The organism is Arthrobacter methylotrophus, from assembly GCF_039539965.1.
GTDB classification, from domain to species: domain Bacteria; phylum Actinomycetota; class Actinomycetes; order Actinomycetales; family Micrococcaceae; genus Arthrobacter; species Arthrobacter methylotrophus.
On the sequence record NZ_BAABED010000001.1, the window covers coordinates 4,851,999 to 4,908,707 of the forward strand.

53 protein-coding genes, 2 pseudogenes and 3 riboswitches (2 of these 58 running past the window's edge) are annotated in these 56,709 nt (G+C 64.0%); of the genes and pseudogenes, 23 read left to right on the forward strand and 32 right to left on the reverse strand.

Translation table 11 applies throughout. The features are described from left to right. The 4 genes from ABD884_RS24950 to ABD884_RS24965 all read left to right on the forward strand — a co-directional run. Window positions 1-378, forward strand: the 3' portion of a protein-coding gene (locus ABD884_RS24950) for an ECF transporter S component (RefSeq protein ID WP_345054124.1). 252 nt of this gene lie to the left of the window's left edge; only the last 378 of its 630 coding nucleotides appear in the window; its start codon lies beyond the left edge, outside the window; it ends in the stop codon at window positions 376-378. Further along, a complete protein-coding gene (locus ABD884_RS24955; RefSeq protein WP_345054129.1) occupies window positions 378-1,964 on the forward strand; it encodes an ABC transporter ATP-binding protein in 1,587 nt (528 codons plus the stop codon). The genes ABD884_RS24950 and ABD884_RS24955 overlap by 1 nt, the downstream gene beginning before the upstream one ends. After that, window positions 1,961-2,767: an energy-coupling factor transporter transmembrane component T family protein gene (locus ABD884_RS24960; protein ID WP_345054132.1), complete on the forward strand. Its 807-nt coding sequence runs from the start codon at window positions 1,961-1,963 to the stop codon at window positions 2,765-2,767. Before ABD884_RS24955 ends, ABD884_RS24960 begins: the two co-directional genes overlap by 4 nt. Before the next feature lie 198 nt (window positions 2,768-2,965). Further along, the gene (locus ABD884_RS24965; protein WP_345054137.1) at window positions 2,966-4,489 is read left to right on the forward strand and encodes a UDP-N-acetylglucosamine 1-carboxyvinyltransferase; all 1,524 of its coding nucleotides are present in this window, start codon (window positions 2,966-2,968) and stop codon (window positions 4,487-4,489) included. 102 nt (window positions 4,490-4,591) lie between these two features. Here the strand turns inward: ABD884_RS24965 and ABD884_RS24970 are convergent, their stop codons facing one another. Next, on the reverse strand, window positions 4,592-5,407 hold the full coding sequence (locus ABD884_RS24970) for an endonuclease domain-containing protein (RefSeq protein WP_345054141.1): 816 nt from the start codon (window positions 5,405-5,407) through the stop codon (window positions 4,592-4,594). Between the two features lie 249 nt (window positions 5,408-5,656). On the opposite strand from ABD884_RS24970, the gene ABD884_RS24975 reads away from it, so the two are divergent. Further along, entirely contained in the window at window positions 5,657-6,898 is a 1,242-nt protein-coding gene (locus tag ABD884_RS24975; protein WP_345054144.1) for a glutamate--cysteine ligase 2, read from the forward strand. Here ABD884_RS24975 and ABD884_RS24980 read toward each other — a convergent pair. The 7 genes from ABD884_RS24980 to ABD884_RS25010 form a co-directional block, all read right to left on the reverse strand. Next, window positions 6,895-8,103, reverse strand: coding sequence for an O-succinylhomoserine sulfhydrylase (locus ABD884_RS24980; protein WP_028267608.1), 1,209 nt, complete (start codon window positions 8,101-8,103; stop codon window positions 6,895-6,897). The two genes, ABD884_RS24975 and ABD884_RS24980, sit on opposite strands and share 4 nt — an antisense overlap. Next, window positions 8,104-8,523 carry a rhodanese-like domain-containing protein gene (locus ABD884_RS24985; protein ID WP_345033241.1) on the reverse strand — a complete coding sequence of 140 codons (420 nt, stop codon included), beginning with the start codon at window positions 8,521-8,523 and terminating at the stop codon, window positions 8,104-8,106. Further along, window positions 8,520-8,777 (reverse strand): DUF1737 domain-containing protein, encoded by a 258-nt coding sequence (locus tag ABD884_RS24990; protein ID WP_028267606.1) that lies wholly within the window; start codon window positions 8,775-8,777, stop codon window positions 8,520-8,522. Before ABD884_RS24990 ends, ABD884_RS24985 begins: the two co-directional genes overlap by 4 nt. Window positions 8,778-8,787: 10 nt before the next feature. Beyond that, window positions 8,788-8,900, reverse strand: a riboswitch (SAM riboswitch). A gap of 91 nt (window positions 8,901-8,991) precedes the next feature. After that, the gene (locus ABD884_RS24995; RefSeq protein WP_345054149.1) at window positions 8,992-9,351 is read right to left on the reverse strand and encodes a hypothetical protein; all 360 of its coding nucleotides are present in this window, start codon (window positions 9,349-9,351) and stop codon (window positions 8,992-8,994) included. Window positions 9,352-9,521: 170 nt separating this feature from the next. Beyond that, entirely contained in the window at window positions 9,522-10,049 is a 528-nt protein-coding gene (locus ABD884_RS25000) for a cupin domain-containing protein (RefSeq protein WP_345033245.1), read from the reverse strand. Then, window positions 10,042-10,446, reverse strand: a complete 405-nt coding sequence (locus ABD884_RS25005; protein WP_345054155.1) for a PAS domain-containing protein — start codon at window positions 10,444-10,446, stop codon at window positions 10,042-10,044. The genes ABD884_RS25000 and ABD884_RS25005 overlap by 8 nt, the downstream gene beginning before the upstream one ends. Then, entirely contained in the window at window positions 10,443-12,206 is a 1,764-nt protein-coding gene (locus tag ABD884_RS25010) for a GMC oxidoreductase (RefSeq protein ID WP_345054159.1), read from the reverse strand. The genes ABD884_RS25005 and ABD884_RS25010 overlap by 4 nt, the downstream gene beginning before the upstream one ends. Before the next feature lie 166 nt (window positions 12,207-12,372). Between ABD884_RS25010 and ABD884_RS25015 the strand changes: the two genes are divergently transcribed. Beyond that, entirely contained in the window at window positions 12,373-12,747 is a 375-nt protein-coding gene (locus ABD884_RS25015; protein WP_345033253.1) for a mycothiol transferase, read from the forward strand. On the opposite strand, the gene ABD884_RS25020 is transcribed toward ABD884_RS25015, so the two are convergent. Beyond that, window positions 12,719-13,660 (reverse strand): aminodeoxychorismate lyase, encoded by a 942-nt coding sequence (locus ABD884_RS25020; RefSeq protein WP_345054162.1) that lies wholly within the window; start codon window positions 13,658-13,660, stop codon window positions 12,719-12,721. The genes ABD884_RS25015 and ABD884_RS25020 overlap by 29 nt on opposite strands. 144 nt (window positions 13,661-13,804) lie before the next feature. Between ABD884_RS25020 and cls the strand changes: the two genes are divergently transcribed. Further along, the gene (gene cls / locus ABD884_RS25025; RefSeq protein ID WP_376955202.1) at window positions 13,805-15,253 is read left to right on the forward strand and encodes a cardiolipin synthase; all 1,449 of its coding nucleotides are present in this window, start codon (window positions 13,805-13,807) and stop codon (window positions 15,251-15,253) included. A 3-nt stretch (window positions 15,254-15,256) separates the two neighbouring features. Here the strand turns inward: cls and ABD884_RS25030 are convergent, their stop codons facing one another. After that, entirely contained in the window at window positions 15,257-15,706 is a 450-nt protein-coding gene (locus ABD884_RS25030; protein WP_345033256.1) for a MarR family winged helix-turn-helix transcriptional regulator, read from the reverse strand. 124 nt (window positions 15,707-15,830) lie between these two features. On the opposite strand from ABD884_RS25030, the gene ABD884_RS25035 reads away from it, so the two are divergent. The 3 genes from ABD884_RS25035 (at window position 15,831) to ABD884_RS25045 (ending at window position 20,900) form a co-directional block, all read left to right on the forward strand. Beyond that, on the forward strand, window positions 15,831-16,928 hold the full coding sequence (locus ABD884_RS25035; protein ID WP_345033257.1) for an FAD-dependent oxidoreductase: 1,098 nt from the start codon (window positions 15,831-15,833) through the stop codon (window positions 16,926-16,928). A 233-nt stretch (window positions 16,929-17,161) separates the two neighbouring features. After that, window positions 17,162-19,177 carry a trypsin-like serine protease gene (locus ABD884_RS25040; RefSeq protein WP_345054169.1) on the forward strand — a complete coding sequence of 672 codons (2,016 nt, stop codon included), beginning with the start codon at window positions 17,162-17,164 and terminating at the stop codon, window positions 19,175-19,177. Between the two features lie 142 nt (window positions 19,178-19,319). Further along, entirely contained in the window at window positions 19,320-20,900 is a 1,581-nt protein-coding gene (locus tag ABD884_RS25045) for an NCS1 family nucleobase:cation symporter-1 (RefSeq protein ID WP_345033261.1), read from the forward strand. Between the two features lie 4 nt (window positions 20,901-20,904). On the opposite strand, the gene ABD884_RS25050 is transcribed toward ABD884_RS25045, so the two are convergent. The 5 genes from ABD884_RS25050 to uriH form a co-directional block, all read right to left on the reverse strand. Further along, window positions 20,905-22,977, reverse strand: a complete 2,073-nt coding sequence (locus ABD884_RS25050; RefSeq protein WP_345054173.1) for a chorismate-binding protein — start codon at window positions 22,975-22,977, stop codon at window positions 20,905-20,907. Then, window positions 22,974-23,534, reverse strand: coding sequence for a low molecular weight protein-tyrosine-phosphatase (locus ABD884_RS25055; RefSeq protein ID WP_345054176.1), 561 nt, complete (start codon window positions 23,532-23,534; stop codon window positions 22,974-22,976). The genes ABD884_RS25050 and ABD884_RS25055 overlap by 4 nt, the downstream gene beginning before the upstream one ends. Before the next feature lie 182 nt (window positions 23,535-23,716). Next, a complete protein-coding gene (locus tag ABD884_RS25060) occupies window positions 23,717-24,661 on the reverse strand; it encodes a ribokinase (RefSeq protein WP_345054181.1) in 945 nt (314 codons plus the stop codon). Further along, window positions 24,658-26,085, reverse strand: coding sequence for a uridine transporter UriT (gene uriT, locus ABD884_RS25065; RefSeq protein WP_345033262.1), 1,428 nt, complete (start codon window positions 26,083-26,085; stop codon window positions 24,658-24,660). The genes ABD884_RS25060 and uriT overlap by 4 nt, the downstream gene beginning before the upstream one ends. Beyond that, on the reverse strand, window positions 26,086-27,150 hold the full coding sequence (gene uriH, locus ABD884_RS25070) for a uridine-preferring nucleoside hydrolase UriH (protein ID WP_345033263.1): 1,065 nt from the start codon (window positions 27,148-27,150) through the stop codon (window positions 26,086-26,088). A gap of 163 nt (window positions 27,151-27,313) precedes the next feature. On the opposite strand from uriH, the gene ABD884_RS25075 reads away from it, so the two are divergent. Together ABD884_RS25075 and ABD884_RS25080 are read left to right on the forward strand one after the other, a co-directional pair. Beyond that, window positions 27,314-28,372, forward strand: coding sequence for a LacI family DNA-binding transcriptional regulator (locus ABD884_RS25075; protein ID WP_376955164.1), 1,059 nt, complete (start codon window positions 27,314-27,316; stop codon window positions 28,370-28,372). Window positions 28,373-28,426: 54 nt separating this feature from the next. Then, a complete protein-coding gene (locus ABD884_RS25080) occupies window positions 28,427-30,070 on the forward strand; it encodes an HNH endonuclease (RefSeq protein WP_345033264.1) in 1,644 nt (547 codons plus the stop codon). Between the two features lie 79 nt (window positions 30,071-30,149). On the opposite strand, the gene ABD884_RS25085 is transcribed toward ABD884_RS25080, so the two are convergent. From ABD884_RS25085 to ABD884_RS25130, 10 genes are all read right to left on the reverse strand, one after another. Beyond that, window positions 30,150-30,773, reverse strand: a complete 624-nt coding sequence (locus ABD884_RS25085; RefSeq protein WP_345054190.1) for a LysE family transporter — start codon at window positions 30,771-30,773, stop codon at window positions 30,150-30,152. Between the two features lie 52 nt (window positions 30,774-30,825). Next, entirely contained in the window at window positions 30,826-31,224 is a 399-nt protein-coding gene (locus tag ABD884_RS25090; RefSeq protein WP_345033266.1) for a type II toxin-antitoxin system VapC family toxin, read from the reverse strand. Beyond that, window positions 31,185-31,526 (reverse strand): type II toxin-antitoxin system Phd/YefM family antitoxin, encoded by a 342-nt coding sequence (locus ABD884_RS25095; RefSeq protein ID WP_345054314.1) that lies wholly within the window; start codon window positions 31,524-31,526, stop codon window positions 31,185-31,187. Before ABD884_RS25095 ends, ABD884_RS25090 begins: the two co-directional genes overlap by 40 nt. Continuing rightward, window positions 31,519-31,659, reverse strand: a complete 141-nt coding sequence (locus tag ABD884_RS25100) for a hypothetical protein (protein WP_345033267.1) — start codon at window positions 31,657-31,659, stop codon at window positions 31,519-31,521. Before ABD884_RS25100 ends, ABD884_RS25095 begins: the two co-directional genes overlap by 8 nt. 197 nt (window positions 31,660-31,856) lie before the next feature. After that, a complete protein-coding gene (locus tag ABD884_RS25105; RefSeq protein ID WP_425548305.1) occupies window positions 31,857-33,098 on the reverse strand; it encodes an RNA polymerase sigma factor in 1,242 nt (413 codons plus the stop codon). Between the two features lie 3 nt (window positions 33,099-33,101). Beyond that, a complete protein-coding gene (locus ABD884_RS25110) occupies window positions 33,102-33,506 on the reverse strand; it encodes a YciI family protein (protein WP_345033268.1) in 405 nt (134 codons plus the stop codon). Between the two features lie 65 nt (window positions 33,507-33,571). Further along, the gene (locus ABD884_RS25115; RefSeq protein WP_345033269.1) at window positions 33,572-34,387 is read right to left on the reverse strand and encodes a methyltransferase domain-containing protein; all 816 of its coding nucleotides are present in this window, start codon (window positions 34,385-34,387) and stop codon (window positions 33,572-33,574) included. Window positions 34,388-34,526: 139 nt separating this feature from the next. Continuing rightward, window positions 34,527-35,759: a pyridoxal phosphate-dependent aminotransferase gene (locus ABD884_RS25120; RefSeq protein ID WP_345033270.1), complete on the reverse strand. Its 1,233-nt coding sequence runs from the start codon at window positions 35,757-35,759 to the stop codon at window positions 34,527-34,529. A gap of 68 nt (window positions 35,760-35,827) precedes the next feature. After that, window positions 35,828-36,490: a hypothetical protein gene (locus ABD884_RS25125; protein ID WP_345033271.1), complete on the reverse strand. Its 663-nt coding sequence runs from the start codon at window positions 36,488-36,490 to the stop codon at window positions 35,828-35,830. Window positions 36,491-36,535: 45 nt separating this feature from the next. Continuing rightward, on the reverse strand, window positions 36,536-37,072 hold the full coding sequence (locus ABD884_RS25130; RefSeq protein WP_345033273.1) for a MarR family winged helix-turn-helix transcriptional regulator: 537 nt from the start codon (window positions 37,070-37,072) through the stop codon (window positions 36,536-36,538). 102 nt (window positions 37,073-37,174) lie between these two features. On the opposite strand from ABD884_RS25130, the gene ABD884_RS25135 reads away from it, so the two are divergent. Continuing rightward, a complete protein-coding gene (locus ABD884_RS25135) occupies window positions 37,175-39,355 on the forward strand; it encodes an MMPL family transporter (RefSeq protein ID WP_376955197.1) in 2,181 nt (726 codons plus the stop codon). Here the strand turns inward: ABD884_RS25135 and ABD884_RS25140 are convergent. Next, window positions 39,331-40,266, reverse strand: coding sequence for an NAD-dependent epimerase/dehydratase family protein (locus tag ABD884_RS25140; RefSeq protein ID WP_345033275.1), 936 nt, complete (start codon window positions 40,264-40,266; stop codon window positions 39,331-39,333). The two genes, ABD884_RS25135 and ABD884_RS25140, sit on opposite strands and share 25 nt — an antisense overlap. A gap of 138 nt (window positions 40,267-40,404) precedes the next feature. Between ABD884_RS25140 and ABD884_RS25145 the strand changes: the two genes are divergently transcribed. The 7 genes from ABD884_RS25145 to ABD884_RS25175 all read left to right on the forward strand — a co-directional run bounded on the left by ABD884_RS25145 (window position 40,405) and on the right by ABD884_RS25175 (window position 46,704). Continuing rightward, window positions 40,405-41,130, forward strand: coding sequence for a TetR/AcrR family transcriptional regulator (locus ABD884_RS25145; protein WP_345054202.1), 726 nt, complete (start codon window positions 40,405-40,407; stop codon window positions 41,128-41,130). A 51-nt stretch (window positions 41,131-41,181) separates the two neighbouring features. Continuing rightward, window positions 41,182-41,967, forward strand: a complete 786-nt coding sequence (locus tag ABD884_RS25150) for an oxygenase MpaB family protein (RefSeq protein WP_345033277.1) — start codon at window positions 41,182-41,184, stop codon at window positions 41,965-41,967. Continuing rightward, window positions 41,960-42,481, forward strand: a complete 522-nt coding sequence (locus ABD884_RS25155; RefSeq protein ID WP_345033278.1) for a DUF817 family protein — start codon at window positions 41,960-41,962, stop codon at window positions 42,479-42,481. The genes ABD884_RS25150 and ABD884_RS25155 overlap by 8 nt, the downstream gene beginning before the upstream one ends. 160 nt (window positions 42,482-42,641) lie before the next feature. Next, a complete protein-coding gene (gene dnaK / locus ABD884_RS25160) occupies window positions 42,642-44,513 on the forward strand; it encodes a molecular chaperone DnaK (RefSeq protein ID WP_028267564.1) in 1,872 nt (623 codons plus the stop codon). 2 nt (window positions 44,514-44,515) lie between these two features. Further along, a complete protein-coding gene (locus ABD884_RS25165; RefSeq protein ID WP_345033279.1) occupies window positions 44,516-45,199 on the forward strand; it encodes a nucleotide exchange factor GrpE in 684 nt (227 codons plus the stop codon). 87 nt (window positions 45,200-45,286) lie between these two features. After that, on the forward strand, window positions 45,287-46,252 hold the full coding sequence (locus ABD884_RS25170; RefSeq protein ID WP_345054207.1) for a DnaJ C-terminal domain-containing protein: 966 nt from the start codon (window positions 45,287-45,289) through the stop codon (window positions 46,250-46,252). A 29-nt stretch (window positions 46,253-46,281) separates the two neighbouring features. Beyond that, window positions 46,282-46,704 carry a heat shock protein transcriptional repressor HspR gene (locus tag ABD884_RS25175; protein WP_345033281.1) on the forward strand — a complete coding sequence of 141 codons (423 nt, stop codon included), beginning with the start codon at window positions 46,282-46,284 and terminating at the stop codon, window positions 46,702-46,704. A 4-nt stretch (window positions 46,705-46,708) separates the two neighbouring features. On the opposite strand, the gene ABD884_RS25180 is transcribed toward ABD884_RS25175, so the two are convergent. Continuing rightward, window positions 46,709-47,350, reverse strand: a complete 642-nt coding sequence (locus ABD884_RS25180) for a CG0192-related protein (RefSeq protein ID WP_345033283.1) — start codon at window positions 47,348-47,350, stop codon at window positions 46,709-46,711. 47 nt (window positions 47,351-47,397) lie between these two features. Beyond that, entirely contained in the window at window positions 47,398-50,835 is a 3,438-nt protein-coding gene (locus ABD884_RS25185; RefSeq protein WP_345033284.1) for a DEAD/DEAH box helicase, read from the reverse strand. 167 nt (window positions 50,836-51,002) lie between these two features. On the opposite strand from ABD884_RS25185, the gene ABD884_RS25190 reads away from it, so the two are divergent. Beyond that, window positions 51,003-51,845 carry a DMP19 family protein gene (locus tag ABD884_RS25190; protein WP_345033285.1) on the forward strand — a complete coding sequence of 281 codons (843 nt, stop codon included), beginning with the start codon at window positions 51,003-51,005 and terminating at the stop codon, window positions 51,843-51,845. 144 nt (window positions 51,846-51,989) lie between these two features. Here ABD884_RS25190 and ABD884_RS25195 read toward each other — a convergent pair whose 3' ends face one another. Further along, a complete protein-coding gene (locus tag ABD884_RS25195) occupies window positions 51,990-52,562 on the reverse strand; it encodes a COG4315 family predicted lipoprotein (RefSeq protein ID WP_345033286.1) in 573 nt (190 codons plus the stop codon). 155 nt (window positions 52,563-52,717) lie between these two features. On the opposite strand from ABD884_RS25195, the gene ABD884_RS25200 reads away from it, so the two are divergent. Both ABD884_RS25200 and ABD884_RS25205 read left to right on the forward strand, forming a co-directional pair. Further along, complete coding sequence (locus tag ABD884_RS25200; RefSeq protein ID WP_345033288.1) at window positions 52,718-53,218, forward strand: sigma-70 family RNA polymerase sigma factor; 501 nt, start codon at window positions 52,718-52,720, stop codon at window positions 53,216-53,218. Beyond that, window positions 53,215-53,958 (forward strand): anti-sigma factor family protein, encoded by a 744-nt coding sequence (locus ABD884_RS25205; RefSeq protein WP_345033289.1) that lies wholly within the window; start codon window positions 53,215-53,217, stop codon window positions 53,956-53,958. Before ABD884_RS25200 ends, ABD884_RS25205 begins: the two co-directional genes overlap by 4 nt. A gap of 39 nt (window positions 53,959-53,997) precedes the next feature. Here ABD884_RS25205 and ABD884_RS25210 read toward each other — a convergent pair whose 3' ends face one another. From ABD884_RS25210 to trmB, 3 genes and pseudogenes are all read right to left on the reverse strand, one after another. Next, window positions 53,998-54,810: a methylenetetrahydrofolate reductase gene (locus ABD884_RS25210; protein WP_345033291.1), complete on the reverse strand. Its 813-nt coding sequence runs from the start codon at window positions 54,808-54,810 to the stop codon at window positions 53,998-54,000. A 17-nt stretch (window positions 54,811-54,827) separates the two neighbouring features. Then, window positions 54,828-55,860 (reverse strand): annotated as a pseudogene (gene lipA, locus ABD884_RS25215) (lipoyl synthase). 49 nt (window positions 55,861-55,909) lie between these two features. Next, window positions 55,910-56,015, reverse strand: a riboswitch (glycine riboswitch). A gap of 1 nt (window position 56,016) precedes the next feature. Further along, a riboswitch (glycine riboswitch) is annotated at window positions 56,017-56,113 on the reverse strand. A gap of 121 nt (window positions 56,114-56,234) precedes the next feature. Then, window positions 56,235-56,709 (reverse strand): annotated as a pseudogene (gene trmB, locus ABD884_RS25220) (tRNA (guanosine(46)-N7)-methyltransferase TrmB) (it continues 456 nt past the right edge of the window).

Below are 56,709 nucleotides of genomic sequence, written 5' to 3' on the forward strand. Positions count from 1 at the left end.
GAAATAGTGGCCGCCACCAGCGAGCTCATCATGGGTAACCAGTACGGCACCACGGTCTTGATTTCGGGCCTGCTCCAGGGGCTCGGCGCGGAACTCATCTTCCTGGCGTTCATGTACAAGAAGTTCAACCTGCCGGTGTCCCTGCTGGCCGGTGCCGGTGCGGGCCTGTTCTGCGGGCTGAACGACTCCTTCCTGCCGTGGGGCTGGAACATCGCCTACGAAATCGGCGACAAGCTCGTGTACATCGTGTTCTGCACGCTTTCCGGCGCGGTCATTGCCGGAGCCTTGTCCTGGATCGCCACCCGCGGCCTGGCCAAGACCGGCGTCCTGAGCGCGTTCGCGTCCCGTAAGGCCGCCTCGGAGCCTGTCTTTTCCTGATGCCCAGTCCTGATTCCGGTACCCCCGCTGCGGTGCATCCCGCCGCAATTTCCGCGCGAGGCTGGGGCTGGCGGCACGCCGGCCGCACCACACCGGCCATCCACGGCCTGGATCTGGACATCCGTCCAGGCGAGCGCGTGCTCCTGCTTGGCCCCTCGGGCGCAGGCAAGTCGACGCTCTTGCATGCCCTCGCGGGCGTGCTGGGCGAGGAAGGGGACGACGCCGACGAAACCGGCTCGTTGCTGGTGGACGGCCAGTCACCCCGGGCCCAGCGGGGCCGTGCCGGACTCATGCAACAGGACCCTGAAACCCAAGTGGTGCTTTCCCGGCTGGGCGACGACGTCGCGTTTGGGGCCGAGAACCTTTGCGTGCCGCGGGAGGAGATCTGGAAGCGCGTCCATGAAGCGCTCGACGACGTCGGGCTGCGGAATAGTGCAGGCGGCAGTGCCAGTGGCGGCCTAGCGCTGGACCACCCGACGTCGGCCCTTTCCGGCGGGCAGAAACAGCGCCTTGCGCTGGCTGGCATCCTGGCGATGCGGCCGGGCTTGATCCTCCTGGACGAGCCGACCGCCAACCTGGACCCCGCCGGCGTGCTGGAGGTCCGCGACGCCGTGGGCCGCTGCCTGGACAAGACCGGCGCCACCCTGGTGGTGGTGGAGCATCGGGTCGCGGTGTGGAAAGACCTCGTGGACCGGATCGTGGTGCTGCAGCCGGGCAGCTCCTCCGAAGGTAGTTCAACGCCCGCGGTGCTCCTGGACGGCGACCCGGATACCGTGCTGGTGCGAGCAAGGGACATGCTCACTGCTGCGGGCGTCTGGGTGCCCGGTTACGTGCCGGCCACCCGGCCTCGTTCCAACGCGAGGGGCGGTGGGCTGCTGCTCGCCACCCAGGAGCTCGCTGTCTCCCGTGAAAGGGCGCACCGCCGAGGGCTGAAGACCATCCCACCACGTCCCGTGCAGACCGGGCTCGACGCCGAAGTGTTCGCGGGGCAGTCGCTGACCATCACGGGCCCCAACGGCGCGGGAAAGTCGACCTTCGCTTTGACCCTTGCTGGTCTGTTGGCGCCCGTGTCCGGTGCGGTGACTGCCGCCGTCGAGCTCAGCGCCGGCGCCGGCAACGACCCTTTCAGGTGGAAGGCCCAGCAATTGATCTCCCGCATCGGGACCGTGTTCCAGGAACCCGAGCACCAGTTCGTCACCGGCAGGGTACTGGACGAGCTCATGTTCGGACCCAAGCACCTTGGTCACGGGGAGGATCGCGTGGACGAGCTGCTCGAACGGCTGCGGCTGAGCCACCTCGTGGACGCCAATCCATACACGCTCTCCGGCGGCGAGAAGAGGCGGCTGTCCGTAGCCACCGTGCTCGCTGCGCACCCGCGCGTCCTGGTGCTCGACGAACCAACCTTCGGACAGGACGCCAACACCTGGGCCGAGCTCGCCTCTTTCCTGTCTGAACTGCTCGACGCCGGCACCTCGGTAGTTTCCGTGACCCACGACCAGGAATTCAGCTCCGTGCTCGGCGGGACCGAAATGAGGCTCGCACCTGCGCTCCAAGGCGGGGCCCGGCAGGAAGCGGGTGCGGCATGAGGGAAACCCTGAGCCTGCGCGGGAACAACGCGCTCCTGACGCGCGCGAATCCTCTGGCCAAGTTCGTGTCGGTCTTCCTGATCACCCTGGTGCTGGCGTTGTCCATCGACTTGGTATCAGCCTCCACTGCGCTCCTTGGCGAGCTGGCGCTGTTTCCACTTGCCGGTCTCACCGTTCGTTTGCTGTGGCAGCGCGGCTGGCCCCTGATCATCGCGGCAGCGCTTGGCGGGTGGAGTACTGCGATCCTGTCGGCTGACAGCGGCAGGATACTGCTCGACGTCGGGATCTGGTCCATCAGCGAAGGCTCGCTTCAGCTGGGACTCGGCTTCATGCTCCGCGGCCTGGCGATCGCTTTGCCGGCAATCCTCCTCATGAGCTGCACCGATCCCACGGACCTTGCCGACGCCTTGGCGCAGAAGGCGAAACTGCCTCACCGCTTCGTCCTGGGCACCTTGGCCGCGCTGCGGCTCGTGGGGCTCATGGCGGAGGAGTGGCAGACGATCGGCATGGCGCGGCGCGCGCGGGGTGTCGGCTCGCAGGGAAGCCCACTGCAACGGACCAGGGCGATGCTCGGCCAAAGCTTCGGACTGTTGGTCCAGGCGATACGCCGGGCGTCGCGCTTGGCCGTGACCATGGAGGCACGTGGCTTCGGCGGCGGACGGCGGACCTGGGCACGCGAATCCACCTACAGTCGCCTGGACGGCTGGGTCTTGGCTGGTGGGGTGGTCATCGCAGCCGCAGCAGTGCTCGCGGCCCAATTGGCGGGGACGTGGCACTTCGTCTGGCTAAAGCAACCCAACTAGCTCGCATTTGTTGTCGTTATGAGGCCCCATAACGACAACAACTGCGAGTTAGTTGGGGTCCCGTGCCTCTGGAACCTGGGCCGGGGAATCCTCTTGACCCAGAGTTACATATCGCACGAAACGACTAGCGTCGGGCGATACCGGCGTGTTTCATCACAAAACATCTCATAAATAGACCATTTGTGATATTTATTGCTTATGACTCAACCGACTGCCGAACATGTAGGTCTCCTTCTTCGCGACGCCCGCGGCGAAAAGGGCTGGACGCAGGGACAGCTCGCTTCGGAGCTGGGAACCAGCCAAAGTGCCATTGCCCGCATGGAACAAGGCAAGCAAAACCTCAGCCTCCGCATGATCGAACGCCTCGAGTCCATCTTCGGCCGCACCATTGTCAAAGTCGGCAAACCGCAGATGACCCACCTGCGAGTGGAGGGCGGACGCACGCTGTCAGGATCGGTGGATGTCAACAGCAGCAAGAACGCCGGCGTCGCACTGCTTTGCGCGAGCCTCATCAACCGCGGCACCACCACCTTGCGCCGGCTGGCCCGGATCGAAGAAGTCAACCGGATCGTCGAGGTCTTGACCTCCATCGGCGTCGAGTGCACGTGGCTCAATGGCAACGACCTCCGGATCCGCCGCCCCGAGACCCTGGACCTCGCCTCCATGGACGTGGAGGCAGCGCGCCGCACCCGCAGCGTCATCATGCTCCTAGGCCCGCTCCTGGATGAGGCAGCTACCTACCAACTGCCGTACGCCGGCGGTTGTGACCTCGGGACGCGAACGGTGGAACCGCACATGCAAGCCTTGCGCCAGTTCGGGCTCTCCGTGGAGGCCAAATCAGGCTTCTACTCCGTGCAGGCCCCGCCGGCCGACGGCGACGATCGCACCTTCGTGCTCACGGAGCGCGGTGACACGGTGACGGAGAACGCCATCATGGCCGCCGCACACCGAAGCGGCACCACCGTGATCCGCAACGCCAGCCCCAACTACATGGTGCAGGACCTCTGCTTCTACCTGCAAGGACTCGGCGTGGTGATTGACGGCATCGGGACAACCACTCTGAAGATCACGGGCCGCCCGGCGATCGACGTCGACATTGAATACTTCCCGTCCGAAGACCCCATCGAGGCCATGAGCCTGATCACCGCAGGCATCGTGACCAACTCCGAAGTCACCATTTGCCGGGTCCCCATCGAGTTCATGGAGATCGAACTAGCCACCCTTGAGCAAATGGGCCAGCAACTGGAGATCTCGGGCGAGTACTTCGCACGCAACGGGCGGACGAGACTGGTGAACGTCACCACCAAGCCATCCCGATTGCGCGCGCCGGAGGACAAGATCCATCCGATGCCTTTCCCCGGGCTGAACATCGACAACCTACCGTTCTTCGCGGTCATCGCCGGCAATGCCGAGGGCCAGACCATGATCCACGACTGGGTCTACGAGAACCGGGCCATCTACTTGACTGAGCTCAACAAGCTCGGCGCCCAGGTTCAACTCCTCGATCCGCACCGCATCTACGTCAATGGCCCCACCAAGTGGCGTGGCGCGGAAGTCGGATGCCCCCCGGCGCTCCGTCCCGCAGCCTGCCTGTTGTTGGCCATGCTGGCGGCGCGGGGCACGTCCGAGTTGCGCAACATCTACGTCATTGAACGCGGATACGAGGACCTTGCAGAGCGTCTCAACACCGTCGGGGCCAAGATCGAGTACTTCCAGGACTGACGTTCGCAGGATTTTGTACGATCATCCGGCGTGGCTGGGGCATGAGGCCGCGGAATCGCTGGGCTCGACTATTTGTCCGGCGGAATGATTGTGCAGAATCCTTCACCCGCGAGGGCAGCCACGTTCCAGCACGGCCCGGATTTCCCGGAGGACCACGTCCGGACGGTTCCATATCTGTTCGGGCGAGTAGCTCAACACCGCATAACCCTGCGTTTGTGCGACGTTTGAACGGCCCATGTCCCGGCGCCAGGCTTCGCGTGAACTGTGGAATTGGAAGCCATTGATCTCAACAACGAGCCAGCCTTCGACCAGGAAATCCACCCGCCCGACGCCGGCGATCTGGACTTGACGGCGGAATTGGGGGCCAGCTGATTCGAACAGGAGTCGCGCACTGATCTCGGGTACCGACTCCGATAAACCGTCAGCCTTTGCCAGGCGCTTTCGGGCCGTTCCGTAGTACTTAGCCGTCATTTCGGACTCAAGAACGAACCTGGGTACACCGTGATGTTGCATGGCGGACTGTGCCATGGCTATGGCGTCTGCTTCGCTAAGGCATGTCAGCCCGTGAATGACAGTGTCCTCAAGACTTGCGATGGGCAGGTTTTGATCCGGCTCGAAGCGAAGGCGGCCGTGCCTGGCGGAGCGTAGGTCGCGGTGATGCTTGCTGACAAGATGGAGGCGCCTCAGCCGGTCCTTAATCCACAGCTGGTAACGGAAAGCGCTGGATGCGCACGTCAGGAGTGAATTGTCCATGATGGCTTGCAGAAACTCGGGGTCCGCCTCCGGTAGAGCCCAGACACCTTTGCGGGGTTGGACAGCCCCGGCAAAGGCCAGGCTCCGCACAGCGCGCTCGGAGTAGCCTTCCCGGCGCAGCATGCCAACCCGGGCTACTCCACCGAGCGAGATTAAGAATTCCAAGGGGTCCATGGATCGAGCTAGCCACGATTACGGCCCTCGGTGGCCCGGGAAATGACTCCATGTGGACAAACCCGGCTGTCGAGGTCCGGTGTTGGATTTTGTGCGATTATTCGCTGTTTCTCGGGTAGTAGACCCTGGAATCACGGGCCTCGGAGGTTCATCCATCCGAATGATCCAGCAGAATCTGTGGGGAGTCCGGGAACAACCGGCCCCTGTTTCCGGAAGGCTGCCAGGGCGCACAATTGATCCGTGCGCACATTTGGTGTGGAAGAGGAATTGCTGATTGTCGATCCCGTGACCGGCGAGCCGCTCGCGCTTGCCGACGCGCTCCTTTCGGGCATCGCCGAAAACGACCGGGCCCAGGATGAGCCCGGAACCGGCTTCAGCCCTGAGGAGATCGAGGGCCCCGAGACCGGCCTCAGCCATGAACTCAAGCTCGAGCAGATCGAGACCCAAACCCGGCCGTGCCGCAGCTACGGCGAGCTCTTGCATCAGATCCGCCGGGCGCGGGGCCTCGCAAGCCACGCTGCGCGGCGCCACGGCGCGAGGATTGCCGCGTTGGCCACCTCGCCCGTGGACGCCGCTTTGCACACCACTCCGGATCCCCGGTATGCCATCATGCTCGAGCGTTTTGGCATCACGGCACACGAACAGCTCACCTGCGGATTCCACGTCCACACCTCCGTCGAGAGCCCCGAAGAAGGTGTGGTGGTCCTGGACCGGATCCGGGACAAGCTCGCTGTCTTCACCGCGATCAGCGCCAATTCTCCCTACTGGCGGGGACTGGCCACGGGTTTTGAGAGCTACCGGACGCAGGCGTGGAACCGATGGCCGTCGTCGGGGCCGTCGGCCATCTTCGGTTCCTTGGCCTCTTACCGGCGTGTTGTCAGGAGGCTCATCGAAACGGGGGTCTTGCTGGACGAGGGGATGGTCTACTTCGATGCCAGGCTGTCCAGGCACGTTCCGACGGTGGAGGTCCGGGTAGCCGATGTCTGCCTCCGAGCCGAGGACGCCGCGCTCATTGCGGTGCTGGTTAGGGCCTTGGTTGAGACTTCTGTACGTGAATACCATGCCGGAATAGAGCCTGCGGCCGTGCCTACGGTTCTTTTACGGATGGCGTCTTGGCAGGCAAGCAATTTTGGACTGTGCACCGAACTGCTGGACTTCGGAACATTCCGCCCGGAGCCCGCCGCGGACGTCGTCTGGTCGTTGGTGGAGTACCTGGAACCTGTGCTCGCCGAACAGGGTGAATTCGACTTGGTCCAAACCGGCGTGGCAGCCATCCTGAGCCGCGGCAACGGCGCCATCGAGCAGCGGGGTGTTGCCGAACGCTGGAGCCAGAACGGGAGCGCGCCCGACGCCGTCGGACTGGCCGCCGTCGTCGAGCACGCCGTTCAGATCACGATGCGCTCGGAGAAGGACGAGGGCGACACAAAGCCGCAGCCCGTCCTCACCTGGGTGCGCCAGGACTGGCGCGAAGCGCCGAGCTAGACCTGCTTGAGGGCCCGTTCCAGATCCCGGACGAGGTCGTCCACATCCTCCAGCCCCACTGAAAGCCGCACGACGCCGTCGCTCAGGCCGATGGCCGCGCGGCCTTCCGGACCCATGGCGCGGTGGGTGGTGGTGGCGGGGTGGGTGATGAGGGACTTGGAGTCGCCTAGGTTGTTCGAGATATCGATGATGGCGAGTCCGTCCAGCAACGCGAAAGCGGCCTCTTTGGCCGATCGCCCGGCGGAAGGGAGCAGCTCGAAGGTCAGGACCGTGCCGCCGGCTTTCATTTGCTTCGCGGCGAGCTCGTACTGGGGGTGGGACTTAAGCAGCGGATACTTGACCCAGCTGATGGCCGGTTGTTCCTCGAGCCATTCTGCGATCCGCAACGCCGACGCCGAGGAGTGGTTTACTCGCAGCGCCATGGTTTCCAGGCCCTTGGTCAGCACCCAGGCGTTGAACGCGGAAAGCGATGGTCCTGTGTGTCGCATGAGTTGCTTGACGGGACCTTCGATGAACTCCTTGGTGCCCAGGATCGCTCCGCCCAGGACCCGGCCTTGGCCATCGATGTGTTTGGTGCCCGAGTAGACAATCACGTCGGCGCCGAGTTCGCCACAACGCTGCAGCAGCGGAGTGGCAAAGACATTGTCGACGACGACGGTAGCGCCCGCGGCGTGGGCCAGCTCGCTCACGGCGGCGATGTCCACGATTTCCTGCATCGGGTTCGACGGCGACTCGAAAAACACTGCGGTGGTGGGTTCGGACAACGCGGCGCGCCACTGATCCAGGTCCGGTCCGTCAACGAAGACCGTCTCGACGCCCCAGCGGGGCAGGATCTCGTTGAGGATGACGAAGCAGGAACCGAACAGCGAACGCGCGGCAACCACACGGTCACCGGCGGCCAGCAACGCACCAAGCGCGGTGAAGACAGCGGACATGCCCGACGCCGTCGCGAAGCATGCTTCGGTGCCTTCGAGCAGGCGGAGCCGCTCCTGGAACGTTGCAACCGAGGGGTTGCCGTAACGAGAGTAGACGAAGCGCTCGTCTTCGCCCGTAAACGCGCGCTCGGCGGCTGCCGCGGATTCGTAGACGAAGCCGGAATTCAGGAAGACAGCTTCGGAGGTCTCCTGGAAATTGGTGCGGTCAAGGCCGCCGCGGACTGCCTGGGTCTCAGGGTTCCAGCCAGCGGCGTCAGGATTGAATGTCACTTAGATCTTCCCCAGATTCGTAGGAAGTCCACGGTTTTTCCAACCATTCACGGTTCGCTCGCCGTAGCGGTCCGGTTCGCCCTCAAAGCCTTCAAGGACGTTGTAGGCGGTGTAGCCGGCCTGTGTTGCGGCACTGGCGGCGGCGATTGATCGCTGTCCGGAACGGCAGAGGAAGACCAGTTCGGTGGCATCCGCCTCCGGGGCCTGTTGCTTGAGCTGCTCGATAAATCCCGAGTTGGGGATCCCGCCGGCAAGGTTCCACTGAATGAACAGGGGATCGTTTCCTTTGTTGTTCGCAGACGCGGTGTCCGGGATGCCGATGTGGGCCCACTCGCCTTCGGTGCGGACGTCCACCAGGATGGCGCCTTGCTCCAGTTTGGCCCAGGCGTCGTGCGGGCTCAGGTCGCCGGCGTAGCTCATGCGTGGCCCTCGCCGTCGAACTCTTCATCAAGCTGGTCCACCGCATTGGCAACCGCGGCATCCGCGCTGGCGATTGCCGCGGGGAGGACGATGGCCTGCGCCACGATCACGTCCGTGCCGTTGAATGTCGCGGCCGGGCTGCCGTGCAACACGTATCCCTCGGCAAGGGCGGTAGAGATCCGCTCACAGAATTCCTTGGTATCAGGACCCGTGATGAGACGGTAGGAGAGTTTTTCTTCAGTGGGTTCAGGCATTGGTGCTCCTCAGTCACGCTTGCAGTTCGAAAGTGTCGATACGCCGAGTAGTCACCTGAGGCACCCCGCCGGAGAGAGGGTTGCCGACCAGCAAGTCAGGGCTTCGCGCTGGTGCTCATTACTCAAGAAGAAAATAACATCCATGACGGCGGCCTGCATTACCGGCAGTCGTCATGTTCCGTAACCGGGCGGCAACGCCGGTGGGTGGTGGGGACTAGGCCTCGGTTTGGTTGGGCAGTTGTTCCAGGCTTGCTTGGAGCCGCTGCGGCAGGGCATCAGTCCGTGGCGCTACTCCCGTGGGGGAGCGATGAAACGTGGAGCCTTGATGCTTCCGGATTTCGAGTAACTCGTGGACGGATATCCCGGTGGCTGTCGCCAGCGCGTGCAGCGAGAGGCTGTTGTGATGAGCCAAGGCAAAAACCACGCCGGACAGGGCCTCGAAACCTTCAGTTTCGTAGATTTCCTGCACCAGCTTGGACATGCCGTTCGCATCATCGATTGATCCCGCTGACGCGGCAGTCGCCATGGCGGTCAGCGACCATGCAGCAGAGTCGGGGCTGATGTAGATGCTCATGTCGATACCCTACGGACTCGGGCCCTCTGGGGGAATGGGCGGCGTCTTCCTCATTAACCCAACTGACTCGCAGTTGTTGTCGTTTTGAGCCCTCAGAACGACAACAACTGCGAGTTAGTTGGGGGAAGAAGCCTGATGCGCCGGCCCCAGAACCGGCGCATCAGACGTTTCTATCCGGACGCCAAGCGCAGGATCAGCGCTGCATGCCCGGGGAACCTCGAAACGAGGGACTCGATGTCCTTTTCCGTTGGCTTCGCCGAGTCCGATCTCTCGTAACCGGGCGAGAGGCTGCAGCTGACCAAGGCGAACCCCGGACCGGCCAACTCCGCCCCGAACCACGTGGAATGCGGGGCAACTCCTTGCAAGGTCTCGCCGGCCTCCGGGTTGGGACCGAACAGGGTTTCGGAATAGCCGAGTTCGGAATAGCCATTGTCCGGCGAGAAGACATGCAGCCTGAGGGGCGTCCCCAAGTGGAAGAACCACAACTCGTCCTGCTTCAGGGTGTGCAGCTGGAGAATCTCCCCGGTCTGCAGCAGGTACCAGTTGGAACTGTAGAGCGGGTGATCGACGTCGAAGCGCGGAGGCAACGCCGAACCGGTTATGTCCTCGTTGCTTACCAGGGCGGACGCGAACCAGCCGCCCACACTAGCGGGGGACATGTCCAGCCGTTTGATCCAGTCCTCAGCGGATTCAGTCATTGACCGGGTCCTTCAGGGAGAAACAGACCGTGATGCCAATGATTTCCTTGCTGCCCAGGGCGCGCAACAACCCTTTTTGGGTCACGATGTCCACATTCACCATGCCGTCTTCTTTGCTGGGGACGGCGATCGTTTCGTGGAAGTTGAGCAGGGGCTTTCCGCTCGCCATCACTTCCTTGTCGTGGGCAACGTGTTCCGCGCGCGAGTCCTGGTGCCCGATCAGTTCCGCCTTGCTCATGCTCACTAGGTCCGCGAAGTTCTGGTTGACCCACAGGAAGACCGAGTTCGCGTCCTTGACTACCCAGTACACGCCGTCCTGCCGGTCCAGCACATCGGCGACGCTCATGGGCGGAACGGTGGGAAGGAGCGCCGGGTCCAGCGCCGGGGCGAAGGTCACGGCGCTGCCGCCGTTCCGCCGTCGGCCGCTAGTCTTTCGGCGAGGTCCTGCGCCAGGGCCACCATGGTCATGGTGGGGTTCCAGGACCCGCCGGTGGGCCAGAGGCTGCCGCCGGTGACGAAGACGTTCTGCACGCCGTTGAGGCGGTAGTCGGTCCCGACGACGGCGTCCTCCTCTTCGCCGATTGGCAAGCTGGAGCTTTCGTGCACCAATCCCGGTACGCGGCGCTCGGGGATTGCGGGACGCTCGGCGCCCCAGCTCCCGGCATCGGGATCCCCGTGCCAGTATTCGACGCGCTCCGCACCGGAAGGGGACAGGACCCGCTCCAGCATTTGGAAGGTTCCCTCGTCCATGGTGTCCCACGTGTCGTCGTCAGTGGCGTTGGCCAGCACCTGCAAGGTGACGTTGCAAGTGGGGTCCGCGCTGCCGGACAAGCGCAAGTGGTTCTCCGGATTGCTCTCGTCCAGTTCGCCGAGGACGGCGCAGACGAACACCAAATAGTCCTCCGATGACCGCAGCTGTGCCAGCGAAGCCGTGGCGACGACGTCGGGGGCGTAGCGTTCGGACTTCTGGGCGTTCTTGTCCGGGAAACGGTCCGAGAGGACCGAGAGTTGCACGTGATACTGCATGCCGGCCGGGCTCTTGCCCGCCAAATAGATGGCCGCCAGTTCCAGCTCGCCGAGCTGTTCGCTGAAATCAAAATCCTTGCGCGGAACCCGGGCCACCACCGAGGTGATGAAGTGGGCGGCGAAGTGCCCCCCGGCCCCTTGAACCTGCGGGAAGGAATTGAGAACCAGGGTCGCCGGGGGAAGCGTGCCCATGGCCAGGACCAGGTTGGCATCGCCGACATTTACCACTCCGCGGTTGGTGTTCAACGCGGTGGCCCGTCCGTCCTGCTGGAGCACACTCAACACCGTGCAGTCCGTGACCACGCGAAGAGCCGCGCCCTTGCCTTGGGCCTCGAGCGCCGCCTGCCGGTCCGACAATTCCAGAAGGACCGCTGGCGTGGAGAACTTCGCGAAGTCCACACCTGAGCGTGCGCCCGTTGCCACAGCGAGCGGGGCCGGCATGCTGCGGGTGGCGGAATCGATCTTATGCAGGCCTGCCCCGAGCCGTTCCTGGAGGGCTTTCTGCATGATTCCGTAGACGGGCCGGGTGTCGTTAATGAGATCGACGACATCGGCCGACCGTCCGACGTCGATCTGGTCCGCCGAAACCACGTTGAGCAGATCTTCCGCCGACGTGAAGTGCGACTTGGCGGCGTCCATCACCGCCCGCGGCCAGCCCCGCATTTCATCTTCCTCGGGGCGGGGGCACCACGCGCTCCACATGATGCTGCGTCCGCCGTAGAAAGGGACCATGCCGTGCTGCCAGGAAATCTTGCCTGGCGGCTGGTTGGCCGTGGCAGCCGCCAAGGTCCAGGGGAAGGTCTCCGAGAGCCCTCCCAGCGTCTCCTTGTACGGCAACGGCAGGTTCTGGAAATGCTGCGGCAAGAAAAAGGGACCCCGTTCAATGATCAGGATCCGTGCGTGCGGATTGACCGTCAGTGTCCGCTCAGCAAAGGCGTAGGCGCAGAACCCGCTGCCGATGACTATGTGGTCGAATTGTTCTTCTTCGCGGACTTTTTTCCATTCTCCCTCGGAGACGAAGAAGACATGATCCATCACCTTCTGGGGTGAGGGATCCTGGGGACCGGGCGTGGGAAAACCGTGATTGAAATTCTGGGACGAAGAAACTGCACTCACAATGATGCCTTCCATCGACTTGCTGATTCCACGGCACCGTGAAATCAGGTGCCCGCTGGGCCGAAAGGCAGATCACCTTTCCCCAACAAGGTTCACGGAAACTAGTTAACTACCGCGGCGACGGCGGCACAATAGACTTTGGCGGATTGCCGCCGGCCGAGAGACTTGGCATACTCCACGCGTGTCTTCTCTTCCTGTGACGTTTGCCGAGGACGTCATCAATCGGCCTATCAGGATCCAGTTCGAGGCATTCATTGACGAGCACCGCCGTGCGCTCAATGACTCTTTGAACGGGTTGACTGAGGAACAGGTCCGCCGGTCATTGGTGCCGTCCCGGACCACCCTGCTGGGCTTGGTGAAGCACGCGACCTCATCCTTGGGACTCGACGACTTGCTCAACGGCAACCGACGCGGACCGCTCCCGCTACGCTGGGTGTACCTTCACATGCTGCGCGAGCTTGCACAGCACTGCGGGCACGCTGACATCCTGCGGGAGCAGCTACTCAGCCAGGACCGCCGGCAAAGCCCTACTCAATCCCCGCGAACAACTCGTTAAGCTCGGCGGTGAGCTGCTTACGCATTGCCGGGGTGCCGATCTCCCTGCCGTCAACGTGGTTGACCGGAGCGATGAGCCGGATGCTCGAGATCAGCCACACGGCGTCGGCGTCGAACAGGTCCTCCGGGACCAGTGGGCCGTAGCCAAGCTCCCAGCCCGCCGCCTTCGCTTTCGTGAAAAGAGCGTCTTGGGACGTTCCCGGGAGGATGCCGCTGTCCAGTTGCGGAGTGATGAGGCGCTTGACCGAGCGCACGGAGCCGGTGCCGTCGTCGACCGTTTCAACATGCGCCAGCAACACGGTCGACGTCGGGCCCTCCAGGACGCGTCCGTCGGTGGAGGTGAAGATGGCGTCGTCGGCGCCCTGCTTGTGTGCGTACCGCAGCGCGGCCATGTTCACCGCGTAGGAGAGCGTTTTGGCTCCGAGCAGCAGCCAGGGGGCGCGGTCGCCCGCCTCCGTGTCGAAGCCCCGGTCAAGGAGTACGACGTCGATGCCCGTCTCGCGCTGCCGGCGGCTGCCCGCGGGGGACGGCGAAGCCTGGATCCAGCACGTGGGAGCCGAAGCGCCTTCCACTCCGCGCGTCACCAAGAGCTTGACGACGACCTCGTCCTCGGCGGGGCTTGGCGCCGGGAAGGCGTCGCGGAATTCCTTGATGGCCGTGTCGATCGCGCGGCGCCAGACGTCCTGCTCGGGAATGTTGAGGTCCAGGGCGCGAGCCGAACTCTCAAGCCGGTTCAGGTGCGCTTGAACTTTCCGTGCCCGGCCCCCGACGGCGAGGAGCGACTCGAAGACGCCGTCACCCCGGGTGGCGCCCAGGTCGGTTGCCATGAGTTGCGGCTGGCTGGAATCGGCGATGCGGCCGTTTTCGAACGCTGGATCCAGGAAGACGAGGATTGTCGAGGCAGGAAGAGTCATGCTTCCAGCTTAGTGTGGCCCCCAGAGGGATGGTCAGGACGAGCGGTCGGGAGCGGTGCGCCAGATAGGCTGGGCTGACTGTTACTTCTTTGACTAGTTCTTTGACTGGGGGGTTGTCGAGTGCCGTTTCCTTTTCCGTTCGGGGTGGAGTGGACCTGGCTCCTCACCGCGTGGGCCATTTTCGAGATCATCTTGCGCATTGTGCTGCTGGGCGTCATCCCGGGAAACCGCCGTCCCACCACGGCCATGGCCTGGCTCCTGGCCGTCTTCCTCGTCCCGTCAGTGGGCTTCGTCTTGTTCCTGCTGTTCGGCAATTTCCGGTTGTCCCGCCGTCGTCGTGAACAGCAGGAGCAAGTCAACGAACGGGTGCGTGCCGGCACGTCGGCGCTCGCCGACGTCGTCAGCACCTACTCCGGTCCCGAATGGGTGACGTCGGCCGCTGAACTGAACCGGCGCCTCGGCTCCCTGCCGATGGTGGACGGCAACTCTGCGGAGTTGATCGCCGGCTATGAGGAATCGCTCAAGGCCATGGCGGAAGCGGTTCGGGGGGCCAAGAGCTTCGTCAATGCGGAGTTTTACATCATGAGCAGTGATTCGGTCACCGACGAGCTCCTCACTGAGTTGGAAAACGCTGCCGACCGGGGTGTCGACGTCCGGCTCCTGTTCGATCACATCGGCACGTTGCGGATCCCCGGTTACCGACGGCTGGTCCGCAGGCTGAAGCGCGGCGGGATCCAGTGGCGCCGCATGTTGCCTTTGCTGCCGATCCACGGCCAGTGGCGCCGCCCGGATCTGCGGAACCACCGGAAGATCCTGGTGATCGACGGCGAAATCGCGTTCACCGGCTCCCAGAACCTGATCGAGCCCTCCTACAACAACCCCAAGCACCGACGCGCCGGCCGCAAGTGGGTGGAACTCATGGTCCGTATGGAGGGGCCGATCGTTGCCACCCTCAACGTCGTCTTCGCCACCGACTGGCTGAGCGAGACCGATGAGTCTCTCGAATACCAGTTGCAGGTCTCCGACAGGGCCACCGCGGGGCCGATCACGGCCCAGGTGGTCCCGAGCGGTCCGGGGTTTGTCACGGAGAACAACCTGCGTCTGTTCAATACACTGATCTACTCGGCTCAGCACCGCATCTCGATCTGCAGTCCGTACTTCGTGCCCGACGATTCGCTGTTGTACGCCATTACGACGGCGGCACAGCGTGGCGTCGACGTGGAGCTTTTCGTCTCCGAGAAGGGCGATCAGTTCCTGGTCCACCACGCACAGCGCTCCTATTACGAAGCGCTCCTGGAGGCCGGGGTGCGGATCTATCTCTACCGCGCACCGTACGTGCTGCACGCGAAGCACTTCACGATCGATGAGGAAGTGGCGGTGCTCGGCTCCAGCAACATGGACATGCGCTCCTTCTCGCTCAACATGGAGGTGTCCGTGATGTTGCTGGGTGCTGAGGCGGTGGACAGCATGCGTTCGGTGGAGTCGGCGTACAGGGCCATGTGCCAAGAGCTGACGTTGAACGATTGGCTGGGCCGGCCGATGCTCGCCAAATACGTGGACAACGTGGCGCGGTTGACGGCCACCCTGCAATAAGGCTCAGTCCTCGGCGCAGGCTTCGTCCGCGGGTTCGGCGTGGATCCGCGAGAGGAGCCCATGAAGCTGCCGGATCTCCTCGGCGGAGAATCCAGCGAAGGCTTCCCGTTCGACGTCGGCCACGGCAATCTCGATCGAAGCGACGGCGCGCTTGCCTTCCGCAGTGATTTCAACGAAATGCCGACGGCGGTCTGCAGGGTCCCGGCGACGGTCGGCCAGCCCTCGGCGTTCGAGATCGTTCAAGACGGCCACGAGGGCGCTGGCGTCGATCGAGAGGATATCGATGAGGCCTTGCTGGCTGATGGGACCGGACTCGTCAAGTCGGCACAGGAGGACCGCATGCCTTGGGCTGAGTCCGGAGGAGTCCAGCGCCTGGCGGAGGCGGGTGTTCATGATGCGCCCGTGGCGCGCCAGGAGGAAACCCAGTTGCTTGCCTGCTGCTGACGGACTCATCGAGAAATCCTATCACTGAGGAAATTATCGGTCCTTAGGAATCGTTGTCATTCATAAACGATCTGCGCGGCGCGGAGCCGGGCAGCGTGAGCTTCTTCGGCCCATTCGATCCAAAGGAGTTGCCATGAATGACCACGCTTCGAACGCCTCTGTAGTAATTGTCGGTGGAGGCTACGGTGGTATCGCCGTAGCCAAAGCACTCGACGCACAGGCGGCCGTCACCTTGGTGGAGCCAAAGGACGCCTTCGTGCACAATATCGCGGCGCTGCGCTCCGTCGTCCAACCCGATTTCCTGCCGCGAATGTTTTTGCCGTATGACCGCCTTCTAGTGCACGGCACCGTGCTCCGGGACCGTGCCGTGAGGGTGGATGGACACACCGTCGAGCTGGCTTCCGGAACCCGGCTGACGCCCGATTACATCGTCTTGGCAAGCGGCTCAAGCTATCCGTTCCCGGCCAAGAGCGATCGTATGGTCACGACCGATGCCATCGCGCGCTACCAAGCCGCACATGATGACCTCAAGCGTGCCAGCAGGGTCATGCTCCTGGGCGCCGGGGCGGTGGGCCTTGAATTTGCCGGCGAGATTGCCGCCGCATGGCCGGACAAGGACGTGGTGCTGGTGGATCTGGCCCCGGACATCCTTCCCGGACCATACGATCCACGGCTGCGCGCCGAGGTCAATCGGCAGCTGGACGGCATCGGCATCCGGCGAATCATGGGCAGCCCCTTGGTGCAGTTGCCTTCGGTTCCCGCCGGGGAATTCGCGACATTCACGGTCAACACCGCAGGTGGCACTGCCATAGAGGCGGACATCTGGTTCCGCTGCTACGGGATAGCCCCGCAGACCGACTATGTTGCAGGGGAGCTGCTCGCCGCCCGGACCGCCGACGGCTATCTGCAAGTCACGCCCGAACTCCGGGTGGCGGGCTTCGAGAATGTCTATGCCCTGGGCGACATCTCGGCGATCGACGTGAATAAGGCCGGCGTCGCTGGACGCGAGGCTGCGGTGGTTGCCAAGAACATCCAGGCCCAATTGGACGGCTCCGCCGGCTTGGACGCCTATACGCCGTCGCGGCCGGTCATCATCCTTCCCTTGGGGCCCTCGGGTGGTTCGGGACAACTGCCCGACGGCGAAATCGCCAGCCCGGAGATGATCTCCCAGATCAAAGGGCAACACATGATGATCGATCGCTTTGTCGAGATGTTGAACCTGGGTTCCTGAGCGTACGTGAGCGGGCCGTCCGTCCGCCTCCGCGCCCCGGATACTGCACGCCATCGCAAACGCAACAATAAAGTCCTTCTTCTGCAGCGACCCCTCAAGGCTTTTACGCCAAGTTAACGCCGCATCTGGTCGAGTCGGACATGCCCCTAGCTAACTGCTGTGCGCCATCCGCGGGGGTAGCCGGCCCGCAGTACAGCCGGCTGGAGCTCTCACTATCGGAAGAAGAGAACACCATGACCCGAAGAAACAATCAGGCCTTGAAACGATGGTGGCCGAACGAGGCCGGGGCCGTTAGAGACGATTCAGCCTATCGCGAAGAGCACGCGCGGGCTCCGGAAGCAACTAAGCCTGCTGCGAACGCCAGCCACGGAAATCGATTCCACACCCCGCAGCGTATATGGCGAATTCGTTCTCTAGTGGTGCTTGTCTTGCTCGGGCTCCTTGCCGTTTTGACGGGAGTTTCCCCGGCGACGGCGCTCAAGGGGGGTTCTGAATCGACCCAGAAGTATCCGTTCATGGGTTCGTTCCAGCCAGCGTATCCCGCTCCTCCCCGGGCGGACGGGCATGGGTGCGGGGTGATGGTCCTCGCGCCGCAGTGGGTACTGACCGCCAGTCACTGCGCCGGCAAGAACCCCACCATGTCCAAGGCCGGTATCCCGCAAGGCTGGAAAGTACGGGTCGGGTCAGCAGACACCACTTCGGGCGGGGAAGTCGCCGAGGTGGATCACTTCTATCGGCTGGCGATCGAAAAGGGCGGTCTTTGGGGCCGGGACCTGGCCTTGCTCCATCTGAGCACCCCTGTGAAAGCACAACCCGTGAAGATCGCGTCCAACACACCAGCAGAGAATACGTCTACCCGTATCCTGGGCTGGGGCATGACCTGCGATGACAGTAACAACGCCTCGTGCTTTCCTTCACGGCTGAGGGAAGCCGACACCGCCATTCAACCACGTTCAGCCTGTTCGAAAGCTGCGCCCGGAGAATTATGCGTAGGCGCCCTCGATGGAAGCGTCGCGGCAACCAACATGGACTCGGGCGGACCGGCACTGGTCCAGGAGGGCGACCAGTGGGTTGTGGCCGGTGTCCTCAGCGGCCCGGGCGGGGATAACACACCCGTGCTGTATACCGACGTCAGCAAACACGCTGCTTGGATCAACGGAATCATTACCGGCACTAATGTCCCGGCCGATGACCCGGCACCCAACGTTGAGGGTGCCGCGGAATTGCCTGGTTGCGCGGGCTCGGTTGTGCGGGGTCCAGCGTCCCGTCCGGAGGATCCAGCAATGATGCTCACTAACGGCCACTGCGTGAAAGGAGACCGGCCCGCCCCAGGGAAAGCATTGACGGACCAACCCGCCGACTTCGACGTCCCTGTTGCCAACCCGCAAGGCTACCCGCAAGCCACGGCACGGGCCAACCGCCTGATCTACGCAACCATGACAGGCACGGACGTCGCGCTCTACCGGCTGGACAAAAGCTACGCACAACTAGCCCAGGAGAACGCGAAAGTCTTCGAACTCAGCTCCACACCCGCACGTGCAGGCGACTCACTGACCATCGCCTACACCAGCCGGCGATTCGCCTGCACAGCCGAGGCCGTGGTGACAAAGCTGCGAGAAGGCGGCTACGAACAAAACGACTCGATCCGCTACGCCCCCGGCAAGGACTGCAACCCGTACCCCGGAACTTCCGGCTCGGCACTGCTCGCCCCTGACGGTCTCACCGTCATGGGAATCAACAACACGCACAATCGTGACGGCGAACAATGCACCGAGAACAATCCCTGTGAAGTGGCCAACGATGGAACCGTTACAGCCGTGAAGGGCCGTGCCTACGGTCAGCAAATAAACACCGTCACGGCCTGCCTGACCTCGGGTTCCAAACTCGAGCTGACCGGGCAGGGCTGCACCCTCACCGGCGCGGCCACACTTACCCCGGACCCGGCAAAGAACCCCACACCACCTGCTACGACCCCGCCACCTGCCCCGGGAACGCCACCTGCCCCGGGAACCGCCCCGGGAAGCAGCGTCACGAACCCCGCAGACCACACCGCATCACCGGCCTCGGAAACCACGCCGGACCCTAGCAAGTCCAGTTCCACCGCTGCGGTTGCGTCGACAGCGGACCAACGGCGTCAGGACCTTGCCGCCACAGGGTTCGAACGCGTCGGCCTGATCACAGCCGCACTGGGACTCCTCGCACTCGGGATCGTCCTCTGGGCCATCAAACGACCCCGCAGGCTCCAATAGAAGCTGCACGATTCGGATCAGACTCAAATGTCCGTAGCCTGCGGAGCCAAACTGTGCCCGCAGGATACGGGGCTTTCCTTCTAGCGGCAATGGGGCGATTCTGTAATTCCAAGCATGTTTGGAAGCGTTGTTCGGAGGCATCATGACGCGGAAGAACCAGTCCCCAGCGGTGCAATCACCGAGCGATCCGGGCGACGAATATCCTGAGAAGGTCCGGATCCTGGCCGAGGGACGATTGGTCAGCGATAGGCTGTGGAACGCCGACCTGGCGCCGGCCCGGCAAAGGAACTGGCGGGTACGCAGCCTCTTCGCCCTGTGGATGTGCGACGTCCACAGCATTGCCGGTTACACCTTCGCGGCCGGTCTCTTCATCACCGGGCTGGTGGGCTGGCAAGTCTTCCTGGCTTTGGTCCTTGGCATCACCTTGGTCTACTTCCTCATGAATTTCGCCGGGACAGCCGGGCAGAAGACCGGTGTCCCATACCCCGTCCTGGCGCGCATGTCCTTCGGCCTCTTCGGCGCCAACCTGGCCGCCCTGATCCGGGCTTTGATCGCCATTGCGTGGTACGGGATCCAGACCTGGCTCGCCTCCGAAGCTGTGCTGGTGCTGCTGTTCTCGGTGTGGCCCCGGCTGACCCCGCTTGACGGTCCCGATGTGCCTCACATCCTTGGCCTGACGCCGCTCGGTTGGGGCGCCTTCCTGGTCCTGTGGGCGGTCCAGTTGCTGGTCATCCGCCGGGGGATGGAGACGGTCCGGAAATTCCAGGACTGGGCAGGTCCTGCCATTTGGGTTGCCATGTTCGCGCTCGCGATCTACATCCTGACGCAAGCGGGCGACAAATTCAGCCTCTCGATCCCCGGCGTCGCGCCCTTGGATGGCCCGGCAGCCTGGACACAGTTCTTCTCGGCAATCGCCTTGACGGTCACCTATTTCGCGGCGTTGCTCCTGAATTTCTGCGATTTCTCCAGGTTCTCACCGGATCGCAAGACCATTCTGCGCGGCAACTTCTGGGGCCTGCCCGTGAACTTCATCGCCTTCGCCCTGGTGACAGTGGTGGTCACAGCGGGCGCAGCGTCCTACTTCACGGCAGAGCAATACCGCGGACAAGACATGTTCAAGGTCATCACGGATCCCGTGGCGATCGTTCAGGCCATCAACAATCCGTGGATCACCATCATCGCTGCGGTCACGTTCGTGGTGGCGACGATCGGCATCAACGTGGTCGCCAATTTCGTTTCGGCCTCCTACGACCTCGCCAACGTGGCCCCGCACCGCATCGACTTCCGCCGCGGCGGCCTCATCAGCGCGGTCATGGCAATCGTGATCCTGCCGTGGAACCTCTTCAGCAGCCCGGTGGTGATCGTGTACTTCCTGGGTGGCCTGGGGGCGCTCCTTGGTCCGCTGTTCGGGGTCATCTTCACGGACTTCTTCCGCATCCGGCACCAGCGCTGCAAGGTGTCGGACCTGTACCACGAAGACGAAAAGGGCCTCTACTTCTACACCAAGGGCTGGAACCTCAAAGCGATCGCCGCCCTGGTTCCGGCCGCCGTCGTCGCGGGTGTCCTGGCGCTGGTCCCGGCCCTGCAGACCTTCCTCCCGGGAGGCTCGGGCCTGGGCCCGTATTCATGGTTCGTAGGGGCGATCCTGGCCAGCACCATTTACTACGCGATCACCCGTAACGACGCGCGAACGGCCCGCGCACGCACCGAAGAGCACGACTGACCGCTTACCCTTCGGGGAACTCCGCCCCTAGGGCCGAGAGCACGCCGAAGGCCTTGGTCCGGACCTCCTCGTATTCCTCGCCGGCATTGGAGTCCGCCGTGATCGCGCCCCCGACGCCGAGACTGAGCGTGCGGCCGCCGTCGCCGTCTGAGCTCATCACCAAAGTCCGGATCACGACGGCGAGATCAGCCGCCGCGTTGAGCGAGAAGTAGCCGATCGCGCCGGAGTAGACCCCACGCGGGCCGGACTCCAGCCCGTCAAGGATGCCCATGGTGCTGATCTTCGGAGCGCCCGTCATGGATCCTGCCGGGAAGGCAGCCGCAACGGCCTCGGCCCGCGGCGCCCCCGGCCGTAGCCGCGCGTCGATAGTGCTCACCATCTGATGCACCGTGGCGTAGCTTTCCACCGCGCACAAGCGGCTGACGGTCATCGATCCGGGCACCGCGAAATGGCTGAGGTCGTTGCGGAGCAAATCCACGATCATGATGTTCTCGGCGCGGTCCTTGAGCGAAGATTCAAGGCCGCGCCGCAGGGCTTCGTCGATTCCGGGATCCGCCGCACGGCCCCTGGTGCCCTTGATCGGCTCAGCCTTCATGCCGCCGTCGGAGGTGATCCGCAGGAAGCGTTCCGGCGAGGTACTGGCGACCGTCAGCTCGCCGAACCGCAAGTAGCTCGCGAACGGCGCGGGGTTGCGCTTGCGCAGCGCAAGGTAGCTCTCCCATGGATCCAGACCGGGATCCGTAGCAGTCACTGTGGTGGTCAGGCAGACTTCGTAGGTATTGCCTTCGGCGATCTGCTCCTGGGCGATGGCGATCTTGCCCTTGTATTCGTCCTCGGTGTCGCGGCTGGAGAACTCAAGCGTTTGATGCCCGACGCCGGGGTCCCCGGCCGGGTGCGCCGGGCCGCCGCTTGCTTGGGGTGCGCCGGCTGCTTGGGCTACCGGGGCCGCGGATTGCACGGCCCCCCGCGCGCGCCCGAGCCAATCATCGGCGTCGGGGGCTTCAACGGCGAGCAGCCAGACCGCGGCGTCACGGTGGTCGAGGACCACGGCCCGGCCCGCGAAGAGCAACGCCGCATCCGGAGTGCCGGCCCGGACGTCGCTGCCACCGGTCTCCCGTTTCAGTTCATAGCCGAGGTAGCCCAGCCAGCCGAGCGTGAATTCGCAGTCATAGCCGGCTGGTGGCCTCACGGCCTTCCTGCCCCACACGGTGTCCAGCCAACGGAAGAAGGGGCCGGTAGTCTCCACCGTGGCGCATCCGATGCTGAGCCTGGTGGCCCCGGAACTGTGCATGACCGACTGGCCGAACGAGCCGCCGTCGTCCGCCAGGATGCTGAAGCGGCTGCGCTCGGCAGCCGCGCCGCTGGCAACAGCGGCATTGGAAGAATCGAGCCAAACGGCGTTGGCGGACGTGGCGTAGAGCGCTTGGAACAGGGCCGCCGGGTCCGGCGCGGCAGCGATCCGTTCGGCCTTGAGCTGTAAGCCGCGGCGTGCCGAGAGCTCGGGGGACAGCACCGGGGAGAGCGAAGGGAGATAGTTCAGCGCCTGCAGGACGTCATCCGGGGCATTGCCGTCGGCACGGTTCAGCACCCTGATATCGGTGTGGCCCGGGACATCGTCCGTCTCCAGCCATTTGTCTTCCTGCGCCGCCCAGCCATCCCAGAACGGCTCGTAGCTGCTGCCGTCCCGGGCCATTGCACGGTGCCTGCGTTCGTCGTCGGGAGCGTCCACCCAGACCACGGCGTCCAGCATGGGCCGGGCGTCGCTGGCCGCGGCCCCGACGCCCTCCACGATGACGATTTCGGCGGGCAGGGTCACATTGCTGCGACCGTCGTAGTGCTTTTCCCAGTCCCAGCTGACCCACTCGGCGGCGTCACCTTTGCGCAGCGGTGCCAGGACAGTGGTGACGTAGCGCTCGATGCCGGCGGCGAGTCCGTTCCACCCCGGATAAATGTCCTCAAGATGGAACAGCGACACCTTGTGATGCATGCGGAGTCGGGCGGCAAGCTCGACGGCGAGGGTGGTCTTTCCCGCGCCGGAGCGGCCATCGATGGCGATGATCACGGGTGCTGGGGTCATGAAATAGAGCGTACCTGCTGTGGGCCGTAGTCCTGCCCCTGGTGCGCAGCAGCGAGGGCAGCCCGGGTGTGGGCGACGATCCCGGGGACCGCAGCCATGATGAGGGTCCACGTGACGTCGAAATCGTGGTGGCCGCCGTACCAAGGGTCCTCGATGCCGAGGTCCAAAGTGCTCCGGCGCGCCACGGAGGGGTCGAAGCTGCGAAGCATCCTGATTTTGGCGAGCGTTTCCGAGTCCGGGGCAGCCTCATGGAGCCAGCCATAGTGGTCTACGTCGAGGGCCAGGATCAGGTCCCGCTCACGGAACCACTCCTGCCGCCAGCTCCTGGCTATGTGCTTCTCGGAAGGGATGCTGTGGGCCGACAGGACACGGGCGGCGCGCGGATCGATGGGGTGCCCGGCCTCGTATGACGTGGTTCCCGCGGAGTCCACAACAACCGCTCCGCCCAGCCCTCCGGCGTCGAACGCTTCGGTCAACATCAGCGCCGCCATGGGTGAGCGGCAGATGTTTCCCGTGCAGACGGTGATGATGCGGTATGGGCTCGACGCTGAGTACATGGAGCAAGCATGGGGGATGTGACCCCGACTTGGCTAGTCAAAATTACAGAATTTGTAAAGTCGCTGATGGCGGGGTAAAAGTGCCTCAACTTCCTACCGTTTATGCCCGGAATCGCGGCCGTGGCTGCCGGGATTCCGCGGTCCGGATCCCGAAAACAGGTAGGAAGTTGAGGCAAGCTGAGTCAGGAAATCCGCAAGTGCTCCAGGACTTCCCCGGCGCCAGGGTAGGCGGCTTGAGTGCCCTTCTTGGTGGTGGCGAGCGCCGCGGCAACCGAAGCGAACGCCGCAGCCTCGGCCAGGGTTTCGCCTGCGGCAAGGCGGGCGGCAACGGCGCCGGTGAAAGCGTCCCCCGCGCCGGTGGTATCGACGGCGTTGACCTTGGTGGGTGCGATCCGGGAGATTTGTTCCCCCGGAACGGCGAGCGAATCCAACACCACCGAGCCATGTGAGCCGAGGGTAACCAGGACCCGCTCCAAACCGCGCTCGGCGAACTGGCTCCGGACCGGTTCCCAAGCGCTTGCATGCGCGCCGGGGTGGGGCATCTCGGCCTCGCCAAGGAACATCGAAGCCTCGTGGGCGTTGACCAGCAGGACGTCGCTCAAGGCGGCCAAGCTCTGCGGGATTTCGGCGTAAGGCGAGAGGTTCAACAAAACCGTCGCACCGGCGTCGTGCGCTGTTTTGGCAGCCGCCTCTACGGTCTCCAGGCCGACCTCCAGGCAAAGGCAGAGCACCGCGGCGTCGTCGAAGACGTCCGCGGAAATGTCTGCGGGGGCGAGCGTCCCATTGGCCCCGGCCGAAATGATGATGTTGTTCTCGCCGTGAGCGTCCACCGCAATGACCGCGACGCCCGTAGCCACGTCCGAGGAACGGCGGACCCGGGAAACATCCACGCCCGCTCCTTCCGTCGAATCGAGGAGCATGGTGCCGTTCGGGTCATTTCCGACCGCGCCGATCAGGCTCACCGTACCGCCCAATCTGCTCGCTGCGACGGCCTGGTTGGCGCTCTTGCCACCGGGATTGACCGCAAAGCCGTTGCCGTGGACGGTCTCGCCCGGAAGCGGGAGCCGCTCGCAATAGATGGTCAGGTCCGCATTCAAGGACCCGACGACGACGATCCGGCGGGTCACTTTTCAACCTCGGCTTCGAGGGGCTTGGGAATGAGCAGCGACGCCGCGAAGGCGGCAACCGTGATGGCCAGACCGACGACGACGACCGTCAAGTAGGAGGATTTGGCGTCGCCGAGGGCGGAGGTCGCCACAAGGACGGCTGGAAGCACCAGGAAGCTCAGGCCGGCGCCGAGGTTGAATGCGCCGGCGTTCATGCCGGGCAGGAATCCGGGGTTTCCTGCGGGGGAGAGGACAACGCCGAGTCCGTTGAGCATGATGTTGACCGTACCGGCGTACATAATGCCGAGCAAGGCCGTTCCGGCGATCATGAGCGGCAGGCTGCTGAGGCCGAAGAAGGCGATGATGGCCAGGGCCGCGATGCTGCCTACCATGCCGATGCGCAGGACCTTGGTGTAGCCGAGGACGGGGGCGAGCCGGCCCGTGATGGGACCGAATACCCAGCCGAGGAGGGCATACGGGGTGAGGATCATGAGGGACATCTCGGTGGGGCCAACTCCGAATCCCGGTGCGGCGGCCTGGACGTAGGCGGGAACGATGCCGTTGATGACGGCGAAGATACCGGTCATGGCGAGGGTGGTGGTCAGGAGCGGTGCCCAGGTGGAGCGCTGGCGAAGGTGGATGGTTTCCACCATCGGCGCCTTGGAGCGCTTTTCCACCGTCCAGAAAGCCGCGAACGCGACGACGGCGACCACAATCAGCCCGATGGCCAGCATCAGGGTGCCGGACGAGAATGCGCCAACCAGCTTGGAGCCCTCATTGAGGGCCGTCAGGAGCGCGCCCACCGCGATCACGATGAAGAACACGCCGAGCCAGTCCATGGTGGTGCCGGCCGCAGGCTTGCTTTCGCCGGCCAAGAGGGCGATCAGTGCCGTGGCCACGACTGCCAGGCCAACCATGAGCCAGAAGATGCTGCGGAAGCCGAAGTGCTCGGCGAAGTAGCCGCCCACGAAGGAGTCGACGCCGGCCACTCCGCCATTGACTGCGGTGATGAGTCCCATCAAGGCCCCGTATTTGCGCGGGTTGTTGACCGCGGAGCGCAGCATGATGAGGCACAACGGGACGGTGGGTCCGCTGACGCCCTGGATGATGCGGCCCACGAAGAGCCACGTGACATCCGGGGCCATGGCCGCGATGACCGAGCCAACGGCCATCAGGAGCATCATCCCGAGCAGGATCTTCTTGCGTCCCACGATGTCGCTGAGCCGCGGCAGGAAGAGCGAAAACAACGCCGCGGCGGTGAAGAACCAGGTTTGGGAGAGGCCGATGACGGCCTGGTCCGTGTGGAGCTCGTTGCCCATGGTGACCAGGGCGGGGCTGAGCATTGAAGCGTTGAGCTGGAAGGCCACGCAGGCGGCCAGCAAGGCGACCATGAGGGCCGTGACGTTGCCGCGGCTGGTCTTGGTTTCGTTGATAAGGGTGGTCATTTACTTGGCCTCTCCTGCGATGCTGCCGGCTCCGGCGATGGCGGGCTCGTGCGGTTCGACGGCGGCGGGAGCGTGCGGTTCGACGGCGGCGGCCGCATTGCCGGGTTCGCCGATGCGGACCAGCGCGTCCGTGACGAGGTTCCAGAACTTCTCGTGGTCGAGGTCGACCGCGACGGAAGTGTTGCAGTCAGCGGGTGCGGGGGCGCGGAAATCGGCCACGGTCATGCCGAGGGTGAGCTTGCCCTGCAGTTCGATGTCGACGGGTACCTTGCGGGTGCTCACGACGCTCGGATCGATCACGTAGGCCACGGCGCAGGGATCGTGGACCGGTGGATAGTCGAAACCTTGGGCGTCCTTGTAGGTCTTGGTGAAGAACTCCATCAGTTCCATCACGAATTTGGCAGGCTTGGTGCCCACGGCAGCGATCTTCTCGACAACCTCCGGAGTGGCCAGCGCCTGGTGCGTGAGGTCCAGGCCGACCATGACCACGGGCCATTTTTCGTTGAACACGATGTGGGCGGCTTCGGGGTCGATGATGATGTTGAATTCGGCCACCGCGCTCCAATTTCCTACATGGTAGCCGCCGCCCATGAGGACCACTTCCTTGACGCGTTCAACGATGCGCGGTTCCTTGCGGGCCGCCATGGCGATGTTCGTGAGTCCCGCGGTGGGGACCAGGGTCACGGTGCCCGGTTCGTGCGCCATGATCGTCTCAATGATGAGGTCGACGGCGTGGCGCGGGTCGAGCTCGATCGTGGACTGGGGCTGTTCGGGGCCGTCCATGCCGGTTTCGCCGTGGATGTCCGGCGCAGTTTCGATGGACCGGACCAGGGGACGGTCGCAGCCGGCGGCAAAGGGAACGCCTGTGATGCCGGCGATGGTGCCTACCGACAGGGCGTTGCGGGTGACCTTTTCGAGGGTCTGGTTGCCAACCACCGTAGTGACGGCCAGCAGCTCGATGTCCGGGTTGCCGTGAGCCAACAGCAGGGCTACGGCATCGTCATGGCCGGGATCGCAATCCAGGATGATCTTCTTGCGTTCACGGGTCATGGTGTTGGGGTCCATGTTCATCTCCACGTCATTGGGGCCTGCGCAGGCAGGGCGCTAAAGCATTCAGAGAAATTCTGGCACTGGTGCAGGGGTTACGTCAAGCGCTTAACGTTCGTGGTGTCAAGCGCTTGATGCCTTGCCGCGGGGGAAAGGTCCGATTCACCGCTACGATCGATGTATGGAATCCGCCAATCGAGTTCACCAAGCCCCAAACCGGGTTCAACGCGTCACCGCGGCGATGGTGGCCTCGCTGGCAGGGGTTTCCACGGCGACGGTTTCCCTGGTCGCCAACGGCAAAACCCAAGGCAGGGTCTCCGAAGACAACATTTCGCGCGTCCGCAAGGCCATTGCCGAGCTTGGCTACGTGGTAGATGGAATCGGCAGTTCCCTGGCCAAAGGCGTGAGCTCGATTGTGATCCTCGTGGCGCCGGATATCTCCAACCCGTTTTTCGCCAAGGTCATCGCCGGGGTCCGGGAATCGCTCGGCTCCGATTACCAGCTGCTGCTCTCCGTGACCGACGCCGGTGAGTTCCCCCGCGCTGACGATGTCCGGAGGCTCTTGGCCCTCCGCCCTGCCGGCCTCTTGGTGGATGCACCCAGCGCAGCCTTCCTGGAGGAGCTTTCCGTTGCCGGGCCGCTGGTCCTTCTCGATGCCCCGGGCCTCGAGTCCTACGCCCCGTCCGTCAATCTCGATGTCGCGCACGGTGCCCGTGAATTGGCAGCACATCTTGCCGACTCGGGGCACAAGCGGGTTGCCTACATGGACAGCGTGACCGGAACGGCAACGTTCGAGGTGCGCCGGGCGGCGTTCTTGGACGAGGCCCACGCGCGCGGGATTTCCGTGGCCGACGCGCACATCATCAGTACCACCATCGACGTCGGCGCTGCCGCGGCCGCCTTTGCCGCCGCCTGGCCGGACTGGCAACGCGCCGGGGTCACCGCCGTCGTCTGCGGGACCGATACCCACGCCTACGGTGTGCTGCAGGAAGCCCGTGTGGCCGGCGTCCGGATTCCGGAGGAACTGGCAGTAGCCGGCTTCGACGACCTGCCATATTCGGCCACGAGCAACCCGAGCCTGACCAGTGTGCATTTGCCGGCCACTCCACTCGGACTCAAAGCGGGCAAGCAACTGCGCGGGCTCATGGAAGGCCGCGAGTTGGAGCAGCCGCAATTGACGCTGGAGAGCTCGTTGGTGGTGCGGGGCTCCACTGGGGTAGGGAGCGGGCTGGTTTGGTGAGGTCCATCGAACTGCCGAGCTAAAAATGTCAGGGGTCCCTGAAATGCTTTAGTTATGGCCGGAAATCGGGAAATCCAGTGGGCGGGGAAGGCCGTGGCATCCGGCCGTGCGGTTCCGGATGACGTGGTTCCGGATGACGCGGTTTTGGATGACGCGGTTTTGGATGACGCGGTTTTGGATGACGCGGTTTTGGATGACGCGGTTTTGGATGACGCAGTCCCGTGCCTCCGTTTGCAGGATCTGATCCATGCCGTGAACTCACTCCGGCCAGGCCTGGCGAACGGCACGGCATCGGCCGGCAGTACCGAACTGACCGACCGCGCCGAATTGATCGACCGCGCCGAATTGACCGACCGCGCCGAATTGATCGACCAGCTGCGGGCCCTAGAGGATTTGAAGTCCGCTGTCGCGGGCGCGCAGGCCCGGATCACCGTCGCGTTCGATGCCGCCCAGCGCAGCGCGGAGTCAGATCTGGGTGTCCCGGTCGCAGAACAGGGGCGCGGCGTCGGAGCACAAATTGCCTTGGCCCGGCGGGAATCCCCGGCCCGCGGATCCCGGCTCCTGGGACTCGCGAAAGCCCTGGTGACCGAAATGCCCCGTACCCTGGCCGCACTGGACACCGGGCAGCTGAACGAGTGGCGCGCCACCCTGCTCGTGAAGGAAACAGCGTGCCTGGCCGCCGAAGACCGCTGCGCCGTGGACGAAGAGCTCGCCGCCGACACGGGGATCTTTGACGGCGCCGGAGACCGGGCCATCATCGCCGCGGCCCTGACCGCGGCCTACCGGCGGGACCCGCGCTCCGTCACGCAGCGCGCCAGCCACGCCGCCACCGAACGGCACGTCAGCCTGCGCCCGGCCCCGGACACCATGACCTACCTGACCGCCCTGCTTCCCGTCGCCCAAGGCGTGGCCGTGCACGCGGCCCTGAGCCGGCACGCCGACACCCTCCGCCCGGCAGGGGACACTCGCAGCCGCGGCCAGATCATGGCCGACGCCCTCGTCGAACGCACCACCGGCACCCCCGCGGGGATTTGCGGCGTCGAAGTCCAGCTCGTCATGACCGACCGCACCCTGTTCCAGGGCGACAGCGAACCCGCCCGTCTGCCCGGCTACGGCATCGTCCCCGCCGGTTGGGCAAGGACAATGCTCGCCGGGAACCACCAAGCCGGGCAGCACCGGGATCTGAAGGTCTGGCTCCGGCGTCTCTTCACCGCCCCCGGATCCGGGGAGCTTGTCGGCGTGGATTCCCGGGCACGCTTCTTCCCGGCGGGTTTGCGGCGCTTCATCCAAGCCCGCGACGACACCTGCCGTACCCCGTACTGCGACGCGCCCATCCGGCATTTCGACCACATCGTCCCCCGGCACGGCGGAGGACCCACCAGCCTGAGCAACGGGGCGGGCTTGTGCGAAGCCTGCAACCACACCAAAGAACTCAACGGCTGGGCAGCACGAACCGGCATGGGGAGACGGCATGTCTTCGACATCCGCACCCCCACCGGCCACCGCTACCAATCAACAGCCCCGCCACTTCCGGGTGCCCATCCGAAAGCCACCGACGAACCCGGCATTGACTTGCCCGGCGCCCAGCTGGCCGGGGCGTCCCAATCCGGAGGCCACCGACGCTGGCTCCGAGCACAAGCCAAAGCCCTTAAATACGGCCGCGCCATCGAACTCCGCACTAGGCTGAATGCCGCTTAGGTCTTAGGCCTGGACACCCTAGGATCGCCGCTGCTATCTGTCCCGCTGCTCGCAGCTGCTAGAACCTAAGAAACGCGCCCTAGTGGATGACGGCCAGCAGGACGCCCACCGACATGAACAGCACCCCGAAAGTGCGGTTGAGGACCTTCTGGCCATGTTCGTTGTGCGTGAATCGTTGGAAGGAACGGGCTGCCAAAGCGAAGAAGAACCACATGACGCAGATGTCGATGAAGACGATCGTGGTGCTGAGGATCAGGTATTGCGGAATCAAAGGCTGCTCGGGGCGGGTGAACTGCGGCATGAAGGCCAGGAAGAAAACGATCGCCTTGGGGTTGAGCAGGTTCACCCAAACGCCACGCTGGAACATGGACCAAGCCGGCTCATTCCGCCGCGCCTCGACCTTTTCCTTGTCCAGGTCGGGCCGGTGCAGGAACTGCCGGATGCCCATGTAGACCAGATAGGCCGCTCCCGTGTAGCGGATTACGTTGAAGACCACCGGCGAGCTGGAGACCAGAACGCCCACGCCGAGGGCCACGATCAGGATGTGGACGATCAATGCCGCCTGTTGTCCCAGAACTCCCCAGATGGAGCGGCGGAATCCCGAGGTGAGCGAATTGCTCATGGTGGAGATGGCGCCAGCGCCGGGAGTGAAACTGATCAGGGTGCCGGCGCCTACCAGGGCCAGCCAAAGTGAAATCTCCACCGATCCAGCTTATGCCCGTAGGATGCGGTGCCCGGATGCGCGGCTGGTGCGGCTACCAAAGCGTTTCGACCAGAGGAAACTTATGAAACTCCTGGTCGGCCGTTATGACCACCATGGATTCCACGATTGCCTGCGCAGCGATCAGCCTGTCGAACGGGTCCCGATGTTCCCAATCGAGGTATCCGGCCGCGAGCGCATGCACGCTTCGGATGGGCAGTTCCTCGTTGCACAGTTCGGCGACGTGCCGGGCGTAACCCAGAAGAAGTCCGTCAAGGCCCTGAAGCTTGCCCAATTTGTGTTTATAGCCGAGCTCGTAGGCGCTGGCTGACGACGCCAAGAGACGGTTGTCGAATGACTGAATAACGCGCCTCGCCTTGGACGAGAGCTTTCGAGGTTCGGTGAGGGCCCAGATCAGGGCGTGCGTGTCGAGGAGGTAAGGGGTGCTTCCCACAGCGCACGTTCCTCCTCATCCAGGGGCTCAAGAAAATTGTCCGGAAGTTGTCCTTTGACGAATCCGAGGCGGCGTGTGGTGGGACGCTCGATCATCACCAGCCGGGCAACGGGCGTACCGGCTTTGGCGATAACCACCTCTTCGCCCCGTTCAACCATGTGGAGGAGTTCAGACAGGCGGGTCTTTGCTTCCTGGACGTTGTATTGTGCCAGGTTGACCAAGTCTAGTTGGTCAACCTCAGTCTGGTAAGGCTCCGTGGCGCGGTGGACGCCCGCAACCCGTAGCCGGGGAAGCTCACTCACAATTGCCAAACTTCGAATGTACCCAGTGAGTCATGGTGTCCGGGAGATCATGTCCCGATGCATATTGGTCAAAGTAGGAGTGCGGCCCGGCGGACATGTAACCGGTTTCGTCGAGGCCAAAAGGGCCGATCATGTGGAGTCCTCGCTCTGCGGCTACCTCTGACAGAAGCTTCGCTTCCCGATCACCACGAGCCTCGGGCAGAGCTTTCCTTCTTGGACGATAAGCGGACGGGCGAGAAGCTCAAGGTCAAAGCCTGCTTGAAAAATCATGTTTTGAGGCTATTCGCGGCCATGAACCGCAGACAGAGGCCACTTTGCCTATGTGGACAACTACCCCAGACTCGCCGCTTTCACCAAGAGGTACTGCCGCTCCTGGAGGCTCTTGGTCTTCTTTGCTGCGCCAAGGAAGCACTCCCGGGCCCGCATGCGATCCCCGGACATTTCGAGCAAGTGCCCGCGGACGGCGTCGAGCCTGTGCCAGTCTTTCAGCTCTGCCTCAAGGCCGTCCAGTAGCTCAAGGGCGGCCTGCGGCCCATCCACCATTGCCACGGCAACGGTGCGATTGAGTGTTACGACCGGGCTCGGGGCCATGGCCTCGAGAACCGTGTACAACGCCAGGATCTGCGGCCAATCGGTCTGGTCCGCGGTGGTCGCCTCGGCATGGACCGCGGCAATGGCGGCCTGTAATTGATAAGGCCCGGGATGCCCCACGCCGAGCACTGATGACAGAAGTTCCAAGCCCTCGGCAATCTGCGCCGAGTCCCACAACCTGCGATCCTGCTCCGCGAGCGGCACGAGCACCCCGTCCGGCAGGGATCTGGCCCGGCGTCGGGCATCAGTGAGAAGCATCAGAGCAAGCAGTCCGCCCACCTCGTGTTCGGCCGGGACCAGTCTCCGGAGGAGCCGCGCAAGGCGGATCGCCTCCCGGGTGAGCTCTTCGCGCTGCATGGATGGCCCGGAACTCGCCGCGTAGCCCTCGTTGAAGATCAGGTACAGGACATGGAGCACGACGCCGAGCCGCGCCTTTCGCTCCCCGGCTTCCGGGAGCTCGAAATGGGCTCCCGCCTTTCTGATGCTCTGCTTCGCCCTGCTGATCCTCTGCCCCATCGTGGCTTCCGGGACCAGGAACGCACTGGCGATTTCCGCCGTCGTGAGCCCTCCGACCGCCCTTAAAGTCAGTGCGAGCTGCGAGGGTGCTGAAAGAGCTGGGTGGCAGCACAGGAAAAGGAGGGCGAGGGTATCTTCTGCAAACCCGCCCGTGTCCCTCGTCGAATAAGGCGCTTCGCTGGGCGGCGGTTCCAACGCTGCCGCCCGCTTTTCGCGCTCTTGCCGGGAACTTTCGCTGCGCCAGTGGTCCACCAAACGGCGAGTGGCGACGGTGAGCAGCCACGCCCGGGGGTTGTCCGGAACGCCGGAATCGGGCCATTGCAATGCGGCCTCAAGCAGCGCTTCCTGGACGGCGTCCTCGCATTCGGCGAATTGGCCGTGCCTGCGCACGAGCACGCCGAGGACCTGCGGCGCGAGGGTGCGCAGCAGGCCCTCGAGCATGGACTCCCGGGAAGGCTTGGCCAAAGGCTAGACCTCCGGCGGCTCGTCCTGGACGCGGCGGAGCTCCACGACAGGCGCGTATTTCACGATGCTGGAGCAGATTTCCACTGCCCGTTCCTCGCTGGCCACGTCCACCACCCAGTAGCCGATGAGGGATTCCTTGGCCTCGGCGAAGGGCCCGTCGGTGGTGATGACACCGTTGTCCGTCTGCTTGACGAGTTTGGCGGTGCCAGGATCGGCCAGGCCCGCGTTGAAGACCATCTCGCCGGAATCGCTGAGATCCTTGTCGATCTGGATCATGAAGCCGATCATTTCCCTGATCCATTCGGGATCGGCGGTTTCCATCATGCCTTCCGCGGAACCAAACATCATGATCATGTATTTCATCTCGAACTCCTTATGTGGGCGCCCCGTGCGGACGCTTTCGTTCATGGGTCGGAACTGCATGACGCTTTTCGACATGGCTAAGGGAATTTCCCGCGGGTTTTTGGCAGGCGCTAGGCCCGCGCGATGACCTCTCCATTCGGAATCAGGAAAAAGCCATCATCCGTGGAGCCCCAGCGGTGCCAACCGGCGGCAATCCGGGCCAGATCTGCCTCGTTGGCGAGCCCGTATTCCAGCGCCTGCTCGGCAAAGGCGGAGTGCAGGACGCGTTCACTCCACACCCGCGATTGCCAGCGGCGCTGCTGGGCGGTCGCGTACAGCCAGTTGCTGCTGGAGGGCGCGACGTCGGTAAAGCCCGCCTGCTGCGCCCAGGACACGAGTCGCCGCCCGGCGTCGGGTTCTGCTCCGTTGCGTCGGGCGATCTTTTGGTAGAGCTCCATCCAGTCGTCGAGCTCGGGGACCTCCGGGTACCAGCTCATGCCGTGGAAATCGGCGTCGCGCACCGCAACGATGGCACCGGGCTTGGCTACGCGCCGCATTTCGCGCAATGCGGCCACGGGGTCGGTCAGGTGCTGCAGGACCTGGTGCGCATGGACGAGGTCGAAGGTCTCGTCCTCGAAGTCCAGATCGTAGATGTTGCCGGTCACGAATTCCACGTTTTCCACGCCGCGCCCGGACGCCAGCGACGCAGCCTGGGCCACGATCTCAGGGGACCGGTCCAGCCCGACTGCCTTTGCGGGGGCCACCAGCTCCGCGAAGTCGCACGTGATGCTCCCAGGTCCGCATCCGACGTCGAGCACTGATGTTCCGGCGGTGAGATGCGGGATGACGAACGCGGCAGAATTCTCGGCCGTCCGGGAGGCGTGGGCGCGTACGACGGATTCGTGATGGCCGTGTGTGTAGACGTCTTCGGGCTTCTGCTCGTTCATAGGGAAACGCTACCCCACAGACTCGAAAGCGGGCGGAACTGCCCAACTAGCTCGCATTTGTTGTCGCTATGAGGCGTCATAACGGCAACAAATGCGAGCTAGTTGGTGCCCGCGCCGCCAGGGTTCCTCGGCGTGGGGACTAGCTGGGGTCCTCAGGCCGGCTTCGATACGCGGCCAGGAACGTCGAAACCCTACGCACGGCTTCCTCGATTTCCCGGACCGACGGCAGGATGACGAAGCGGAAGTGGTCCGGGGTGGGCCAGTTGAAGGCCGTGCCGTGGGAGACCAGGATCTTCTGGTCCTGCAAGAGGTCCAGGACGAACTTCTCGTCGCTCTCGATCGGGTAAACCTCGGGATCCAGCCGTGGGAACAGGTACATGGCCCCGGCTGCGGGGACACAACTCACGCCGGGGATCGCAGTGAGGAGCTTCAAGGCAAGATCCCGTTGTTCGCGGAGCCGGCCCCCTGGCTTGATGAGTTCCTCGATGCTCTGGTAGCCGCCCAAACAGGTCTGGATGGCGTGCTGCGCAGGAACATTGGAACACAAACGGAGGGAGGCCAGGAGCTCCAGTGCTTCACGGTATTCGGCGGTGGCGGCATGCGGGCCGGTCAAGGCTACCCACCCGGCACGGTAGCCCGGCATGCGGTAGGCCTTGGAAAGGCCGCTGAAAGTCAGGACGCAAATGTCGTCCGCCACGGACGCGGTGTGGATGTGCTGGGCGTCCTCGTAGCGGATCTTTTCGTAGATCTCGTCTGAAAACAGGACAAGATCATGCTTGCGGGCTAATGCCGCGAACTGCTCCAGGATGTGGCGTGGGTAGACCGCGCCCGTGGGGTTGTTCGGGTTGATGATGACGATGGCCTTGGTGCGCTTGGTGATCTTCGCTTCGACGTCGGACATGTCCGGCCACCAGTTCTGGCCCTCATCGCAGAGGTAGTGCACGGGCTTGCCGCCCGTGAGGGTGACTGTTGCGGTCCACAGCGGATAGTCCGGCGCGGGAATCAGGACCTCGTCGCCGTTCTCCAAGAATGCCTGCAGCGTCATGGAGATCAGTTCGCTGACGCCGTTGCCGATGAAGATATCCTCGACGCCGATATTCATCAGGTTCTTGGTCTGGTAATACTGCGAAATCGCGGTCCGCGCCGTGAAGATCCCTTTCGAGTCGCTGTACCCCTGGGCACCGCGGATGTGGTGGATCATGTCCACCACAACCGACTCCGGCGCCTCCAGTCCGAACGGTGCGGTGTCCCCGAGATTCATCTTGAGGATGCGGTGCCCTTCGGCCTCCATTGTCTTGGCGGCTTGCAGGATGGGACCGCGGAGCTCGTAACGGACGTTCTGTAGTTTGCTGGAGTGCTGCATCGGGCGCATGGTTGATCATTTCATGTCTGGCGTCTGACCGCCCGGTGATGACGTTTTGCTGGAGTTTTGCTTCCTTTTCACTCCCACCGGATGATGACCGGCAGGCTGCTCGTGTTGGCTGGGACTTCACGCTCAGTGCCGCGGACCGCGACGACAAAGTGCTGGAGGTCGTCCGCCGAGGCAAGTACCTCGAAATGGCCCGTGGGATCGCTCACGACGGCGGTGGCTGACGAATGCGCTCGGATGTAGGCATCTGGGATGCCTTTGTTGTGGACATCGACCAGCCGGCCGTGGATCCGGCGGGACACCGTGGTGGTCGCGACGAGTGGTTTAGCGGCTGGAGGGTCGGAAGGCTCCTCGAAGCGGATCCCGACGGGAATGCGGACCAGGAAACCGAGGCCCTGGCGGATGCCTGCATCGTATTCGTCTGGCTGGAACTCGCCGCTGGAGACCACGGAGTACTGGTTGTGATGCTCGACGGCCAGAAGGAGCTTCTCCATGTTGTCCAATTGGGTGGGGCCATGGCATTCCACGGCTACCTTCAATTCAAGGTCCAGCAAGGGGCCTTCCCGCCGGGATCGGCCCACCCTGTTCATGGCGACGGTGTGGACGGTGACAGGTGCATCGGTGGGTTGGCTGGCGAGGGGTTCGGAGCCGTCGTCGAAGCGGACACGCTCTGGCGAAACGGCGTCGGAAAGTATCCCGAGGAGTTCGGTCAACGATGATCGCACAACACCCACGGTGTCACCCCACCAAGTGGTCCAGCACAGCCGATGTGGTCAAGGTTACTCTTGCACCGCCCTGTGAGTCACCGGAACATCGGGCGTAACTCCAGTCGATGGTTCATGGCTTGGCGTGACGTCTTTGCGGGCCGCCACGGTGGCCTCGATGACGCCCTGCAGGAAAGTCATCACGGTGTGAAGTTCTTCCGGTGAAAGTGCGCCGATGACCGGGCCGATGGCGCTTGCCAGGGGAGAGAACAGTTGACTTCCTGTGGCGCGTGCCGACTCCGTCATTTCCAGATGAACCTGTCGCCGGTCCTTTTCGCTGCGGTGGCGCGCGAGATGGCCCGCCCGGTCCAGCCGGTCCACGAGCGCAGTTGTTGCCGGCGAGCTCAGGTTGAGCGCTGTTCGGAGGGCGCCGGGGGTCATGGTCCTGCCTTCCCGGGCAGCGGCGACCATGGCAGCCAACGCATTCAGGTCTGTGCGATGGAGATCGTGACTGCTGCTGACGGCCTCTACGTAGCGATCGGTTTCGACCGTGAATTGTTGGAGTAGCCCGAGGAGCGCTGCAGCGGACGGAACGTGCTGATTGTCATCCATGAGGCCTCCTTCAGCCTCAAATTATCCCACTGATGTGCCATTGACCAATTATCTCCATCATAGATATATTTCATCGTGGAAGTAATTGGAAAGGGTGTGGGGATGATGGACAAAAAACCAGGAGCCGGCAATCGAGGCCGCTCGCGGTGGTGGATAGGAGTGGCTGTGCTTTCGCTGATCGCATGGATGGCGGTCGGTGGAATGGGCGGACCAACTTTTGGAAAGCTCAGCGAGGTATCCAGCAACGACCAAGCCTCGTTCCTGCCAGCCAGCGCTGAATCCACGGAAGCCCGTGAATGGCAAAGCAAATTCACTTCCGGCGGGAGCGTTCCAGCGGTGGTGTTGATCGAGTCGCCGGAGAAGCTCTCACCCCATCAACTGGCTGGCCTGGCGTCCCTTGGCGCCCAACTGACGGCTGTCAACGGAGTCAGCCCTTCGGCGTCGGTTGCTGGGCCGATTCCGTCCGCGGATGGGAACGCTGCGCAATTCATCGTCCCGGTTGAGCAAGGAAACGGAGTCAAAGGGAGTATCCAGTCGCTTCGAGCAAAGGTGGCAGGCTATGTGGCGGAGGCCGGTCTTCCCGCCGGGACGGCCACCTACGTGACGGGACCGGCAGGCTTCCTCGCGGACTTGGTCAACGCCTTTGGTGGCATCGACGGGATACTTCTCTTCGCGGCCTTGGGTGCAGTCCTGGTGATCCTGCTGGCCGTTTATCGATCCGTAGTGCTGCCCTTTGTGGTCCTGCTGACCGCTGTCTTCGCGCTGTGTGGCTCCATTCTGGTGGTCTTTGCCTTGGCGAAGGCAGGCGTGGTCCAGTTGACGGGCCAGAGCCAAGGGATCCTGTCCATCTTGGTGGTAGGTTCGGCTACCGACTACGCCCTTCTATTTGTGGCCCGATACCGGGAGGCCTTGGCCTACCTGCCCAACAAATGGTCGGCAGTAGGACGCGCGTACAAGGGTAGCTTCGAGGCCATCCTGGCATCGGGAACAACCGTCGCCTTGGCGTTGCTCTGCTTGCTCTTCTCGGAATTGAACTCGAACCGTGGGCTCGGGCCAATCGGCGCGATCGGAATCGGCTTTTCAATGTTGGCCAGCCTGACGCTGCTTCCTGCGGCCCTTGGCTTGCTTGGCAGGTCCGCCTTTTGGCCGCGTACACCGAGGAAGAATCCGGCCAACTCCGACATCCCGCGCGTCTGGAGGCTTTTGTCCAACACCATCAGCAAGCGGCCCAGGGCCGTGTGGGTGGGCGCGGCTGCCATTCTGGTGGTGTGCGCCTCGGGCCTCCTCCAACTCCAAGCCAGCGGGGTTCCGCAATCGGATCTCATCCTGAGCAAATCGGAAGCAGTGGACGGTCAGGCGGCGCTCGGCCGGCATTATCCCGCCGGGGCAGGAAGTCCGGTGGTGGTTGTCGCCGACGAAAAGGCTGCGGATGCGGTCCTTGCGGCTGTCGTAGGCCAGGAAGGCATCTCGGATGCCGCCATGGTGGGCGCTCAGGCCGGTGCGAGCCAGCGCCCGCCGGGCCAACCCCAGTCGAACAATGCGCCCTTGGTGCGGGACGGCCGGGTGCTGATCAACGCCACGCTGTCCTCGGAGGCGGATTCGGCGAAGGCTGAACAGACCATCGCAACGCTCCGGCAGAAACTGCATGACGTGGCGCCCGGGACGTTGGTGGGAGGAACGACGGCCACCGCGGCGGATACCAATGCCAGTGCGCAGGCCGACTTGTGGCGGATTATTCCGATCGTCCTGGCCGTCATCCTGTTGGTGCTGATGGCGTTGCTGCGGGCCGTTCTGGCGCCACTATTGCTGATCGGCACCGTTGTGCTTTCCTATGCGGCAGCGTTGGGGGTCTCGGCTTGGGTTTTCAACCATGTGTTTGGATTCCCCGGCGCGGATGCCTCGGTTCCCCTTTTTGGCTTTGTGTTCCTTGTGGCCCTTGGAGTTGACTACAACATCTTCCTCATGACCCGTGTCCGGGAAGAGTCGCTGGGGGCCGGAACCCGGCCCGGTATCTTGAAGGGGCTCGGTGCGACCGGCGGTGTGATTACTTCCGCGGGGATTGTCCTTGCCGCAACGTTTGCCGCCCTCGGGGTCATCCCGATCCTCTTCCTGGCGCAGATCTCCTTCATTGTGGCGTTCGGCGTGCTGCTCGACACCACCATCGTTCGCTCGCTCCTGGTGCCCGCCCTGTCTTATGACATCGGCCGGCGGATTTGGTGGCCCGGGCGTCTCGGCACGGTTCCCGCGGTAAAAGAGATTCAGCGGGCAACCGCGGCTTCCTGATCCCGCCACCAAGCGACCGTTGCCGCCATCGCGTCTGCAAACGGTGTCGGCTCCAGTTCCAGCATTGCCTGGCTCGCCGTGGAGTCCATGATGAACGGCCGCTCGAATTGATACAGCATTTCGGCCAGCTCGCGCATGTCGATCGAGAACAGGCCGAGGGTCCGGAGCAGCCAGCTCGGAACCACGCTCAGCTTCGGTTCTGGAGCGCCGGCCGAGCGGGCGACGTTTCGCGCGATGCCGCGCATCGTCATGGCCGGTCCCGTGGGGGCGTGCAGCACCGAGTTCCAGAGCTCCGGCTTGTGCGCGGCAGCGATCATGGCCGCGGCGAGATCCGGGACGTAGGTGAAGGAGTGGGGCTGGTCGGCGCTTGCGAGGACTTGGACGGTTTTGCCCCCAAGGACCAGCGGCACCATGCGCTCGCCGGCGTGCGCCATGCGGACCAGGGGTCCGAAGAAGTCGCCGGCCACCACGCTGACGGTGTTCGCCGCGTGGCCTTCGCGTGCCTTCAGCAGGGCGGAGCGGATCCCGCGTTTGCCTCCGGCAGCTTCGCGCGGGCTGCCTTCGGTCATGATCTTGTCCGGCTCGCTATAGGAGTAAAGGCTCTCGGGGAAGACGACGACGGCGCCTGCCGCCACAGCGGCGTCCATCACCACTTGCTCTGCTTGTGGAAGCTCGGCTGCCCAGGCTTTGGCGCGGTAGGCCGAGCCGTGGATGCAATGAAAAACGCCTGTGGCGCCCTCCAAGGCTTGAGCCACTTTGGCCGGATCCGAGACGTCCACACGGCGTTTCTCGATCAGCGCGTGCTCCGGGCCACTGCCGGAGCGCGTCAGGATGCGCACCCGCTCGCCGCGTTGGGCAAGTTGCTGGGCTATGGTCCATCCGACAGGTCCTGCTCCGGTGACGACGTACATGGTGGTGCTCGCTTTCTGCTGGGGAATCCATTCAGAGAGCAGTGCTCTCTGAATTCAGGATGAACCTTCCTGGACTGCATGTCAAGAGCGCTGCTCACATTTGTTGCCTATGCTCTCCCTTATGGCATTCTGGGGTGCATGAACCTCCCTCCCGCCGCAGAGGCCAAACGATCGACTCCCCGGGAGCGTGCCCGGGCCCAAACCGTGGCTGACATCATCCGCTTGGGCCGTGAGCACCTTGCGCTGCACGGAGCGGCGGCACTGTCGCTGCGCGCCGTTGCGCGGGATCTTGGCGTGGTGTCTTCGGCTGTCTACCGCTACGTGGAGAGCCGTGACGAACTGCTGACCCTCCTGCTGATCGACGCCTATGGCGAGCTCGGCGACGAAGTGGATGCCGCCGTCGACGCCCTCCCGGCCGACGATTACCGCGGCAGGTTCCTGGCGCTCGGGCTGGCCGTTCGTCAGTGGGCCCTGCGCGAGCCAGCCAGCTATGCCCTCCTGTTCGGCAGCCCGGTGCCCGGATACCAAGCGCCCGCAGAGCGCACCGCCCAACCTGGAACTCGAGTGATCTACCGGATGGTGGGGATCTTCGACGCCGCCCACCGCGCAGGCGCCCTGGCCGCCGACGTGGCGCCCGCCGTCGTCGTACCTCCTGCCCTTGCGGCAGACTTTGCGGCCATCCGGGCCGAACTGGGCGTTGCCGTTCCGGACTCCACGCTGGCGCGGGGGGTGCTGGTATGGACGTCGGTTTTCGGCGCGGTCAGCTTCGAAGTGTTCGGCCAATACGGGGCCGACACCTTCGTTGCGCGGGACGAGTTATTTGAGCATCAACTTGAGGTCTTGCTGGGGATCGTGGGGCTGTAGCCGCTCCCGCAACACGCGTGAATGACAGTGCCCGAAAGGTACAGTGACCTCATGGCCCGTGGACTTGCTGACATTGGAGCGGAGGGCGTCTTGCTCGCCGGGGCAGGCCGCGCCATCCTGATGCAGATCGCGAATCCGGCGGTGGGGCACGGCGTCGCGGAGCACAGCAACTTCGCCGAGCGGCCCCTGGAGCGACTGCGGGCCACGATGACATACGTCTATGCGGTGGTCTACGGCTCGGAGGAGCAATTGGCCCAGGTACGGCGGTCCGTGAACCGTGCCCACGCCCCTGTCCGCCGGGCGGCGGACGACGCGTCCAAGGGGTACAACGCCTTCGACGCGCAATCCCAGCTCTGGGTCGTTGCAACCCTGTATGACACTGCCGTCACCGTCTACGAAAAGGTCCACGGAGCCCTCGACGACGACACTGCGGATCGCATCTATAGCGAGTATGCGCGGATCGGTACAGCCCTGCAGCTCCCTCCGGAACTTTGGCCCGCCGACCGCTCCGCGTTTGCGCGCTACTGGGACGAATCGTTGCGGAACCTGGAACCGGATGCCGCCGCTTTGCGGGTTGCCCGCGAGCTCTTGTATCCCACGGGCGGCCCGTTTTTATTGCGCCTCACCATGCCGTTGGCCCGGTTGCTCACGGCGGGTCTGCTGCCTTCGCAGCTCCGCGAGGGATTCGGACTGCCCTGGAACGCGCGGCATCGGCGCGGCTTTGACGGCACCATGCGTCTTCTGGCCGCGGCCTATCCGAAGCTGCCGCAGGGGGTCCGGCACTGGCCGAAGAATTACTATCTTGGCCAGCTCGGCGAGCGACGGGCCGATGCGTGAACTCACCGCGATAGAGGAACTTATCGACGGGAGCGCAGCCCGTTTCGTAGGCCATTCCCCTGCCCAAGGACTTCGATCCAGGCTCACTGAGTTCACCGTCTTCGGCCTCAAGCAGGCGTGGGCGTGCGTCTTCGGCGCTTCGCTCCTTGCCGTCATCTTTGCTGCCCACCTTTGGTATCCCGCCGACGCCGCCCTGGCCAGAAACGATTTCATGACGATCGCCGCCGTCGTCATCCAAATCGTGATGGTCGCCACGAAGCCGGTGCGTTATGTACTTTCGGGTGTTTCGGCGTCGGCTCCGGATGCCGCTGCTCCTGTCGTTCCAGCTGGATGGCTGGCGCTTGGTGTCGTCGGAACGCTGCGGGGTCGCCGGAACGCTGCGGGGTCGTCGGAGCCTTCCGGCGAGCCGGCACCGTTCCCACGAGTTCGACGCCGGCCGGCGTTCTCCCACGGCGAAATCGAGCAAAATTCCCAGGGTTTCCGCGGTTTCTCGACCCCAGATAGGCAAAGTTGAGCGTAACCGACTCAACTTTAGATTGACATTCGAGAGGGTCTGAGTACAGTTGAGTGCAGAACGCTCAACTAACCGAAGGTTGAGTGCTCCCCGGCTCCACACCCTCCACGGGGGTTGCCGGGTGAAATCTCGATCGTCGGCCATTGAAAGGAAGCAACATATGTCACGCGCTGTAGGTATCGACCTCGGAACCACTAACTCCGTCGTCTCTGTTCTCGAAGGTGGCGAGCCCACCGTCATTGCCAACGCCGAGGGTGGCCGCACCACGCCGTCGGTGGTTGCATTCTCCAAGTCCGGTGAAGTTCTGGTCGGTGAAATCGCCAAGCGCCAGGCCGTCAACAACATCGACCGCACCATCGCTTCCGTGAAGCGCCACATGGGCACCGACTGGTCGGTCGCCATTGACGACAAGAAGTACACGCCGCAGGAAATCTCCGCGCGCATCCTCATGAAGTTGAAGAACGACGCCGAGTCCTACTTGGGCGAAAAGGTCACCGACGCTGTCATCACCGTCCCGGCCTACTTCAACGACGCCGAGCGCCAGGCCACCAAGGAAGCCGGTGAAATCGCCGGCATGAACGTTCTTCGTATCGTCAACGAGCCCACGGCCGCTGCACTTGCCTACGGCCTTGACAAGGGCAAGGAAGACGAACTCATCCTGGTCTTCGACCTCGGCGGCGGAACGTTCGACGTCTCCCTGCTGGAAGTCGGCAAGGACGAAGACGGCTTCTCCACCATTCAGGTCCGCGCCACTGCCGGTGACAACCGCCTCGGCGGCGACGACTGGGACCAGCGCGTCGTTGACTACCTTCTGAACCAGCTCAAGGTCAAGGGCATCGATCTTTCCAAGGACAAGATCGCCCTGCAGCGCCTGCGCGAAGCTTCGGAGCAGGCCAAGAAGGAACTCTCCTCCTCCACCAGCACCAACGTTTCCCTCCAGTACCTCTCCGTCACCCCCGACGGCCCGGTCCACCTGGACGAGCAGCTGACCCGCGCCAAGTTCCAGGACCTCACCAAGGACCTGCTGGAGCGCACCAAGAAGCCGTTCCACGACGTCATCGCCGAGACCGGCATCAAGCTCTCCGAAATCGACCACATCGTACTGGTGGGCGGTTCCACCCGTATGCCTGCTGTCTACGACCTCGTCAAGGAACTCGCCGGTGGCAAGGAGCCCAACAAGGGCGTCAACCCGGACGAAGTTGTTGCCGTTGGTGCCGCACTCCAGGCTGGTGTGCTGAAGGGTGAGCGCAAGGACGTCCTACTGATCGACGTCACCCCGCTGTCCCTCGGCATCGAAACCAAGGGTGGTGTCATGACGCACCTGATCGAGCGCAACACGGCCATCCCCACCAAGCGTTCCGAGACCTTCACCACCGCTGACGACAACCAGCCGTCCGTGGCCATCCAGGTCTTCCAGGGCGAGCGTGAATTCACCCGCGACAACAAGCCGCTGGGCACGTTCGAACTGACCGGCATCGCTCCGGCACCGCGCGGCGTCCCCCAGGTCGAGGTCACCTTCGACATCGACGCCAACGGCATCGTCCACGTCTCTGCCAAGGACAAGGGCACCGGCAAGGAACAGTCGATGACCATCACCGGCGGTACCGCGCTCTCCAAAGAAGACATCGACCGCATGGTCCGTGAAGCCGAGGAGCACGCAGCCGAGGACAAGGCCCGCCGCGAGGCTACCGACACCCGCAACACTGCCGAGCAGCTCGCCTACTCCGTGGACAAGCTCATCGCCGAAAACGAAGACAAGCTGCCTGAAGAGGTCAAGACCGAGGTCAAGGCCGACGTCGACGCACTCAAGAAGGCCCTCGAAGGCGCCGACGACGCAGCAGTGAAGACCGCTTTCGAGAAGCTGCAGCACTCGCAGTCGAAGCTCGGCGAAGCGATCTACTCGCAGGCCGGTTCCCCGGATGGCGCAAGCAGCGCTGCCGGTGCTGAGGGAGCTCACGCTGGCGCCAAGGCTGGTTCTTCGGATGAAGATATCGTCGACGCCGAGATCATTGACGAAGACGAAAAGAAGTAACCATGCCTCACCACGGCAATGACGCAGAGCACTCACCTTCCAACAACGAGGGCAAGCACGACGAGCGTGAAGGAGCCGGTCAGCAGAAGCCAATTATTCGTGACAACCGCAAGGTTGACCCGGAGACCGGGGCCGCGCGGCACCCCCAAGGATCGGCAGCTGATTCCAACGCCGCTGCCGCCGGGGGCGACGCCCTGTCCCAAGCTGAGGAAATCCTCAACGGCGTACAGGTTCCGGCTGAAGAGTCGGTAGCCCCCGGTGCCGCTGCGGAAGCAGAGGCCGCGGAACTCCGCAATGACCTCTTGCGCCTGCAGGCTGAGTACGTCAACTACCGCAAGCGGGTCGAACGCGACCGCGCCGTCGCAGGGGAAATGGCCGTGATCGGCGTCCTGAATTCTCTGCTGCCGGTGCTCGACGACATCGACGCCGCCCGCCAGCACGGCGACCTCGTGGACGGCCCGTTCGCCGCGATCGCCGCCAAGCTGGAGACCGCGCTCAAGACGTACGGCCTGGAACGCATCGCGGAAACCGGAGTCGAGTTCGACCCCACGATCCACGAAGCACTCATCCAGCAACCGGGCGAAGACATCGACGTGGACACCGTCAGCCAAGTGCTGCGCTCCGGTTACCGTTCCGGCGGCCGCGTCCTGCGTGCCGCACAGGTAATCGTGGCTGTGCCTGCTTAGCATTCTTCGACATGGCAGTTCGCGGCAGTGATTCGCTAGGACATTGTCGCGAACTGCCATTGTGGTACACAACGAAAGGAAACGCCCTTGGCCAGCCAGGACTGGGTTGAGAAGGATTTTTACGCCATCCTTGGTGTCGCCAAGGACGCCCCTGACGCTGACATCAAGAAGGCGTACCGCAAGCTTGCGCGAAAGTACCATCCGGATACCAATTCCGGTGACGTTACCGCGGAGAAGAAATTCAAGGACATCTCCGAGGCCTATTCGGTGCTCTCGGATGCCGAGGAACGTCAGCAGTACGATGCCATTCGTGCCATGGGCGGGGCACGATTTGCCCCTGGTGCCGGCCGCGGCGGACCTGCCAATGGCGGGTTCGAGGACCTCTTTGGCGGGCTTTTCGGCGGCGGTGTACGTCAGCCGGCCGGAGCCGGTGGCATCCCTCCCGAGTTCGCTGACCTGTTCGGTGGCGGCTTCGGCGGCGGACAGACCGGCTTCCAGCGCGCCCCACAGAAAGGCAGCGACCGCACGGCATCCACTTCGATATCCTTCGCGGGATCCATCCATGGCACCACGGTGAGCTTGCGCGAAAGCAACGGCAACGTCATCGACGTCAAGATTCCCCCGGGCATCAGGGACGGCCAGAAGGTACGTCAGCGCGGCAAAGGCAATCCCGGCACCGCGGGCAACGGAGACCTCATCATCACGGTGAACGTCAAGTCCCACGATTTCTTTCACCGCGACGGCGACAATATCCGCATCCACGTGCCGGTCACCTTCGCGGAGGCCGCCTTGGGTGCCAACATCCATGTGCCAACGCTCGACGGCGACACGGTCACCGTCCGCGTCCCGGCCGGCACCCCCTCGGGCCGCACGCTCCGAGTCAAGGGCCGCGGCGTCAAGACGTCGAAGGGCACCGGCGATCTGCTGGTGACGATCGACGTCGCCGTCCCGCAGAACCTCAACAAAGAGGCCGAGGAAGCTGTCAAGGCATTTGCCGCTGCCACTTCCGACGCCGATCCCCGTCACGACCTGGCCACCAAGGCCCGCTTGTAGCGGGAGCAGCACGCGGGAGGGACCTAGCCATGGGCATCGATACCAACGAGCCGATCTTCGTCATCTCCGTCGCGGCCGAACTGGCGGACATGCACCCGCAGACCCTGCGCCAATACGACCGCCTCGGCATCGTGTCGCCGAGCCGTGCCCCGGGCAAGTCCCGGCGCTACTCCCAGCGCGATATCGACCGCTTGCGCGAGGTTCAACGGCTCTCCCAAGAGGGCGTTTCCCTCGAAGGCATCAAGCGCATCCTCGAGCTCGAAAACCAAGTGGCAGCGCTGCAATTCCGCGTGGCGGAGCTGAACGAGGAACTAGAACGCCGGCGGAGCCCCATGGAGGCCCGCATTTTTGCGGCCGGAGCAGCGGGCGACGTCGTCAGCCTGGCCCGTGGGCAGCGGCCCCGGGCGCGGTCCCAAGCAGTGGTGGTGTGGCAGCCGCGTCCGGGGGAGTAGTCCCCTAAGCCAGTGACAGGGTCGCCAGAAGGACGGGGCTGCCTTGATCCGCCCAGGTACCGCTCAAAGTTTCCTTGCCGTTGAGAGGCCCGCGCTGGGCCCCTGGATCCAGAATGCGGTGCACCAGCAACGTGAGTTCGCCGGCGTCGATGCTGGTGATGCCGTCTTCGGTTCTCGGGACTGCCGGACTCAGGACCGGGACGTCGGTGCCGGATGCTCCACTGCCCTGGACCTTGACGGAGCTGGTGCGCGGCTCCAAAGCGCCGTCCACCTCCACAAACTGTTTGGCTTCCCGTTGGCCCGTAAGGATGGCGGTTGCCAAGGCAGCGACGTAAACGGGATCGGCGCAAGCGTCGTACACCCACCTCCTGCCCAGCACGGAGTGTTCCATGGTGCCCAGCAGCGAGTCTCCCGCGCCGACCAATTCCGAACCGCGGTAGCTCAGCGGAATCTGGTAGACCTTGCCGCCGTGGGAGAGCAGATGGGTTTCAAGTCCGACTTCGCCGTCCGGATCCTCGAACCTGTAGGCGCCGAGGAGCTCGGGCTGCGCGGAACCATCCTTGGTGAACCACGGCTGCTGGGGCAGGTACTTCTCGATGAGTTCCAGTTTGCTCGGACGCAGGGTTGCTCGATGGATAATAGCCATGCGGTCCAGCCTAAGCCACCTCGAAGCAGTTGCTTCAGGCACCCCCCCTACTCCGCGAACAAGCCCGCCAGGTCCTCCGCCGTCAGGGCGCCACCAGTCAGGGCATCGCCTTCCATGACGTCCGCGAACAACTGCGACTTCTTGGCCTTGAGCGCCATGACCTTTTCCTCGATGGTGTCCTTGGCCACGAGGCGGTAGACCATGACGTTCCTTGCCTGTCCGATCCTGTGGGTGCGGTCCACGGCCTGTGCCTCCGAGGCCGGGTTCCACCACGGATCAAGGAGGAACACGTAGTCGGCCTCGGTCAGGTTCAGGCCGAAGCCCCCGGCCTTCAAGGAAATGAGGAACAAAGGTGCCGCGCCGTTCTTGAATTCGCTGACGACGTCGGCCCGGTTCCGGGTGCTGCCATCGAGATAGCAGAACTCGGTACCCTCTTCCTCAAGACGCTGGCGGACCTTGCCCAGGAATCCCGTGAACTGGCTGAAAATGAGCGCCCTGTGCCCTTCGGCAACAATGTCTTCGAGCTGCTCGAACAGCACATCCAGCTTGGACGAACGCACCGCGGACAGGGACTCATCCACCAGTGAGACATCCAAGCTGAGCTGCCGCAAAAGCGTGAGCGATTGGAAGATGGTGAAGCGGTTTTTATTGACGTCGTCAATGAGTCCCAGGATCTTCTGCCGTTCACGTTGCAAGTGCGTCTGGTAAACCTTCTGATGCCGCGGATTGAGCACCACTTCGAGCACTTGCTCCTGCTTGGGCGGCAGGTCCTTGATGACTTGCTCTTTGGTGCGGCGCATCATGAGGGGACGGACCCGACGTCGGAGCTTGGCGAGCTGGGCCTTGTCGCCGTTCTTTTCGACCGGCTTCTGGTAGTACTCCGCGAAGCGCCGTGGGCTCGAGAACAGCCCGGGGGCCACGATCGAGGTCAACGCCCAGAACTCCATGAGGTTGTTCTCCAAGGGCGTTCCCGTGATGGCCAGCTTGAAGGATGCCGGGAGTTTCCGGGCGCATTGGTAGGCCTTGGACTGGTGGTTCTTCACGAACTGGGCCTCGTCCAGCATCAGCCCGGCCCATTCCTTGGCGGCGTAAGCCTCGTAGTCGATCCGGAACAAAGCATAGGAGGTGATGACGACGTCGGCCTCCGCCATCGCTTCGAGCGGATCCGCGCCGCTCTTGGCAAAAGTCTCGCCGATGGTCCTCACGGCCAGCCCGGGAGCGAAGCGCTGCACCTCGGCCGCCCAGTTTCCCACGACACTGGTGGGCGCCACTACTAGAAAAGGGGCATACGGGGCGTGGCGGTGCCCGGTGCCAGCGCCACCGGCGTCCCCGGCACTTGAAACGGCCTCCTTCGCGGCGCACATCAAGGCAATTGCCTGCACCGTCTTGCCGAGGCCCATGTCGTCTGCCAGGACCCCGCCCAGGCTATGCCGGTACAGGAAACTCAGCCAGTTGAAGCCCTCCAGCTGGTACGGGCGGAGCTCGGCGTTAAGCGAGCCCGGCAGCGGCAGCCCGGTCACGCCGTCGTCGAGCAAGCCGCCTACGGCCTCGCGCCATGCGGCAGCCTGCTCATCCACGATTCCCAATTGCGCGAGCTCGTCCCAGAGACCGGCCTGGAAACGGCTGATCTGCAAGGTGCCGTGCCGGTCCGGGTTGTCCTGCAGGGACCGCGCTTCGTCAATGAGCGCGCGGAGCTGGTGTAGCTCGGGCAGGTCCAGGGAGAAGTAGGCGCCGCTGGGCAGCAACATGCGGCTCTGACCTGCCGCGAGCGCAGAAAACACGGCAGCAAAGGACACCGGTTCGCCCTCGAGGGTGATGACGATGCCGAGATCGAACCAGTCGCGGCTGTCCGTGGCCTTGGTGGAAATGGAGACCACGGGAGCTTCGGTGGCTTCGCGGTAATCGGCGATGTCGCCGGAGGTCTCCACCACGACGTCGGCCAGCTCGCGGAGCCGGGGGAGGACCTCTTCAGTGAACGCCAGGGTGTCCAGGCCGTCGAGCTCCACCGAGTCGGCAAGTCGCGGGGCTCCCCATCCGCCGCTGGAGGATTCGCCGAGCGCCGGGACCACATCCCAAGGCCGGCCCAGGGACTCCAGGATCCGGGCTTCCTCGGCGTCGTCGCGGTAGCCGTGATCGTCAGGGTACCGCCAGAGGGGTTGGGCCGTCACGAGCTTGCCGGCCTTGTAGTGCCATTCCCAGTGCAACCGGACCCGGTGGTCGGCGCCGTAGTTCGCCAGCAGGGACAGCGTGGGCACAGCGAGGACCGGCAGCTCCACTGAATGGTCCGCTGCCGTGACCCGGGTGGACTGCTTAAGCTTCGGATAGAACGCCGTGAGGAATCGCTCTTCGTCCTTCGCCGGAATCTGGAGCCGGGACGCGCTCATAACGAAGTCCAGCAGTTCCTGGGACTCGCCGCCCTCCAAGGGGGCCAGGGTAATGAGGTTCCCGGGGGCCGGAACACCGGGCAGCGGACCCTCGTCGGGGCCAGTGAAGAACAAGCCATGCGCCGGGCGGCCGATCAAGCCCAAGGCGGCCGGATCGAGGGCGTCCCCGCCCAGGGTCACTGACGGCGCCAGCTGGAGTCCGTCGTCGGGCTGGCCACTGTTTGAAGGGTCGATGCCCAAGCGGCTGAGGTCAAGCCCGACGACGGCGGGCTCCGCGGCAATGCGGACCGGCTCGGTCCCGCCGGAGTGGATGAGCGATACCCCGATTTTCGAGGCCTCAGCCAGCAGGCTCCACAGGTTCTTGCCAGCGAATTCGTTGAGCAGCATCCACATGCTGGACGTGAGCTGCCGGTAGTCCGTGGTGGAATGCGCGGCGAGGAAGTTCTGCATCCACTCGATGTGGGCTTCGTTGAACTCGCGCTTGTAGCCGAGGTAGTTCAAGTTGGTCCAGGAGACATCGCCGCGGATCCACTTGCCTTTGGCGCCCATCATCACGGGGCGGGCTTTGAGTTGGCGCACGCTCCGGAGGGGATCCCGGCGGCCGGTGTAGGAGAAGTGCGCAGCCGGTTCTTCCACCTCGAAGGCCAGCGCCAAGGGCAGGCCTTGGCCCTGCGGGGTGTTTCCCGGAGTGGCGATGAGCTTGCTGAGGGTCTGCTCCCAGGCGGGCCGTTGCACGATTCCGCCGTGCTGGGCCGTCTGTCCGGCAGCAGGAGCGCTGAGTAGCTGCGCCCGCACTGTGGGAAGGTCTTCGGCGGCGAAGAGCAGGGCAGCAACATGTTTGCAGTCCTTGCGGACCGGACAGCTGCACACTCCGACGGTGCAACTCCAGCCACCGGGTTTACGGACCAGTTTGGCCGAGGTCGAATACGGTGACGGGCCGCTGCCCCGGACCTTCCCCATCATCAAGCCGGTGGAGGAGTCGAAGGTGACGCTGCCGACCCGGCTTCCCATGGCGTAGGCGAGTCCGGCCGCCAAGGAGCGGTCGTTGATGGCGGGTGTCTGAATCGCCAGTTCCCAAGAGTCGTCTGAGCGGGAAGGCATTCGTTGGGGCTACTTTCGGCAGGAGGCTATCTATGAATCCTAGCCAGCCGGGAGCGGCCCTGAAACTTTGCCGGACGTTCACCTCGGCCTAGCCTGCCCGGCTGCCGCCCCCGCGTACGTTGAAAGGGTCCGGAGCAGCACAAGCTTCTTAGCAGTGAGGAAATCCCATGACGAGCAATGAGACCATCTTCAGGAACGTGACAGTTCTGACGAAGGACAGCATCGACGCCGCCGACGCAGACGTTGTGGACGCGAACGTCACCGTGGTCAACGAGATGTACGAGGAGCTCCTCAACCATGAGGAAATCGCCACCAACGCGCTGCGCAGCTACTTTGTGGACTACTACCTGACCCAGGCACTCGCAGGCGGCTTCGCCCAGTACGTGTTCACTGTCCCGGAGCGCGAAGAGGTGGACGTGTTTGTCCGCGAAGGACTCGAAGGAATGGGCGCAACCGGCCACCTTGAGCTGTTCAACCGCACCGCTGCAGCCTTCGATTCCCTCTCCGAGGACGACGTCGAAACTTACTTGGATGGCGACCTTGACGAGTCCGAGGAGGCGCCGGAGGCCGTAGCCGAACTCGAGGCCCTCGACGGCGAGTTCGAGTCGCTCCTGGAAATCGAGGACATCATTGCCCTCAACGCGGCCTGGCTCCGCGGCCAGGACGGCGTGCTCTACCTGGACGAGGAGCAGCTCAAGGCCCACATCGCCGAGCGCGTGGCCCTCATTCCCAACCTTGAAGAGCGCCAGGCCGAGGCGGCCGAGGCCGAACTCGAGAACGCCCCTGAATTCGAGCTCATCATCCGTGAACTGTGCGACGTTGCAGGCTACACGCTGGAAAAGATCACCATGGGTGATCCCAACTACGAACACGACGGCGAGACCATCCTCGCCTGGCACTTCACCACCGACCAGGGCAAATTCATCATGATCGAGGAGGAAGAGGAAGCCTTCATGATCCACCCGGAGACAAAGGAAATCATCGCTGCTGTTGAGTTCGAAGACGCCTAAGACGCTCGCTCACCTATAGGCCTCCCCGGGCAGACGCTCGCTCACCTATAGGCCTCCCCGGCAAACGCTCCTTCAGATCTGCCGGCCGGCCCGGAAAGACCTGAAGGAGCGTTTGCCTTTTGGTGTGGAAAAGTGAGGGAGGGTTTAATAGCCCATGCTGCTGCTCGGGGTCACCATGGAGCCGGACGGGCTGACCAAGGACCAGACACCACCGACGCCCTGGCCCTTGATGTCGCCGGGAGCCTTGTCCTGCCCGAAGAAGTAGAGGGGCATGCCGTTAAGGGTGATCTGCATCTTGCCGTCTGCCGTGGGGATAGTGCCGAGAGTTCCGGTCACGTCCTCAGCCGCAGGCTTGCTCGAGGTCGTAGTCACGGCTGGCCACGAAGCGGCGCAACCGCCGGTGCAGGCACTCTTCCCGGAGTCCTTGACGTCCTTGGTGAAGACATACACGCTCATGCCGTTCGCAGCTACCACGATCTGGCCGGCGCTCGACGTCGCGGTCTCCAGATCATAGGCGGCGGAAGCGCTCGACGACGGTGCCGGGCTCATCGCCGTCGGGCTCGGAGCGCTTGAACTCGATGCCGCCGGGCTGGATGCAGTAGGACTGGGACTGGCGGCGCTTGAGGACGTGGAGGACGCGCCGGGGCTTCCTCCGCAGGCAGCCAGGGCGATGGCCAGAGCAAGGACGCCGAGACCGGTGCTGAGTTGTTTCTTCATGGGGTGCTCTCCTTTGCTGCGCCGGCCATGGACGTGCCGGAAACTAACCCCTACGACGCTGCGGGGTGAAGAATGGTTCACGGGGCTGAACCTTTTTCGTGGCGGGCACGTCGTATCGCAGGAGAAGGGGAAGCTGAAGCACACAGGAGGCGCCAATGCCGCTCGACGAGGACGTGGTGGCCGCAATCTACCGCGACCACGGCACAGCCTTGCGCCGCTTCGTGCTGAGCTGCACGCCCGACGCGCACTTGGCTGACGACGTGGTGCAGGAAACCATCCTCCGCGTGTGGCAGCACGCCCCGCAGATCACCGGGAGCCTGCGCAGCTACCTTTTCCGTACAGCCCGAAACGTCATCATCGACAACTACCGCAAGGCCCAGCGGCGCCCGGCCGAAGCCTCCGAACGCGACATGGCGGATCCGGAAGAAGCCACCGAACGCGTAGACGAGCTCCTCAACAGGGTCCTCATGGAAGAAGCGCTCCTGCGGCTCAGCACCGAACACCGGGAGGTCCTGGTAGCACTACACTACGAACGTTTCACGGTCAACGAAGCCGCACTCAGGCTCAACATCCCCAGCGGAACCGTGAAGTCGCGGGCCTTCTACGCCGTCAGGGCGCTTCGCACGATTCTGGATGAAATGGGGGTGCAGCGATGAACGAGACGGAACGTCACCAATTGCTGGGCGCCTACCTGCTCGGCGGCTTGGAGCCCTCCGAAGCCCGAGCCTTCGAGGCGCACCTGGAAGCCTGCACGGATTGCAGGGGCGAGCTGGCCGAGCTGGAGAGCCTCCCGGCGCTCCTCGATGCCGTCCCCGTGCCCGACGCCGTCGCGCTCGCCGCCGGGCGCAGCGCCCTCGAGCCCCCTGCCGCGGCGCAATCCGCTGCACAGCCCTCCTGGTCGACGCCGGCCCCCTCCGACGCTCGCTCACTTTTGGGGGCCTTTTCCGAAACGCTCCCGCAGCCGATCGTTCTGAAAATGGCCGCGCGACGCCGGAAATCCCGACGCCGGTGGATCGCCCTGGTGAGTGGGGTGGCCGCCGCGTGCCTTGGCTTGGGCATCCTGGCCGGGCCGGCGCTGAACCAGCCACCCAAGCCTGACGCCAGCTACTCCGTGCAGACCGACAACGGCTTGGAACTCTCAGTGGGGCTCGTCAGGAAATCGTGGGGAACCGAGTTGCAGCTGGAAGGCCGCAGCATGCCGTTGCAAGGCACGATGTACCTGTGGGTCAAGGGCCGCGATGGCACGGAGGAGATGGCTTGCGGCTGGACCGCGACGTCCAGCGGACACATCAAGGTGACGGGCGCGACGCCGGTCCAGCTCGCCGGGATCTCGGGTGTGGAACTCCGTGACGATGCCCAAAAGACGGTCGCCGTCATTTCGGTCCCGGGAAGCTAGGGGTTCCCGGGACCTGGTCGGCCGGCGGCTCCCAGCCGGCTACGAGGGTGCTGCTCCGCTGGCAGCCGGATCGGGCAGATCGCTTCGCTCCCAGGCGGGCATGTCCAGTCGGTTGAAGCTATAGAGATGGATTCCCGAGATACCTTCAGGCTGCGCCATGAGCTCGGAAACCAGGCTTCCCGGTGAGTACCTGTCCCCGCTCAGCAGCTTGCGGGCAAGAGTTCCTTTGCTGCTGAGGAACTTCAGGGAGGTCCCAACGCCGATCTGGGTTGCCAGGGCCAGCAGTTTGGTCCGCGGAACGGCTCCGGGCACCCCTGCCCACACCGGCAGTTTCACGCCCTCGCGACGCAAGAGTGCTGCGTAGTCGAGGATTTTCGGGGCGGAAAAGCACATCTGCGTGACCACGTGGGTGGCCAAGTGTTGTTTGGTCAACAAGGCATCCAGCAGGTCCAGCCCGCTCACTGAAGGGTGGCCCTCCGGGTAGCCGGCAATGCCCGCCGTGATCCTACCGCCGGAATGTTCCGCGATGTCCTCCAACAGGGGGAGGGAGGACGCATAAGGGCCGGCGCCTTGCTGTCCGTCTCCGCCGATGGCAAAGACCTCAGTGATCCCGGCAGCCTCGCAGTCCCGGAGGATGCCTGAAAGCTGAGCCCGGTCCACCAGCCGCCGTGCCGCGAGGTGCGGAATCACGTTGTAGCCGAGCAAACCGAGCCGGACCGCTGTCGCCATGGTCTGTGCGATCCCGTGATGGGGCAAGCACGTAATGGTGAGCGTTGTGGAAAGCGGCACCTCGGCCTGGACTTTCTCGACGATTCCGTCTGAGGGAATGATTTCAATCCGCGTGGGGAACATGCTGGGGTCCTTACGGATCAGGCCGTCGCATGGTGTGCGAGGAGGGTGCGGGCTTCCTGGCGGGTGGTGCCGGAGTCCTGGATGCCTTCGGCGATGTGGGCAATGTGCTCTAAGTGCACCGGGATCTCGCGGCCTTTCTTGCGCATCGCGGTGGCCCAGAGGCGGCCGGCGCGGTAGGAGGAGCGGACCAGGGGGCCGGACATGACGCCGAGGAAGCCGATTTCCTCGGCTTCGGTGGCGAGGTCGACGAATTCCTGGGGTTTGACCCAGCGGTCCACGGGCAGGTGCCGTTCGGAGGGGCGCAGGTATTGGGTGATGGTGATCAGGTCGCAGCCCGCGGCGTGCAGGTCTGCCAGGGCTTCGGAGATTTCTTCGCGGGTTTCGCCCATGCCCAGGATCAGGTTGGATTTGGTGACCATGCCGCGGGCCCGGCCCTGGGTGATGACGTCCAGGGAGCGGTCGTAGCGGAACGCGGGGCGGATGCGTTTGAAGATCCGGGGCACGGTTTCGACGTTGTGCGCGAAGACTTCCGGTTCGAGTCGCAGATCGCGTTGATGTGTTCGGGTTTGCCGGAGAAGTCCGGAATGAGCAGTTCGACGCCGGTGCCGGGGTTCAGTTCGTGGATCTTGCGGACGGTTTCGGCGTAGAGCCAGACGCCTTCGTCGGCGAGGTCGTCGCGGGCCACGCCGGTCACGGTGGCGTAGCGCAGGGCCATGGACTGGACGGAGCGGGCGACCTTGGTGGGTTCGAACATGTCCACCGGTGAGGTTTGCCGGTGTCGATCTGGCAGAAGTCGCAGCGGCGGGTGCATTCGGAGCCGCCGATCAGGAAGGTCGCTTCCTTGTCTTCCCAGCATTCGAAGATGTTAGGGCAGCCGGCTTCCTCGCAGACGGTGTGCAGGCCTTCCTTTTTCACGAGGTTCTTCAGGCCCACGAATTCCGGGCCCATCTGGACCTTGGCCTTGATCCATTCGGGCTTGCGTTCGACCGGGACGGCTTTATTGCGCTGTTCAACGCGCAGCAGCTTACGGCCTTCAGGTGCCAGGGTCATGAGGAACTCCATAATTCAGGTGGCGCGGACGCACCACGATGATTCGGTCCCTCCCCGCTCTGTCTTGGACCTGAGAGATTCCGCGTCCGCTGCTTTCGCAGCCGCCCGCTTGCACCGTCGGTGAGTCCGGTTGCCCGGCCTGCTTTCCAGAGTTGCCTTGCCGCGGCGGTACGTGGGCCTGAGAGATTCCTGGGAGGATTTGCTCCTACGGCGCCTGCTGAACGTACCGGCAGGACTCTCCCGCCGCAGATCATAAGCACGTGCCACCCTTCGGTGACACGTCTCACATGGTATCCGGTGCCCGGACGGCACGCAATGAGGGGGACCGAGGTGACCAGACTGCGTGCTCGCGACTAGCCCGCATCGTGTTGTGACTAGATCTTGCGGTAGCTGAGGTCGAAGATCATGCGTCCGGCCTCGTGGGCCTTGTTTTCGAAGCTGGTGCGGATCCGGCCATCGAAACGCGGAGCCCACCCACCCACGTGATCCACACCCTCATTGGGGCCCGTATGTTCGGTGCTGACCGGTGCGCGGCCTTCCTTGACGGGGGCCCCTCCCACCATGGATTCGACGCCGGATTCCCAGACCTGGGTAAGGGGCTTTCCGCGCCGGTCCGCTCGCCGTCGTGCAGGTTCTCAAACTCAGTGGAGCCGGCGAGGACTTCGCGGACGTGAACGGCGTAGTTGGACCAGTCGGTGGCGATCCGCCACAGGCCACCCTTTTTGAGGGACCGTGCCGCGAGTTCGGCGAACGCCGGTTGGATGAGGCGGCGTTTGTGGTGCCGCGACTTGTGCCACGGGTCCGGGAAAAAGACCCACAGCTCGCTGACCGAGCCGCCGGGAGCATGGT

Bases quoted from the DNA above. Each gene is read 5' to 3' on its own strand.
- ABD884_RS24955 (WP_345054129.1), top strand. From the start codon at position 378: ATGCCCAGTCCTGATTCCGGTACCCCCGCTGCGGTGCATCCCGCCGCA.
- ABD884_RS24960 (WP_345054132.1), top strand. From the start codon at position 1,961: ATGAGGGAAACCCTGAGCCTGCGCGGGAACAACGCGCTCCTGACGCGC.
- ABD884_RS24965 (WP_345054137.1), top strand. From the start codon at position 2,966: ATGACTCAACCGACTGCCGAACATGTAGGTCTCCTTCTTCGCGACGCC.
- ABD884_RS24985 (WP_345033241.1), bottom strand. From the start codon at position 8,523: ATGAGCTACGCCGGCGACCTGAGCCCGCACGACGCCTGGGCCAAACTG.
- ABD884_RS24990 (WP_028267606.1), bottom strand. From the start codon at position 8,777: ATGCCTGAACCCACTGAAGAAAAACTCTCCTACCGTCTCATCACGGGT.
- ABD884_RS24995 (WP_345054149.1), bottom strand. From the start codon at position 9,351: ATGAGCATCTACATCAGCCCCGACTCTGCTGCATGGTCGCTGACCGCC.
- ABD884_RS25000 (WP_345033245.1), bottom strand. From the start codon at position 10,049: ATGACTGAATCCGCTGAGGACTGGATCAAACGGCTGGACATGTCCCCC.
- ABD884_RS25010 (WP_345054159.1), bottom strand. From the start codon at position 12,206: ATGGAAGGCATCATTGTGAGTGCAGTTTCTTCGTCCCAGAATTTCAAT.
- ABD884_RS25020 (WP_345054162.1), bottom strand. From the start codon at position 13,660: ATGACTCTTCCTGCCTCGACAATCCTCGTCTTCCTGGATCCAGCGTTC.
- ABD884_RS25030 (WP_345033256.1), bottom strand. From the start codon at position 15,706: ATGAGTCCGTCAGCAGCAGGCAAGCAACTGGGTTTCCTCCTGGCGCGC.
- ABD884_RS25035 (WP_345033257.1), top strand. From the start codon at position 15,831: ATGAATGACCACGCTTCGAACGCCTCTGTAGTAATTGTCGGTGGAGGC.
- ABD884_RS25040 (WP_345054169.1), top strand. From the start codon at position 17,162: ATGACCCGAAGAAACAATCAGGCCTTGAAACGATGGTGGCCGAACGAG.
- ABD884_RS25045 (WP_345033261.1), top strand. From the start codon at position 19,320: ATGACGCGGAAGAACCAGTCCCCAGCGGTGCAATCACCGAGCGATCCG.
- ABD884_RS25050 (WP_345054173.1), bottom strand. From the start codon at position 22,977: ATGACCCCAGCACCCGTGATCATCGCCATCGATGGCCGCTCCGGCGCG.
- ABD884_RS25055 (WP_345054176.1), bottom strand. From the start codon at position 23,534: ATGTACTCAGCGTCGAGCCCATACCGCATCATCACCGTCTGCACGGGA.
- uriT (WP_345033262.1), bottom strand. From the start codon at position 26,085: ATGACCACCCTTATCAACGAAACCAAGACCAGCCGCGGCAACGTCACG.
- uriH (WP_345033263.1), bottom strand. From the start codon at position 27,150: ATGGACCCCAACACCATGACCCGTGAACGCAAGAAGATCATCCTGGAT.
- ABD884_RS25075 (WP_376955164.1), top strand. From the start codon at position 27,314: ATGGAATCCGCCAATCGAGTTCACCAAGCCCCAAACCGGGTTCAACGC.
- ABD884_RS25080 (WP_345033264.1), top strand. From the start codon at position 28,427: ATGGCCGGAAATCGGGAAATCCAGTGGGCGGGGAAGGCCGTGGCATCC.
- ABD884_RS25100 (WP_345033267.1), bottom strand. From the start codon at position 31,659: ATGATCGGCCCTTTTGGCCTCGACGAAACCGGTTACATGTCCGCCGGG.
- ABD884_RS25110 (WP_345033268.1), bottom strand. From the start codon at position 33,506: ATGAACGAAAGCGTCCGCACGGGGCGCCCACATAAGGAGTTCGAGATG.
- ABD884_RS25115 (WP_345033269.1), bottom strand. From the start codon at position 34,387: ATGAACGAGCAGAAGCCCGAAGACGTCTACACACACGGCCATCACGAA.
- ABD884_RS25120 (WP_345033270.1), bottom strand. From the start codon at position 35,759: ATGCGCCCGATGCAGCACTCCAGCAAACTACAGAACGTCCGTTACGAG.
- ABD884_RS25130 (WP_345033273.1), bottom strand. From the start codon at position 37,072: ATGGATGACAATCAGCACGTTCCGTCCGCTGCAGCGCTCCTCGGGCTA.
- ABD884_RS25135 (WP_376955197.1), top strand. From the start codon at position 37,175: ATGATGGACAAAAAACCAGGAGCCGGCAATCGAGGCCGCTCGCGGTGG.
- ABD884_RS25140 (WP_345033275.1), bottom strand. From the start codon at position 40,266: ATGTACGTCGTCACCGGAGCAGGACCTGTCGGATGGACCATAGCCCAG.
- ABD884_RS25145 (WP_345054202.1), top strand. From the start codon at position 40,405: ATGAACCTCCCTCCCGCCGCAGAGGCCAAACGATCGACTCCCCGGGAG.
- ABD884_RS25150 (WP_345033277.1), top strand. From the start codon at position 41,182: ATGGCCCGTGGACTTGCTGACATTGGAGCGGAGGGCGTCTTGCTCGCC.
- ABD884_RS25155 (WP_345033278.1), top strand. From the start codon at position 41,960: ATGCGTGAACTCACCGCGATAGAGGAACTTATCGACGGGAGCGCAGCC.
- dnaK (WP_028267564.1), top strand. From the start codon at position 42,642: ATGTCACGCGCTGTAGGTATCGACCTCGGAACCACTAACTCCGTCGTC.
- ABD884_RS25165 (WP_345033279.1), top strand. From the start codon at position 44,516: ATGCCTCACCACGGCAATGACGCAGAGCACTCACCTTCCAACAACGAG.
- ABD884_RS25175 (WP_345033281.1), top strand. From the start codon at position 46,282: ATGGGCATCGATACCAACGAGCCGATCTTCGTCATCTCCGTCGCGGCC.
- ABD884_RS25180 (WP_345033283.1), bottom strand. From the start codon at position 47,350: ATGGCTATTATCCATCGAGCAACCCTGCGTCCGAGCAAACTGGAACTC.
- ABD884_RS25185 (WP_345033284.1), bottom strand. From the start codon at position 50,835: ATGCCTTCCCGCTCAGACGACTCTTGGGAACTGGCGATTCAGACACCC.
- ABD884_RS25190 (WP_345033285.1), top strand. From the start codon at position 51,003: ATGACGAGCAATGAGACCATCTTCAGGAACGTGACAGTTCTGACGAAG.
- ABD884_RS25195 (WP_345033286.1), bottom strand. From the start codon at position 52,562: ATGAAGAAACAACTCAGCACCGGTCTCGGCGTCCTTGCTCTGGCCATC.
- ABD884_RS25200 (WP_345033288.1), top strand. From the start codon at position 52,718: ATGCCGCTCGACGAGGACGTGGTGGCCGCAATCTACCGCGACCACGGC.
- ABD884_RS25205 (WP_345033289.1), top strand. From the start codon at position 53,215: ATGAACGAGACGGAACGTCACCAATTGCTGGGCGCCTACCTGCTCGGC.
- ABD884_RS25210 (WP_345033291.1), bottom strand. From the start codon at position 54,810: ATGTTCCCCACGCGGATTGAAATCATTCCCTCAGACGGAATCGTCGAG.